57 protein-coding genes and 1 riboswitch (2 of these 58 running past the window's edge) are annotated in these 55,674 nt (G+C 62.5%); of the genes, 33 read left to right on the top strand and 24 right to left on the bottom strand.

The window, feature by feature from the left end:
• The 3 genes in view from flgA to flgF are tightly spaced (at most 15 nt apart) and all read right to left on the bottom strand, a layout consistent with a single transcriptional unit that may run on beyond the window.
• A protein-coding gene (gene flgA / locus MF606_RS12840; protein ID WP_240229668.1) for a flagellar basal body P-ring formation chaperone FlgA crosses the window boundary here: on the bottom strand, nucleotides 1-859 show its 5' portion. The gene continues 86 nt to the left of window position 1, outside the view; only the first 859 of its 945 coding nucleotides appear in the window; the start codon lies at nucleotides 857-859; its stop codon lies off the left edge, out of view.
• 14 nt (nucleotides 860-873) lie between these two features.
• The gene (flgG, locus tag MF606_RS12835) at nucleotides 874-1,659 is read right to left on the bottom strand and encodes a flagellar basal-body rod protein FlgG (RefSeq protein ID WP_240229667.1); all 786 of its coding nucleotides are present in this window, start codon (nucleotides 1,657-1,659) and stop codon (nucleotides 874-876) included.
• Nucleotides 1,660-1,674: 15 nt separating this feature from the next.
• On the bottom strand, nucleotides 1,675-2,415 hold the full coding sequence (gene flgF / locus MF606_RS12830) for a flagellar basal-body rod protein FlgF (protein ID WP_338084372.1): 741 nt from the start codon (nucleotides 2,413-2,415) through the stop codon (nucleotides 1,675-1,677).
• Nucleotides 2,416-2,699: 284 nt separating this feature from the next.
• On the opposite strand from flgF, the gene MF606_RS12825 reads away from it, so the two are divergent.
• The 5 genes from MF606_RS12825 (at nucleotide 2,700) to MF606_RS12805 (ending at nucleotide 9,376) form a co-directional block, all read left to right on the top strand.
• On the top strand, nucleotides 2,700-3,203 hold the full coding sequence (locus MF606_RS12825; protein ID WP_240229665.1) for a flagellar basal body-associated FliL family protein: 504 nt from the start codon (nucleotides 2,700-2,702) through the stop codon (nucleotides 3,201-3,203).
• Nucleotides 3,203-4,375, top strand: a complete 1,173-nt coding sequence (gene fliM, locus MF606_RS12820; RefSeq protein WP_240229663.1) for a flagellar motor switch protein FliM — start codon at nucleotides 3,203-3,205, stop codon at nucleotides 4,373-4,375. The genes MF606_RS12825 and fliM overlap by 1 nt, the downstream gene beginning before the upstream one ends.
• On the top strand, nucleotides 4,375-4,803 hold the full coding sequence (locus MF606_RS12815; protein WP_240229662.1) for a DUF6468 domain-containing protein: 429 nt from the start codon (nucleotides 4,375-4,377) through the stop codon (nucleotides 4,801-4,803). The genes fliM and MF606_RS12815 overlap by 1 nt, the downstream gene beginning before the upstream one ends.
• Entirely contained in the window at nucleotides 4,800-5,891 is a 1,092-nt protein-coding gene (locus tag MF606_RS12810) for a MotE family protein (RefSeq protein WP_240229660.1), read from the top strand. The genes MF606_RS12815 and MF606_RS12810 overlap by 4 nt, the downstream gene beginning before the upstream one ends.
• A 152-nt stretch (nucleotides 5,892-6,043) precedes the next feature.
• Complete coding sequence (locus tag MF606_RS12805) at nucleotides 6,044-9,376, top strand: tetratricopeptide repeat protein (RefSeq protein WP_240229658.1); 3,333 nt, start codon at nucleotides 6,044-6,046, stop codon at nucleotides 9,374-9,376.
• A gap of 2 nt (nucleotides 9,377-9,378) precedes the next feature.
• Here MF606_RS12805 and MF606_RS12800 read toward each other — a convergent pair whose 3' ends face one another.
• The 3 genes from MF606_RS12800 to MF606_RS12790 form a co-directional block, all read right to left on the bottom strand.
• A complete protein-coding gene (locus MF606_RS12800; RefSeq protein ID WP_240229656.1) occupies nucleotides 9,379-10,362 on the bottom strand; it encodes a ribose-phosphate diphosphokinase in 984 nt (327 codons plus the stop codon).
• A gap of 90 nt (nucleotides 10,363-10,452) precedes the next feature.
• Nucleotides 10,453-11,178, bottom strand: coding sequence for a flagellar type III secretion system pore protein FliP (gene fliP / locus MF606_RS12795; protein ID WP_240233843.1), 726 nt, complete (start codon nucleotides 11,176-11,178; stop codon nucleotides 10,453-10,455).
• A 43-nt stretch (nucleotides 11,179-11,221) separates the two neighbouring features.
• Nucleotides 11,222-11,887 carry a flagellar biosynthetic protein FliO gene (locus MF606_RS12790; protein WP_240229654.1) on the bottom strand — a complete coding sequence of 222 codons (666 nt, stop codon included), beginning with the start codon at nucleotides 11,885-11,887 and terminating at the stop codon, nucleotides 11,222-11,224.
• Nucleotides 11,888-12,105: 218 nt separating this feature from the next.
• On the opposite strand from MF606_RS12790, the gene flgB reads away from it, so the two are divergent.
• The 8 genes from flgB to MF606_RS12750 all read left to right on the top strand — a co-directional run bounded on the left by flgB (nucleotide 12,106) and on the right by MF606_RS12750 (nucleotide 18,929).
• Nucleotides 12,106-12,468, top strand: a complete 363-nt coding sequence (gene flgB, locus MF606_RS12785) for a flagellar basal body rod protein FlgB (protein WP_240229652.1) — start codon at nucleotides 12,106-12,108, stop codon at nucleotides 12,466-12,468.
• Between the two features lie 11 nt (nucleotides 12,469-12,479).
• Nucleotides 12,480-12,890, top strand: coding sequence for a flagellar basal body rod protein FlgC (gene flgC / locus MF606_RS12780; protein WP_240229651.1), 411 nt, complete (start codon nucleotides 12,480-12,482; stop codon nucleotides 12,888-12,890).
• Nucleotides 12,891-12,907: 17 nt separating this feature from the next.
• Nucleotides 12,908-13,243: a flagellar hook-basal body complex protein FliE gene (fliE, locus tag MF606_RS12775; protein ID WP_240229650.1), complete on the top strand. Its 336-nt coding sequence runs from the start codon at nucleotides 12,908-12,910 to the stop codon at nucleotides 13,241-13,243.
• Nucleotides 13,244-13,444: 201 nt separating this feature from the next.
• Nucleotides 13,445-13,711: a flagellar biosynthesis protein FliQ gene (gene fliQ / locus MF606_RS12770; protein WP_240229648.1), complete on the top strand. Its 267-nt coding sequence runs from the start codon at nucleotides 13,445-13,447 to the stop codon at nucleotides 13,709-13,711.
• Between the two features lie 2 nt (nucleotides 13,712-13,713).
• A complete protein-coding gene (gene fliR, locus MF606_RS12765) occupies nucleotides 13,714-14,481 on the top strand; it encodes a flagellar biosynthetic protein FliR (RefSeq protein WP_240229647.1) in 768 nt (255 codons plus the stop codon).
• A gap of 4 nt (nucleotides 14,482-14,485) precedes the next feature.
• Nucleotides 14,486-15,568 carry a flagellar biosynthesis protein FlhB gene (gene flhB / locus MF606_RS12760; RefSeq protein ID WP_240229645.1) on the top strand — a complete coding sequence of 361 codons (1,083 nt, stop codon included), beginning with the start codon at nucleotides 14,486-14,488 and terminating at the stop codon, nucleotides 15,566-15,568.
• Nucleotides 15,569-15,963: 395 nt separating this feature from the next.
• Nucleotides 15,964-18,537, top strand: coding sequence for a cell cycle histidine kinase CckA (cckA, locus tag MF606_RS12755; RefSeq protein WP_240229643.1), 2,574 nt, complete (start codon nucleotides 15,964-15,966; stop codon nucleotides 18,535-18,537).
• Nucleotides 18,534-18,929, top strand: a complete 396-nt coding sequence (locus tag MF606_RS12750; RefSeq protein WP_240229641.1) for a DUF2237 family protein — start codon at nucleotides 18,534-18,536, stop codon at nucleotides 18,927-18,929. The genes cckA and MF606_RS12750 overlap by 4 nt, the downstream gene beginning before the upstream one ends.
• A 1-nt stretch (nucleotide 18,930) precedes the next feature.
• Here the strand turns inward: MF606_RS12750 and MF606_RS12745 are convergent, their stop codons facing one another.
• From MF606_RS12745 to araD1, 5 genes are read right to left on the bottom strand one after another with little or no spacing between them, the layout of a single operon-like run.
• Nucleotides 18,931-19,113, bottom strand: a complete 183-nt coding sequence (locus MF606_RS12745; RefSeq protein WP_240229640.1) for a hypothetical protein — start codon at nucleotides 19,111-19,113, stop codon at nucleotides 18,931-18,933.
• Complete coding sequence (locus tag MF606_RS12740; RefSeq protein ID WP_240229639.1) at nucleotides 19,110-19,607, bottom strand: SRPBCC family protein; 498 nt, start codon at nucleotides 19,605-19,607, stop codon at nucleotides 19,110-19,112. Before MF606_RS12740 ends, MF606_RS12745 begins: the two co-directional genes overlap by 4 nt.
• 10 nt (nucleotides 19,608-19,617) lie before the next feature.
• On the bottom strand, nucleotides 19,618-19,971 hold the full coding sequence (locus MF606_RS12735; protein ID WP_240229638.1) for an ArsR/SmtB family transcription factor: 354 nt from the start codon (nucleotides 19,969-19,971) through the stop codon (nucleotides 19,618-19,620).
• A 59-nt stretch (nucleotides 19,972-20,030) separates the two neighbouring features.
• Entirely contained in the window at nucleotides 20,031-21,050 is a 1,020-nt protein-coding gene (locus MF606_RS12730) for an aldo/keto reductase (protein WP_240229637.1), read from the bottom strand.
• 53 nt (nucleotides 21,051-21,103) lie between these two features.
• On the bottom strand, nucleotides 21,104-22,099 hold the full coding sequence (araD1, locus tag MF606_RS12725) for an AraD1 family protein (RefSeq protein ID WP_240229636.1): 996 nt from the start codon (nucleotides 22,097-22,099) through the stop codon (nucleotides 21,104-21,106).
• A 277-nt stretch (nucleotides 22,100-22,376) separates the two neighbouring features.
• On the opposite strand from araD1, the gene recA reads away from it, so the two are divergent.
• Together recA and alaS are read left to right on the top strand one after the other, a co-directional pair.
• A complete protein-coding gene (gene recA / locus MF606_RS12720; protein ID WP_240229634.1) occupies nucleotides 22,377-23,450 on the top strand; it encodes a recombinase RecA in 1,074 nt (357 codons plus the stop codon).
• A gap of 333 nt (nucleotides 23,451-23,783) precedes the next feature.
• Nucleotides 23,784-26,429 carry an alanine--tRNA ligase gene (gene alaS, locus MF606_RS12715; RefSeq protein WP_240229633.1) on the top strand — a complete coding sequence of 882 codons (2,646 nt, stop codon included), beginning with the start codon at nucleotides 23,784-23,786 and terminating at the stop codon, nucleotides 26,427-26,429.
• Nucleotides 26,430-26,488: 59 nt separating this feature from the next.
• On the opposite strand, the gene MF606_RS12710 is transcribed toward alaS, so the two are convergent.
• A complete protein-coding gene (locus MF606_RS12710) occupies nucleotides 26,489-27,373 on the bottom strand; it encodes a DMT family transporter (RefSeq protein ID WP_240229631.1) in 885 nt (294 codons plus the stop codon).
• 93 nt (nucleotides 27,374-27,466) lie between these two features.
• Nucleotides 27,467-28,399 (bottom strand): DMT family transporter, encoded by a 933-nt coding sequence (locus MF606_RS12705; RefSeq protein ID WP_240229629.1) that lies wholly within the window; start codon nucleotides 28,397-28,399, stop codon nucleotides 27,467-27,469.
• Between the two features lie 268 nt (nucleotides 28,400-28,667).
• Here MF606_RS12705 and MF606_RS12700 point away from each other — a divergent pair, with 268 nt between their 5' ends.
• A complete protein-coding gene (locus tag MF606_RS12700; protein ID WP_240229628.1) occupies nucleotides 28,668-29,132 on the top strand; it encodes a hypothetical protein in 465 nt (154 codons plus the stop codon).
• A 33-nt stretch (nucleotides 29,133-29,165) separates the two neighbouring features.
• On the opposite strand, the gene MF606_RS12695 is transcribed toward MF606_RS12700, so the two are convergent.
• Complete coding sequence (locus tag MF606_RS12695; protein WP_240229626.1) at nucleotides 29,166-30,149, bottom strand: glycerophosphodiester phosphodiesterase family protein; 984 nt, start codon at nucleotides 30,147-30,149, stop codon at nucleotides 29,166-29,168.
• A 76-nt stretch (nucleotides 30,150-30,225) separates the two neighbouring features.
• Nucleotides 30,226-30,441: riboswitch (cobalamin riboswitch) on the top strand.
• A 238-nt stretch (nucleotides 30,442-30,679) separates the two neighbouring features.
• Here MF606_RS12695 and MF606_RS12690 point away from each other — a divergent pair.
• Together MF606_RS12690 and MF606_RS12685 are read left to right on the top strand one after the other, a co-directional pair.
• Nucleotides 30,680-30,895: an ATP-binding cassette domain-containing protein gene (locus tag MF606_RS12690; RefSeq protein ID WP_240229625.1), complete on the top strand. Its 216-nt coding sequence runs from the start codon at nucleotides 30,680-30,682 to the stop codon at nucleotides 30,893-30,895.
• The gene (locus MF606_RS12685) at nucleotides 30,811-31,212 is read left to right on the top strand and encodes an iron chelate uptake ABC transporter family permease subunit (RefSeq protein ID WP_240229624.1); all 402 of its coding nucleotides are present in this window, start codon (nucleotides 30,811-30,813) and stop codon (nucleotides 31,210-31,212) included. The genes MF606_RS12690 and MF606_RS12685 overlap by 85 nt, the downstream gene beginning before the upstream one ends.
• A 4-nt stretch (nucleotides 31,213-31,216) precedes the next feature.
• Here MF606_RS12685 and MF606_RS12680 read toward each other — a convergent pair whose 3' ends face one another.
• Nucleotides 31,217-31,639, bottom strand: a complete 423-nt coding sequence (locus MF606_RS12680; protein ID WP_240229623.1) for a hypothetical protein — start codon at nucleotides 31,637-31,639, stop codon at nucleotides 31,217-31,219.
• A 205-nt stretch (nucleotides 31,640-31,844) separates the two neighbouring features.
• Here MF606_RS12680 and MF606_RS12675 point away from each other — a divergent pair, with 205 nt between their 5' ends.
• Nucleotides 31,845-33,509, top strand: a complete 1,665-nt coding sequence (locus MF606_RS12675) for a vWA domain-containing protein (protein ID WP_240229622.1) — start codon at nucleotides 31,845-31,847, stop codon at nucleotides 33,507-33,509.
• Nucleotides 33,510-33,571: 62 nt separating this feature from the next.
• On the opposite strand, the gene MF606_RS12670 is transcribed toward MF606_RS12675, so the two are convergent.
• From MF606_RS12670 to MF606_RS12655, 4 genes are all read right to left on the bottom strand, one after another.
• Nucleotides 33,572-34,309, bottom strand: coding sequence for a head GIN domain-containing protein (locus tag MF606_RS12670; RefSeq protein ID WP_240229621.1), 738 nt, complete (start codon nucleotides 34,307-34,309; stop codon nucleotides 33,572-33,574).
• Nucleotides 34,310-34,442: 133 nt separating this feature from the next.
• Complete coding sequence (locus MF606_RS12665; protein WP_240229620.1) at nucleotides 34,443-35,567, bottom strand: acyltransferase family protein; 1,125 nt, start codon at nucleotides 35,565-35,567, stop codon at nucleotides 34,443-34,445.
• A 123-nt stretch (nucleotides 35,568-35,690) separates the two neighbouring features.
• Nucleotides 35,691-36,800, bottom strand: coding sequence for an outer membrane protein transport protein (locus tag MF606_RS12660; RefSeq protein WP_240229619.1), 1,110 nt, complete (start codon nucleotides 36,798-36,800; stop codon nucleotides 35,691-35,693).
• A gap of 293 nt (nucleotides 36,801-37,093) precedes the next feature.
• Nucleotides 37,094-38,311, bottom strand: coding sequence for an NADP-dependent isocitrate dehydrogenase (locus MF606_RS12655; RefSeq protein WP_240229618.1), 1,218 nt, complete (start codon nucleotides 38,309-38,311; stop codon nucleotides 37,094-37,096).
• A gap of 120 nt (nucleotides 38,312-38,431) precedes the next feature.
• Between MF606_RS12655 and MF606_RS12650 the strand changes: the two genes are divergently transcribed.
• On the top strand, nucleotides 38,432-38,869 hold the full coding sequence (locus MF606_RS12650) for a MarR family winged helix-turn-helix transcriptional regulator (protein ID WP_240229617.1): 438 nt from the start codon (nucleotides 38,432-38,434) through the stop codon (nucleotides 38,867-38,869).
• A gap of 30 nt (nucleotides 38,870-38,899) precedes the next feature.
• Nucleotides 38,900-40,180 carry a beta-ketoacyl-ACP synthase II gene (fabF, locus tag MF606_RS12645; protein ID WP_240229616.1) on the top strand — a complete coding sequence of 427 codons (1,281 nt, stop codon included), beginning with the start codon at nucleotides 38,900-38,902 and terminating at the stop codon, nucleotides 40,178-40,180.
• Between the two features lie 47 nt (nucleotides 40,181-40,227).
• On the opposite strand, the gene MF606_RS21715 is transcribed toward fabF, so the two are convergent.
• A complete protein-coding gene (locus tag MF606_RS21715; RefSeq protein ID WP_476728696.1) occupies nucleotides 40,228-40,578 on the bottom strand; it encodes a GFA family protein in 351 nt (116 codons plus the stop codon).
• 189 nt (nucleotides 40,579-40,767) lie between these two features.
• Between MF606_RS21715 and MF606_RS12635 the strand changes: the two genes are divergently transcribed.
• From MF606_RS12635 to rpsD, 6 genes are all read left to right on the top strand, one after another.
• Nucleotides 40,768-41,349, top strand: a complete 582-nt coding sequence (locus MF606_RS12635) for a GNAT family N-acetyltransferase (RefSeq protein ID WP_240229613.1) — start codon at nucleotides 40,768-40,770, stop codon at nucleotides 41,347-41,349.
• A gap of 117 nt (nucleotides 41,350-41,466) precedes the next feature.
• On the top strand, nucleotides 41,467-42,063 hold the full coding sequence (locus tag MF606_RS12630) for a GNAT family N-acetyltransferase (protein WP_240229612.1): 597 nt from the start codon (nucleotides 41,467-41,469) through the stop codon (nucleotides 42,061-42,063).
• Nucleotides 42,064-42,345: 282 nt separating this feature from the next.
• Nucleotides 42,346-43,704: a GGDEF domain-containing protein gene (locus MF606_RS12625; RefSeq protein WP_240229611.1), complete on the top strand. Its 1,359-nt coding sequence runs from the start codon at nucleotides 42,346-42,348 to the stop codon at nucleotides 43,702-43,704.
• 7 nt (nucleotides 43,705-43,711) lie between these two features.
• Nucleotides 43,712-44,515: an RNA methyltransferase gene (locus MF606_RS12620; protein WP_240229610.1), complete on the top strand. Its 804-nt coding sequence runs from the start codon at nucleotides 43,712-43,714 to the stop codon at nucleotides 44,513-44,515.
• A 73-nt stretch (nucleotides 44,516-44,588) separates the two neighbouring features.
• The gene (locus MF606_RS12615) at nucleotides 44,589-45,857 is read left to right on the top strand and encodes an MFS transporter (RefSeq protein WP_240229608.1); all 1,269 of its coding nucleotides are present in this window, start codon (nucleotides 44,589-44,591) and stop codon (nucleotides 45,855-45,857) included.
• A gap of 153 nt (nucleotides 45,858-46,010) precedes the next feature.
• A complete protein-coding gene (gene rpsD, locus MF606_RS12610; RefSeq protein ID WP_240229607.1) occupies nucleotides 46,011-46,628 on the top strand; it encodes a 30S ribosomal protein S4 in 618 nt (205 codons plus the stop codon).
• A 68-nt stretch (nucleotides 46,629-46,696) separates the two neighbouring features.
• Here the strand turns inward: rpsD and sbmA are convergent, their stop codons facing one another.
• Nucleotides 46,697-47,983, bottom strand: coding sequence for a peptide antibiotic transporter SbmA (gene sbmA, locus MF606_RS12605; protein ID WP_240229605.1), 1,287 nt, complete (start codon nucleotides 47,981-47,983; stop codon nucleotides 46,697-46,699).
• A 178-nt stretch (nucleotides 47,984-48,161) separates the two neighbouring features.
• Between sbmA and ttcA the strand changes: the two genes are divergently transcribed.
• Nucleotides 48,162-49,010 carry a tRNA 2-thiocytidine(32) synthetase TtcA gene (ttcA, locus tag MF606_RS12600; protein ID WP_420842261.1) on the top strand — a complete coding sequence of 283 codons (849 nt, stop codon included), beginning with the start codon at nucleotides 48,162-48,164 and terminating at the stop codon, nucleotides 49,008-49,010.
• Nucleotides 49,011-49,021: 11 nt separating this feature from the next.
• Nucleotides 49,022-49,825 (top strand): inositol monophosphatase family protein, encoded by an 804-nt coding sequence (locus MF606_RS12595; protein WP_240233842.1) that lies wholly within the window; start codon nucleotides 49,022-49,024, stop codon nucleotides 49,823-49,825.
• A 134-nt stretch (nucleotides 49,826-49,959) separates the two neighbouring features.
• Here the strand turns inward: MF606_RS12595 and MF606_RS12590 are convergent, their stop codons facing one another.
• Entirely contained in the window at nucleotides 49,960-51,159 is a 1,200-nt protein-coding gene (locus MF606_RS12590; protein ID WP_240229602.1) for a pyridoxal-phosphate-dependent aminotransferase family protein, read from the bottom strand.
• Between the two features lie 147 nt (nucleotides 51,160-51,306).
• Between MF606_RS12590 and MF606_RS12585 the strand changes: the two genes are divergently transcribed.
• The 3 genes from MF606_RS12585 to MF606_RS12575 all read left to right on the top strand — a co-directional run bounded on the left by MF606_RS12585 (nucleotide 51,307) and on the right by MF606_RS12575 (nucleotide 52,737).
• Nucleotides 51,307-51,621 carry an ArsR/SmtB family transcription factor gene (locus MF606_RS12585; protein ID WP_240229601.1) on the top strand — a complete coding sequence of 105 codons (315 nt, stop codon included), beginning with the start codon at nucleotides 51,307-51,309 and terminating at the stop codon, nucleotides 51,619-51,621.
• Nucleotides 51,618-51,959: an SRPBCC family protein gene (locus MF606_RS12580; RefSeq protein ID WP_240229600.1), complete on the top strand. Its 342-nt coding sequence runs from the start codon at nucleotides 51,618-51,620 to the stop codon at nucleotides 51,957-51,959. The genes MF606_RS12585 and MF606_RS12580 overlap by 4 nt, the downstream gene beginning before the upstream one ends.
• A gap of 157 nt (nucleotides 51,960-52,116) precedes the next feature.
• Entirely contained in the window at nucleotides 52,117-52,737 is a 621-nt protein-coding gene (locus MF606_RS12575) for an ATP-dependent Clp protease proteolytic subunit (RefSeq protein WP_240229599.1), read from the top strand.
• On the opposite strand, the gene MF606_RS12570 is transcribed toward MF606_RS12575, so the two are convergent.
• Nucleotides 52,738-53,991: a multidrug effflux MFS transporter gene (locus MF606_RS12570; protein ID WP_240229598.1), complete on the bottom strand. Its 1,254-nt coding sequence runs from the start codon at nucleotides 53,989-53,991 to the stop codon at nucleotides 52,738-52,740.
• A 125-nt stretch (nucleotides 53,992-54,116) separates the two neighbouring features.
• Nucleotides 54,117-55,334 carry an MFS transporter gene (locus tag MF606_RS12565; protein WP_338084371.1) on the bottom strand — a complete coding sequence of 406 codons (1,218 nt, stop codon included), beginning with the start codon at nucleotides 55,332-55,334 and terminating at the stop codon, nucleotides 54,117-54,119.
• 128 nt (nucleotides 55,335-55,462) lie between these two features.
• On the opposite strand from MF606_RS12565, the gene MF606_RS12560 reads away from it, so the two are divergent.
• Nucleotides 55,463-55,674: the 5' portion of a Dabb family protein gene (locus MF606_RS12560; protein ID WP_240229595.1), read on the top strand. 76 nt of this gene lie beyond the right edge of the window; the window shows 212 of its 288 coding nt (coding positions 1-212); the start codon lies at nucleotides 55,463-55,465; the stop codon falls past the right edge of the window.

Genomic DNA, 55,674 nt, shown 5'->3' with positions numbered 1-55,674 from the left:
TGAGGTTGAGGACCTGGAGCGGCGCGCCGGTGGTGCCGCCGGTGATCGCCTGGCCCTTGACTGTGAGGGTCATCGGACCCTTGCGGAAGTAGATGGTCACGAGGTCGTTCTTGGCGACTGTCAGCGGCGCGGTGACATCGCTTGGCTTCAGCATCATGCCGTCGCGGCTCTGACGGGTGAGCGCCTTGCCGACGACGTCTTCGATTCTGGCAATCCCGGTGCTCTCGGCGAAGCGGAGCGAGACCGGGCGCATTTCGATGTTCTCGGCGGCCAATACCGTCCCGGCCGGAAAGCTGCCCGTGAGGTGGGGGGCGTCGATCATCAACTCGATGCTGCCAGCCACGTCCAGCGGCTGATCGACACCAGCGATGGCGATGCGGGCCGAGAAGGCGCCGTTGCCGGGCAGGTAGCGCATGCTGATGATGCTTGCCGGCTGGACGACGACTTCGGCGTTAACCGGGGTGATTGGCGTGGTGAAGGCGGTGTTGGCGCTCATGCCCTGGCTGAGGATGCCGCGGGCGGCAAGGTCGGCCGAGATCAGGTCGGTCAGAAAGGCCTGGTCGACGATGGTGGCGGAGCGGGTAACCCGCACGGAGCCAAGGCCATTGCTTTCGAACGCTTGGAGGCCGGCGCGGGCGGCCGCGCTCTGCACATCGGCGAGGCTGACGACACCGCTGGTGCCGGGCTTGGGTGCACGGAACAGGGCGTCCTCTGCCGCAAGACCAGCATCGTCGAACATATCGCCCACGGTCACCACTGAGGCGGTGACGACGATATCGGCCTTGAGGACCGGCGCAGCGAGGGCAGTGCCGCAGAGAACCAGAGTGGCCAGGGCGGCAAGTGGGGATCGAGCGATCATCTACCGTACTCCTGTTAGCGCAGCTGGCTGGTGGACTGCATCATCTCGTCAGCGCCGGAAATGACGCGGGCGTTCATTTCGTAGGCGCGCTGGGCGGCGATGAGGTCGGCGATTTCGGTCACGGAATTGACGTTGGCCATTTCCAGGTAGTTCTGCAGTAGGTTGCCGGTGCCTTCGGCATTGGGCACGCCCACCTGCGCCGGACCGCTGGCCGCCGTCTCGATGAAGAGATTGTCGCCCAGCGATTCCAGGCCCGACTTGTTGACGAAGCGGGCAAGCTGGAGCTGTCCGAGCTGGGTGGGCGTGGCTTCGTTGTCGATATAGGCGGAGACCAGCCCGTCGGGCGAGATCGCGACCGCGGTGGCATTGCCGGGGATGGTGATGCCCGGATCGATCGGGTAGCCCTGCGAATTGACGATCTGGCCATCGGCCGAGCGTTCGAGCGAGCCGTCGCGGGTATAGGCCGTGCGGCCGTCGGGCAGTTGCACCATCAGGAAACCCTCGCCGCGGATGGCGACGTCGAGTTCGCGTTCGGTGAGGTTGACGTTGCCCTGGCTCATCACGCGCGGGGTGGAGACGGTGCGCACGCCTGAACCGATTTCGAGGCCTGCCGGGATCATGGTGCCCTGATCGGACGTCTGCGAGCCGGCGCGGGTGATCTGCTGGTAAAGCAGGTCCTCGAACTCGGCGCGCTGGCGCTTGAAGCCGGTCGTCCGCATGTTGGCGATATTGTTGGAAATGACTTCGACGTTGCGTTCCTGAGCGCTCATGCCGGTCGATGCGATGTAGAGGGCTTTCATGGCATTTTCCTCAGGTTAGGCGCTCATATCGCCGAGGCGCTGGATGGCGGAGCGGCGCAGTTCGTCCTGCTTCTGCGCCAGGCTTGCGGCCGACTCGTAAGCGCGCTGCACGCGGATCATTTCGACCATCTCGGAAACGCCCGAGACGTTGGATTTTTCGATGAAACCCTGCATGACGCGGGTATTAGTGGCCGCGACCGGGGTGCCGCCTGAGAACAGGTTGCTGCCTTCGCGGGCCAGTTCCTGGGGATTGTCGAATTCGACCAGGCGTAGGCGGCCCTTGGCGCCGGCGCTCGAACTGACCGAGCCATCGGCGGCGATCAGGATACCGCTTTCCTCGGGGCCGAACTGGATCGGGCCACCTTCGCCGAGGACCGGATTGCCGTTGAGATCGACCAGGGTGCCATTGGCGCTGAGTTCGAATGAACCGGATTTGGTCCAGCGGTCGCCCGCCGGGGTCTGGATGGCGAAGAAGCCCTGGCCGTTGAGGCCGACATCGAGCTCGCTGCCGGTCTGCACCATGGCGCCGCCGGAAAGATCATGTGTGGTGGCCCAGTCCTGAACGTAGGAGAGGGGCTGGTCGAGGCGGGGGAAGTCCTGATCGCGCGCCACCGGCATCACATATTCCTCGAACAGGATGTTCTCGGACTTGAAGCCGGTCGTGTTGATGTTGGCCATGTTGTTGGCCACCACATCCATCTGGCGCTGTAGCGCTATCTGCCGCGAAAGGCCGATCAGTTGCGCATTTTCGATCATCGCTGATCCCCGGTGTTTACGTCCCCGGTACCAACTGCTTCCCCAAGCCGATGGTCCCGCCGTTAACATTGCAGAAACCATGCCAAGCCGATAAATTTAATAAAATCAGATAGATAGAGGTTTGAATGGGTGAACCCTGCCAGTCCATCCTTTCCATATGCGGCAAAAGCTGCCCGGCAAATTCTGCCGCATGGCGCCGATTTGTAACCAATCGTTAACCATCGAGCGCTTAGCTGGACGAAGAGCCGGAATCGCCCGGAATTCCTTGTGTTTGGCAGGTTGGCATGGCCTCTGAGGCAGATATCGAAGAAGGCGCCGCCCCCAAGAAGGGGATACCGAAGCTCTTCATCATCATTGGAGCCGCGGCGGTCGTTGTGCTGCTCGGTGGCGCAGGGCTCTACTTCTTCCTGTCGTCAGGTACGGCCGAGGCCGAACATGCTGCCGCTGCTACCGACGAGCACGGCGCCGTCATCGAGGCGCCGCACACCTTTATCTTCAATCTGCCGCCCATGATCATCAACCTCAACAATGAGGGTAGTGGTAACGCAGTGATGAAGCTCACCGTTGCGCTCGAAGTGGCCAATGAGGAGATGATGGTGGAAATCCAACCGCGCATGGCGAAGGTGGTCGACGCGTTCCAGGTCTATCTGCGCGAGCTGCGCAAGTCGGATCTCGAGGGTTCCGCCGGCGTCTATCGGCTTAAGGAAGAGCTGCTGCGACGCGTCAATGTCGCGATCTATCCCTCGCGCGTCGAATCCGTCCTGTTCAAAGAAATTCTGGTGCAGTGATGGCAGGTCCCAGCGACCAGGACAAACTGAGCGAGGATTGGGGGCTCGACGACGCCGTCGTACCGCTCGACGCCGCACCTGAGCAGACCGAAGAAGAGAAGGCTGCCGAGGCCGCTGCCGAATGGGCGGCCATGCTCGAAGGCAATGACAGCGAAGAGGGCGGCGCTGACCGCGTCCTCAACCAGGACGAAATCGATAGCCTGCTCGGCTTCGATGCGAGCGTCGGCAGCAATGTCGAGTTGACCGGCGTCCAGGCGCTGATCAATTCAGCGCTAGTCAGCTACGAGCGCCTGCCGATGCTCGAAATCGTCTTCGACCGCCTGGTGCGGTTGGCGACGACTTCGCTGCGCAATTTCACCTCCGACAATGTCGAAGTCACCATGGACTCGATCTCGTCGGTGCTGTTCGGCGACTATCTCAATTCCATTCCTCTGCCGGCAATTCTTTCGGTCATCCGGGCCGAGGAGTGGGAGAATTACGGCCTGCTGACGGTCGATTCCAGTCTCATCTATTCGATGATCGACGTGCTGCTCGGCGGTCGTCGCATCGGCGGCAATATCCGCGTCGAGGGTCGCCCCTATACGACGATCGAGATGGCGCTGGCCCGCCGGATGATCGAGGTCATCCTCGAAGACACCCACCGCGCCTTCGAGCCGGTGACGCAGGTCAATTTCAAGCTCGAGCGCATGGAGACCAATCCGCGCTTCGCAGCGATCTCGCGTCCCGGTAATGCGGCGATCCTGATCGAACTGCGCATCGAAATGGATGATCGCGGCGGCAAGGTCGAGATCCTCTTGCCCTACGCCACGATCGAACCCATCCGTGAACAACTCCTGCAGATGTTCATGGGTGAGAAGTTCGGCCGCGACCCGATCTGGGAGGGGCACCTAGCCACCGAGATTTACTCTGCCGATGTCGAGATCGAGGCGGTGCTGCACGAGCAGGATCTGCCGCTTTCGCGCATGCTTGCCATGAAGCCCGGCGACACCGTGATGTTCGACCGCGCGCCGGCCGATCCGGTGCGGCTACGCTGCGGCGATGTCGAGCTCACCGAGGCCATTATGGGCCATATCGGCGACAACGTATCGGTGCGGGTCACGCGCCCGCTCAATCCTCCCAAGGTCACCATGGCGGCCTTCGAGGCGATAGACGAAACACTGGAAGGACGATGATGTTCGGTTTGCCCCTTGGCCTGTTCATAGAGAGTGCCGTTGCCGTTCTGCTGGCGATGACAATTGGATATTGCATTCTGCTCAACCAGCGCCTCAAGCGCCTGCATGCCGACAAGGACGTGCTTCGGCAGATGGTCGCCGATCTGGTCGGCGCGACCAATCTTGCCAATCAGGCGATCAAGGAACTCAAGCAGACCGCCGTCGAGGCTGATCTGTCGCTCAATTCGCGCCTCGAAGAAGCCGAGCGCTTCGGCATTGAACTGGCCAACCACGTCAATGCGGGCACTGTGCTGATGGAGCGCATCGCCAAGATCACCAGCGTTGCGCGGCATAGCCAGGCTATCGAGCCGGTCGAGCAGCCCAACAAGGTACAGTCGGCCCTGGAGCAGCTTTCGGCACGCGTCCGCACCCGGGGAGCCGCCGCGTGAAGAATATTCGCCTGCTGCCTGTTGTCATCCTGGCTGTTGCAGCCCTGCTGGTGCTCAAGACCGTCGGTCTTGTGACCAATGGCGGCTACGCACTGACGGGCGTGACCGTGGCGCGTGCAGCGGGCGGAACGCCGGCTGCTCCTGCCGAGGGAGCGGAAGCGGGCGGCGACCCTACTTTGCCTAATGAAGCGACGATGGAGGACACCAGTCCCACTCTCGCCGATCCCGCACCAACGCTGGCGCCGCAGACGGCGCCCGAGGCTGGAGCTGCTCCGGGCGGCGGGCATGGCGCCCCTGCCGCCGAAGCGGCCGCGCCTGCGGCCACCGAAGGTGAAGCCGCTGCCGAGCATCCAGCGACGCCGGTCGCAGTATCCACCAGCGGCACCTATTGCATCGAGGCCGATGCGACCATCCAGGAAGACGGTGCCGTCGTGATGGCCGCCGGCGCCCAGGTGGCCGGTGACGGTCATGGGGAAGCGGCTTCTGCGGAGACGACGGAAGCCGCGCCGGCTCCCGCACCGGAGCCTACATTTGCGGAATCGATGACCGACTGCCTGCCGTCGGGCGATGCCGTGCCGGTCGAGATCGACGGCAAGGGTGGCTCGGTGCCGCTGATCACTGCCGACGGCACAACGCTCAGCGAACAGCAACTGCTCGAACGCCTGGCAACGCGCCGCACTCAGCTTGAGCAGTATGAACAGGATCTCGCCCTGCGCGCTTCGATCGTCGATGCTGCCGAAAAGCGTATCGAGGAGCGGGCGGCGACGCTTGCGGCGCTGGAAGCGCAGATTTCAACTCTGGTCGATCAGCGCCAGGAGATGGAGAGCGGTCAGTTCGCCGGCATTGTCGCCATGTACGAAACCATGAAGCCAAAAGATGCGGCCAACATCTTCAACAATCTCGACATGGCGGTGCTGCTGCAGGTCGCCAAGTTGATGAGCCCACGCAAGATGGCGCCGATATTGGCGGAGATGGAAGCGGCTCGTGCGCAGGAATTGACGGTCAAGATGGCTGCCCTGTCGGACCAGCCTGCCACAGAGATGACGCCGGACGATCTGGCCGCCTTGCCGCAGATTGTCGGTCAATAAGTCACGACTGGGGTAATCGGGCGTTAAGCCTGGGTCGCTAGGGTGCCAGCACTTAGAGTGTTGTAACCCTGCGCGTACTGCCGGCCCAGAATACGGCCACTGCATGCGCGCGCATTGCGTCGGGCGGGCAGAAGCCGGTGAAGACAGCGATCATGGCTGGATGGCTGAAAGCCAAACGGGCCTTGGCTCTATGCGCTGTCGTTGCAGCGCTGGGCCTCGCGACGCCCGTTTTTGCGCAGCAGCAGGGGCAGCTCTTTGCCACCCAGGAACAAGGCTATGGCCGGCTGATCCTTAGCTTCCCGGGGCGTGACAGCCTGCCTGCCTATGCCATGCGCATCGAAAACGGCGTCCTCTCGATCGAGTTCGACGAGAAGGTCGCAGTGATCCTGCCTGATGTCGGCACCACCATGCCGGACTATCTGTCGGTCGCCCGTGTCGATCCCGATGGGATGGGGCTGCGCATGGGCCTGCGGTCCGCTTTCAGCTTCAATCGCATCGAGGCCGGCGAGAAGCTCTTCATCGATCTGCTGCCGACCTCCTGGCAGGGCATGCCGCCGGCGCTGCCGCAGGAGGTGGTGGATGAGCTTGCCGAGCGTGCGCGTCTGGCTGCAATCCGCGCCGAGCAGGAACGCAAAGCCGCCGGGGTGACCGAGTTCAACCCGCAGGCCAGCGTTCGCATTGGCCGCAATCCGACCTTCATGCGCGTGCAATTCGACTGGTCCGTGCCCACCACTGGCGATTTCGTCCAGGATGGCGATACCGGGCTGATCGCCTTCGAATGGCCCGTCGGCATCGACCTGCGCGATCTTGCCATCGACCTGCCGCCAGAGATTGCATCGGTGGAAAGCGGGGTTACGCCTGACGGGGCGACCGTCACCCTCAAGCTTGCCGAGGGTGTCAAACCGCGCTTTTACGAGACGACACCCCGTCAGTTCGTCCTTGATATCGACATTGCCGGTTCGGGCCTGCCCAGCTTCAATGCTGCGAGCCTTGCCGACGGCATTGCCGCGGAGGCCAATGCGGAGGCGCAGGCGGCCGCAACGGACCCCGTGGTCGACAAACTCTACCCCGACGCCGCACCCAAGACGATCGAGCCCTTCGTGAGCGTGCTTGGTTCGACCGTACGCGTGGTGTTTCCGTTCGAGCAGGATACGCCGGCCGCCGTGTTCCGGCGCGGCGACACGGTCTGGATGATGTTCGACACGGTCTCTGGCATCGTGCCGCCGGCTCATTCCGAAGAGTTCGATGCCCTGGCAAGCGAGTTCGCAGTGCTCGCCTCAGCGGACACGCAGGTCGTCCGCGTCGAACTGTCCGAGGACAGGCTCGCCACGCTCGGCTCAGAGGGCATGGCCTGGGTGCTGTCGCTGGGCGATATCATGCTGACGCCGACCGAACCGATTGACCTCAGCCGCCGCCGCGACAGCGAAGGTGATTTCGAAATGGTGGCCAATGTGGCGCGTCCCGGTCGCGTCCATGATTTCCGCGACCCGGTCGTGGGCGACATGCTCAAGATCGTCACCGCCTATCCTCCTGCACGTGGGGTTACCCGCTCCTTCGACTATGTCGACTTCTCGGCACTGCGCAGTGTCCATGGCCTGGTGATCAAGCCGGAAAGCGCGGGCATCGACGTCGCGCTCGAAAGCGAGCTGGCGGTCATATCCACATCGGGTGGCCTCACCGTTTCGGCATTCGATGGTCCGCGTACGCTCGGCGATGGCATCACCGAAGCCATGCGGGGCGGTTTCGTTGATCTCGCCCAATTGGAGCAGAAAGACTACGGCCTGTTCACCGAGCACAAGGATGTGCTGCAGGCCAATGCCGCCAGCGCGGAAGGCAAGCAGCGCGATATCGCTCGCCTCGACCTGGCCCAGTACTACATCGCCAACCGCTTCGCCCTCGAGGCCGTCGGAGTGCTCCAAGTACTGGAGCAGGAGCTCAAGGACGAGGCGCTGAAGCGCAAGATCAGGTTGTCGCTCGCCATCGCGGAGACGGTTGCAGGCCGTTCCACGGACGCACTGGCAATCCTCAACACCGCGTCGATGGGGCAGGAGGTCGATGCTCTTCTCTGGCGCACCATTGCTCGCGCTGACATCTATGACTTCAAGGGCGCCAAGCTTGATGCGGTCGAGGCCCAGGCGGTCGCGCCGAGCTACCCCGCATGGGTTCGCAATAAATTCTACTTCGCCGCCATTCGCGCCGCGCTCGAAACGGATGACGCCAATATGGCGGAGCGGCTGATCGACGAGGTCGATTTCGCCAGTCTCGATGCCAGCGACTCGAGCCTCTACCACCTGCTTTCAGGTCGGATCGACGAGGCGCGCGGCCGCGTTGACGAGGCGATCGACACCTACGGCCAGGTGATTGCCGCCGACGTGCGCCCGACGCGCGCCGAGGCCATCTACCGCACGCTTTATCTGCTGGACCAGGCCGGCAAGCTCGATCTGGCCAAGGCCACCGTAACACTCTCGGCCGAGTCTCTGCTGTGGCGCGGCAATCCGCTCGAAGCGGACATGCAAAAGATGCTGGCCGAATTCTACTTCCGCAATGGCGACTACCGGTTTGGATTCGAAACCGTCCGCCAGGCAGTGGCCAATTACCCCGAGAGCCCGCCAATCAATGCCCTGCGCGACGAAGCCCAACGGGTCTTCGGCGAATTGTTCCTCGATGGCGTCGCGGATTCGCTGGGGCCAGTGGATGCACTCGGCATCTACTACGACTTCCGCGCGCTGACGCCTCCGGGTACGCGCGGGGATGAGATGATCCGCAACCTGGCCCGCCGGCTGGTACGCGTCGACCTGCTGCCGCAGGCGGCGGAACTGCTCGAATACCAGTTGGATAACCGCCTGCGCGGGGTCGCCAAGACACAGATCGCCGCCGATCTGGCGGTCATCTACCTGGCCGACCGGCGTCCGCAGGATGCACTCCGCGTGCTCAACGCGACGCGCCTGCCAGGCATCCCGGATTCGCTGGCCCGCCAACGCCGCATCCTTGAGGCCCGTGCCATGATCGATGGCGGCCGCGATCAGCTCGCGCTCGATATGCTGCGCGATGTGGATGGCCGCGACGCAACGCTGCTGCGGATCGATGCGCATTGGAAAGCGCGGCGCTATTCAGAGGCCAGCGAGCTGATCGAGGGGCTTTATGCCGGCCAGCCGATAGGCACGCCCTTGAGCCAGCCGGCTCGCATGGGCATCATCAAGGCGGCAGTGGGCTTTGTGCTGGCGGGCGACGCCTTCGGCCTGTCGCGCCTGCGCTCAAAGTTCGGCGAGGAGATGGTGACTTCGCCCGAGTGGCCGATGTTCGACCTCGTCACCAGCAACATCGAGGTCACCAGTCTTGAGTTCAAGACGGTGGCAAGCCAGGTGTCCGGCGTCGAAGGCATCAACGCCTTCCTCGCGTCCTATCGCGAAATCTATGGCAGCGAAGGCGCCTTGGCGCCGCTGGTGGCTTCGGAGACGAGCGCCGGCATCGCCAGCGCGACGTAACCTCAAGCGCGCAACGCCGTCTTGCCTTCGTCGTGAGTTATCGGCTCGGTATGGAACAGCGTACTGACCGACTCGCCGCTGTTGATGCGCCGCATGGCCTCGGCCAGGGCAGGGGCGACCGATAGCACCGTGAGCTTGGGTACTTGCTTGGCGGCCGGGATCGGCACGGTATTGGTGCAGACGATCTCCAGCACATCCGGTTCGGCGGCAAGGCGCTGCGTGGCCGAGCCTGAGAAGATACCGTGGGTACAGGCAATCCGGATCGATCGGGCCTTGTGCGCGCGCAGGTGGTGGAGCAGTTCAAGGATGGAGCCACCGCTGGCGATTTCGTCATCGAGGACGATGACGTCGCGGTCCCGGACATCGCCGATAATCGCGGAAATCACCACCTTGGTGTCGCTCAGCCGTTCCTTGGCGCCCGCAGCTACGGGGACACCCAGCCGCTTGGCGAAGGCGGCAGCATTCTTGACGTTGCCCAGGTCCGGCGACACGACCACGCCATTGCTAAGGTCGTAGCCTGCAAAGTGGTCGGCCAGTTCGGACAGTGCATGCAGGTGATCCACCGGGACGCTGAAGAAGCCGTGCACTTGCGGCGAATGCAGGGTCATGGTCAGCACGCGGCTGGCGCCGGCCGTCGCCAGCAGGTCGGCAACGAGTCGTCCGCCGATGGAAATGCGCGGCGCATCCTTCTTGTCGGAGCGCGAATAGGCGTAGTGCGGGATGACAGCGGTTATCCTGGCTGCCGAGGCGCCGCGCGCCGCATCCAGCATGAGCAGCAGCTCCATCAGGTGATCCTGCACCGGGGCCGATAGCGGCTGGATGATGAAGACGTCCTGCTCGCGGCAATTGGCCTCCAACTGCACTTCAAGGCAATCGTTGGAGAACCGCTTTATTTTGGTGGGCAGCAGCGGGACATGCAGGTGGTCGCAGATTTGCTGGGCCAGACCGGGGTGAGCACTACCGGTGAAAATGGCAATCTGGCTCAATGGCATGCTCCTCGCTGCATCAAGGATATCTGCCGGGCTTATGGCAAGCCGGCCTGCGGCCGGCAAGCGATATCAGCGGTCTATCTTGATCTATCCGCCGGCCGTGCTGACGAAGCTGCGCACCAGCGATCCCGCCACCAGATACCAGCCGTCGACCAGCACGAAGAAGATCAGCTTGAATGGCAGGGAGATCACCACCGGCGGCAGCATCATCATACCCATGCTCATCAGCACCGACGCGACCACCATGTCGATGACCACGAAGGGCAGGAACAACAGGAAGCCGATCTCAAACGCACGCCGCAGTTCGGAGATCATGAAGGCCGGGATCAGCAGCTGCAGCGGGATCGCCTCGGGTTCGGGCGGTATTTCGGCGTTGGTCAGGTCGTAGAACAGGCCCAAGTCCTGCTCGCGCACATTGGCCCGCATGAATTCGTGCAGGGGCGCGCTACCCAGCTCGAAGGCCTCGGCGATCTCGATGTCGCCGGCCAGCAGCGGCGCGATGCCCTCGTCATAGCTGCGCTGCAGCGTCGGCTGCATCACGAATATGGTCAGGAACAGGGCCAGCGACACCATCACCGAGTTCGGCGGCGCGGTCTGCAGGCCGATGGCGGTGCGCAACAGGGAAAGCACGACGACGATGCGGGTAAAACTGGTCACCATCACCAGGATGGACGGCGCCAGCGACAGCAGCGTGATCAGCCCGATGATCTGGACGGCGCGCCCGGTGAGCGTCGTGTCGTCGCCAAAGTCGATCGATACGTCCTGCCCGAAGGCGAGGCTTGGCGTCAGCGCGAGCGCAAGAACGGCGATTATGCCGGCATAGGGCGCGAGACGCCGCAGACGCGACGGCGTTGCCTCAGTTCCGGTTTGCCTCGGTATTGCCTTCGACAACGTCAGTGCCTTCGATGTCTCGCTGTGCACTGTCCTCTTTAGCTGAGTCGGAACCGCCCGCAGCCTGACCGCCGGAGTTTTCGGGGGAAACTAGTGCTTCGCTCTCACTGACCGGGCGCAGAAGGCCTGTATGACGCAGCGACAGGTGCGCTCGCTGGTTGGTGGGGCGGCCCTGTTCGCGCAGCTTTTCGATCGCCGTTGCCGGCGCTGCGGGTAATTCCGCGGGGGCCTTGGGCGTTGGCGCGACGACAGCGGGAGCCGCAGGATTGACCGGTGGTGCTGGCTTGCGGGTGGCAACGACGGGGATAGGACGACGGGTCGGCTGGGCCGCCTGCGTTTCCTCAACGGGAATGCCGGCTTCCACCACCAGGTCTTGCGGACCACCCACCAGCAGCAGGTGCTCCACGTTATCCCGACGGATGATCAGCAATTGCCGCTTGGGGTCCAGTGCCAGCGTATCCACCACGGCGAGGCGCCGGTTGCGGCCGCGCGCCACGCTGGTGGAGGCATTGAACACCAGTTTGAGGAGCCAGACGCCAAGCACGATCAGCACCACTACGATGCCGAGCGCGAAAAGGGCGGTCAGCCAGGTATTTCCCGATCCACCGATCAGGCTGGTGATGAACTGCATGGTCACTCCGTCTATCTGGCCCGAATCCGGGCGGCATATATTGCCCACTCAGCCGCGCAAATGTGCATATTGCGAGACTGAAACTGCCGTAACGGGCATCGGTTAACGCTTGATTAACCATAGCCCGGCAAGATTTGCCCATCACGCATCGAGACTCGCGGGAGTATCGGCCGATGGGCCTTATGAATATGCCGGTCTTCACGGCGCTCGCAGACAAAATGCGTTGGCATCAGACTCGTCAAGGCCTGTTGGCCGAGAACGTGGCAAATGCGGAAACTCCCGGTTACCGGGGTCGCGATCTGGCGCAGTACGATTTCGCCGAACAGAGCGGCGCCTTCTCGTCGGCAACGGTCTCCACCACGGCCACCCAGCCGATGCATTTTTCGGTCGCCAGCAGCGAGGGCGGCGCCTTTGGCGCCCAGCGCATGGCGAACTTCGAAATCACGCCGGAAGGCAATGGTGTGACGCTCGAGGACGAGATGATGAAGGTCACGACCAACCTGATGGACTATCAGGCTGCGACGGGCCTCTACAGCAAGTCGATCAAAATTCTCAGAACCGCGCTCGGCCGGCAGGCCTAGGAGTAGGGCTCATGGACTTCAATGCCTCCCTCAAGATTGCCGCCACGGGCCTGCATGCGCAGACCGCGCGCATGCGGGTTATCGCCGAGAACCTCGCCAATGCGGATTCCGCCGGCAAGGCGCCGGGCGACGAGCCCTATAGGCGCCGCATACCGACCTTCGAGACCGTCTTCGACGCCGAGGTTGGCGGCAAGATCGTCGAGGTCGGCAAGCTGGCCTATGACATGAGCGATTTCAGCTCCCGCTACGAGCCCGGTCATCCTGCGGCCGACGCGGCGGGTTATGTCCAGTATCCCAACGTCAATTCGTTGATCGAGACGATGGACATGCGCGAGGCCCAGCGCACCTACGAGGCCAATCTCAACGTCGTCACCGTGACGCGCCAGATGCTCGGGCGCACGCTCGATATCCTGCGCGGCTGATCGGGCAGGGAACAGCCATGGCCATTAACACCACCTTCAATGCTGCTACCGCCGCCTATGGCAATGCCAGCCGGCTGATCAACCAGGCCGCCAAGCCAAACACCGATCTGACGGCCCTGGCCGCGCCCAGCAACGGCGGCACCTTCGCCGACATGCTCGCCCAGCAGGTGCAGGGCGTCGTGGACGCCGGCAAGACCTCGGATGCGATGGCCATCGATATGGTCAATGGCAAGGCCAATGTCGTCGACATGGTCACCGCCCTCAGCGAAACCGAAATCGCCATCGAAAGCATGGTCACCATCCGCGACCGGGTGATCTCGGCCTACGAAGAAATCATGCGGATGCCGATCTAGAGATATCTGTTCAAAAATGGCCGCCACCACGGCGCGTCACCCTCGGGCTTGACCCGAGGGCTCTTCACTTTGATCGCGTTCAGCAAGTGTAGTGCCCTCGGGTCAAGCCCGAGGGTGACGTCTGGTGGCTGTTTGGTCATCGCGCGAACTCGTTGCCGGGCGTAAACTGACAGCACGCGATTCGTGCGCAATGAGACAGATATGACCGGCGCCGAAGTACTCGATATCGCCTCCGACGGCATCTGGACCCTCATCATCGTCTCCGCGCCGATGATGATCGTCGGGTTGCTGGTCGGCGTGATCATCGCACTGTTCCAGGCGCTGACACAGATTCAGGAGCAGACCCTGGTCTTCGTGCCCAAGATCATCGCCATCTTCATCACCATGCTGCTGACGCTGCCGTTTCTCGGCGCCACTATGGGCGGCTACATGAACCGGGTGATCGACATGATTATCGTGGGCGGCTGACGGTGACCATCGGGCTGGATTGGCTGCCCAATACGGCCTTTCTCTACCTGCTGCTGTTCTCGCGCATCGGGGCTATCCTGATGCTGATGCCGGCGCTGGGCGAGGACATGATCCCGGCGCGCATGCGGCTCAGCTTCGCGCTGGCCTTCACACTCGTGGTCTATCCGCTGCTGTCGCCCAGCCTGCCGGCCATGCCCGACGACATCATGAATATCGTCGGCCTGATCTTTCACGAGCTGGCTATCGGCCTGATGCTGGGTGCGATCGCCCGTATCACGGTTATGGCGACGCAGGTCGCCGGGGCGATCATCGCGTTCCAGTCCGGTCTTTCCGTCGCCATGGCGGCTGACCCCACGCAGGGTGGCATTCAGGGCGCGGTGTTCGGCAGCTTTCTCAGCTTCCTCGGCATGGTGCTGATCTTCGCGACCGATCTGCACCACGTGGCTCTGGCCGCGACCTATGACAGCTACATCGTATTCCCGCTCGATGCGCCCCTGATGTTCGATGATGCGGCGCAACTGGCGATCCGCACCGTCAGCAGCGCCTTCACCATCGGCATTCAGATGTCGGCGCCGTTCATCGTCTTCGGCCTGGTTTTCAACCTGGGCGCGGGCATCCTCGCCCGCCTGATGCCGGCCATGCAGGTGTTCTTCGTCCTCATGCCGGCCAACATTCTTGTTGGCCTGATCCTGCTGGCGTTGCTGCTGACCATGATGATGGGTTGGTACATCACCGGTTTCGAGAACCATCTGGCGATGTGGAGGGGCTGACAGGATGTCTGATGAAGCTCCCGAACAGGCCAGTAAAACTGAAGATCCTTCTCAAAAGAAGCTCGAGGACGCCCATAAGAAGGGCGATGTCGCCAAGAGCCAGGAGGTGGTCACCTGGTTCATGCTGCTGGGTTCGGCCGTCATATTCGCCATGCTGGCGCCATCGACCGCCGCCTCGCTGATGGGGCCGCTCAAGGTGGTCATGGCCAATGCCGACCAGTTCGAGTTGGGCGGTTCGGGCTTCTCGGTGTTCTTCAACGGCCTGGCTTGGGCGCTGCTCGGTACCGTTATGGTGCCACTGGTCATTTTGTCGTCCTGCGCTGTGGCTGCCAACCTGATCCAACATCGACCTTTGGTCTCGGCCGAGCCGATCACGCCGAAGTTCTCCAAGATTTCACCGTTTGCGGGAGCCAAGCGGCTGTTTTCGAGCGAGTCGCTGGTCAATTTCGGCAAGGGCATCTTCAAGATCACGGTGGTCGGTATCGTCCTGTTCTTCGTCGTCTGGCCCGAGCGGGATCGGCTGGACACGATGATGACCGCCGACCCGCTCATCATGCTCGCCGACTTTCAGGAGATCGGGCTCAAAATTTTCGGGGCCACCCTGGCGATCGTCACCATCATCGCGCTGGCTGACTACATCTATGTCCGCCAGAAATGGTGGAAGCGGCAGATGATGACGGTTCAGGAGACCCGCGACGAATACAAGCAGATGGAAGGCGACCCGAAGGTCAAGGGCCGCATCCGCCAGTTGCGGCACGAGCGCTCGCGCAAACGCATGATGGCGGCGGTGCCCGATGCTACCGTGGTCATCACCAACCCGACGCACTTTGCCGTGGCGCTCAAATACGACCGGGCCATGGGTGCCCCCCAATGCGTGGCCAAGGGCGCCGACGCCGTGGCGTTTCGCATCCGCGAGCTGGCCAAGGAACACGACGTGCCGATCGTCGAGAACCCGCCGCTGGCGCGCGCTCTCTTCGCCAGCGTCGAGGTGGACGACACCATTCCCAACGAGCACTTCAAGGCAGTGGCCGAAGTCATCGGCTTCGTGATGCGACTGAAGAAGGGCGCCAACTGGAAGGCGGGGTAGGGCAATACGCTGCCACGCACGCGGCGAGTGGCCCTCGGGTCAAGCCCGAGGGAACGCCGGTGCGTGGAAGGTATGGCAGCAGGACAACCATACCTTCCCCGATGTCATCCCGGCGCAGGCCGGGATCCATGTCCGTGGCTATCCGCATCATCCAGTGGCCAAGCCACCCACTGCACGTCACCCTCGGGCTTGACCCGAGGGTGACGATTGTGTGTGAACCGGTAGCGGTGGATGGCCGGGCAGCGCTTCGTCTTGCCCACGACACGCCAAAGTCGCACTCTGGCGTCATGCAATGTTGAAAACGCCGTTCTCCCTCCCGTAGCGGTGGGGCATTTGCTAGACCATCAGATAGCGCCTGATTCGCCCGACTCACTGGCTACGGAGCACATTGACCCATGGCATCGACGCCAACAGGCGAGGACAACTATCCCGATCCGCTGGTCGCCGCGGGACGCAGCAGCGCTGGCCTCTGGCGCGTGATCGTGCTCGCAATCGTGCTGGTCGCCATCGCCGTGGCGTTTTCGCTGTTCGGCGATCGGATTTCGGCCGACCTGATCATGACCTTTGTCGGCATCCTTGCCGTCGTCGGCGTGTTCTGCCTCTTTGGCTTTGCCGCCGGACTGTTCCGCTTCGCCAACGGCGAGGAGCGCCGGACCGTTTCCAACGCCGTGGTCGATAGTCTGCCGTTCGGGGCCGTAGTCTCCGATCGCGATGGCAAGATTTCCTACGTCAACGCCCACTATGGCAGCTTCGCCGGCGCGATGACCAATGGGGTGCCGGTTGGCGTGCCACGCCTGTTTGCCGGGCAATCTGATGCCAGCGAGGCCATCTACCGCCTCTCGCGCGCCGCCAAGGATGGCCGCGCCGCCGTCGAGGATGTGCGGATCGTCGGCGGGCTGGGCGGCTCACTTGCCGATAGCAACAAGGCGTTCTGGTATCGCGTTGGGGTGCGGCCGCTGCCCGAGTCCGACGAAGCCAAGAAGCCGCTGGCGATCTGGTCGGTCGAAGACATCACCCGCGACCGCGACAACAACGAGAGTGCCTTCCGCGACCTGCAGCGCGCCATCGACTATCTTGACCATTCCCCGGCTGGTTTCTTCTCGGCAGATGCCCATGGCCGCATCCAGTATCTCAATTCGACGCTGACCGACTGGCTCGGCTATGACCTGGCCGAATTCAACTCCGGCCATCTGGGGTTGAGCGACATCGTGCGCGGCGATGGTGCCACGCTGTTGATGCGGGGTCGCGGCGACGGTGAAATCCGCACCGAGATCATCGATATCGACCTCGTTCGCCGGAATGGCACAAGTCTGCCGGTGCGCCTGCTGCATCGCGCGGCGCGCCTCGCCGATGGCGAACTGGGCGAGACGCGCACGCTGGTGCTCGACAAATCGAATGCCCCCGATACCGAGGAAGAACTCCGCGCCGCCGAGGTCCGCTTCTCGCGCTTCTTCAACGACACGCCCTTCGCCATCGCGACGCTGGATGGGGAAGGGCGCATCATCCGCACCAATGCCCCGTTCGGGCGCATTTTCCGCTGGTCTGGCGAGGAAAAGAGCATCGAACTGCAACCGCTGAGCGATCTTATTGGCGAAGGCAGCCGCGACAAGTTCGGGCGGGCCATGGCTGACGCGGCCGCGCATCGGTCCGAGATCGATCCGGTCGACGCCTTGCTGAGCGTCGAGGGTGACCACGCGGTGCGGCTCTATCTTTCGGCATCGGAGATGAGCGCCGGTTCGCCCGAGCAGGTCAATGTCTACGCGCTCGATATGACCGATCAGCGCAAGCTCGAGGCGCAGTTCGCCCAGAGCCAGAAAATGCAAGCAGTTGGCCAGCTTGCTGGCGGCGTAGCGCACGATTTCAACAATCTGCTGACCGCCATTATCGGCTTTTCCGACCTGCTGCTGCTCAAGCACAAGCCGGGCGATCCGTCCTTCGGCGAGCTGATGCAGATCAAGCAGAACGCCAATCGCGCCGCCGGCCTGACCCGGCAATTGCTGGCCTTTTCCCGTCGCCAGACCCTGCGCCCTCAGGTGCTGGAACTGCCGCTGATCGTCGACGACCTGACCGTGCTGCTCAAGCGCATGATCGGTGAAAAGAACACCCTGGCGGTCGAGCACGGCCGCAATATCTGGCCCGTGCGAGCCGACGTGGTGCAGCTCGAGCAGGTCATCATCAACCTCGTGGTCAATGCCCGTGATGCCATGAGCAATGGCGGCGCGATCACCATCCGCACCTCCAATGTCGAGCGCGCCGAGGCCGAGACCATGACCTTCGAGGGCATGGTGCCGAACGACTACGTGCTGATCGACGTGCAGGATACCGGCACCGGCATGAGCCCGGAGATCATCGAGAAGATCTTCGAGCCATTCTTCACCACCAAGGAGCTCGGCAAGGGTACGGGCCTCGGCCTTTCGACGGTCTATGGCATCGTCAAGCAGACCGAGGGCTATATCTACCCGGTCTCCACCGTTGGGGTCGGCACCACGTTCAAGATTTTCCTGCCGCGCTACGTAGCAAGCGCCACCGAGGTAGCAGCGAAGGTCGCCGCAGCGGCGGCGCCGGTGCGTGATTTGACCGGCCACGAGCGCATCTTGCTGGTCGAAGACGAAGAGAGCGTGCGGGCTTTCTCCGCCCAGGCCCTGCGCGCCACCGGCTACGAAGTCTTCGAGGCCGACGGCGGCGAAGAGGCGCTGGAGGTGCTGGAAGACCTCGATTTCAAGGTCGACCTGATGATCTCCGACGTGGTGATGCCGGAAATGGATGGGCCGACTTTGCTCAAGCATGTTCGCGAAACCATGCCGACGCTCAAGGTCATCTTCGTGTCCGGCTATGCCGAGGAAAGCGTGCGCCGCGATATCGAGGACGACCAAAGCGTCGAGTTCCTGCCCAAGCCCTATTCGCTCGACCAGATCAATTCGAAGGTCAAGGAAGTGCTGCAGAAGCTGGGCAAGGACGAGGTCAATTGAACGAGCAAGGGCGTTTCCCGGGGCCAACCGAGCTCAACGTTCTCGGCGAAGCCCTGCTGCCATGCTCCAACAATCCGCTGACCGGCTTTTTCCGCACCGGCTATTGTGCTGCCGGGCCGGACAGTGCCGCCGTGCATCTGGTCTGTATCGAGGCGACGGAGGCCTTTCTCGAATTCTCGGCGTCGGTGGGCAATGACCTCTCGACGCCGATGCCGCAATTCTCGTTTCCGGGCCTGGTTGCCGGCGATCGCTGGTGCCTGGTTGCTCAGCGCTGGCTGCAGGCGCATGAGGCCGGGCGGGCGCCGCGTGTCTACCTCCGCTCCACCAATCAGGCCGTGCTTGGACTTATCCCGCCAGGGGTGCTGAGGGCCTATGCCCTGGATTTGAACTGAACTAGCGGCCGCCGCGGGTCATCCGGGCCACGGCTGCAGCCAGTCCGGCAATGGCGCAGATAAAGAATATCCATTGCATGATCGACAAAATCTGGCTGGGTGCTTCCGCCGCGAAGAAAATCGTGTAGCCAAGCCACAGCGCGACGAGCCCACAGATGATGGCCGAGACTCGTGGATCGTTCATGGCGCCGCTCCTGCCAGTTCCGCCAGTACCTGATCCAGCTTTTTGTATCCAAACTCCATCCCATCCGCCATGGGCGTCTTGAGCGCGCCGTCGCGGGCCTCTTTGGAGGAATAGTTGATGGTGTTGGTCAACGTCGTCCGCTGCTGCTCTTCGTCGAAGCGCAGGGTGGAGACAGTCTCGCCGCCGGTCCAGTCATCGTCGAACAGTTCTGCGCTGACGACACGTTCGACCGGCTCGATCTCGCGGATCACGCCGCCCATGCCCATTACGTAGCCGCTGGGCGCTTTCCACTCATAGCGGTACTTTCCGCCCACCTTGGCCTCGAACTCGCAGACCGTCATGATCCAGCCTTCGGCGCCGTTGAGCCAGCGCTTGATCAGCGGCGCCTGCGTGTAGCACGCGAACACCAGATGCCGCGGCGCGTCGAATTGCCTGACGATGACGATCTGGGTGTCGGTTGGCGTGGTTATGGTCAGCGGTCCACCAAAGCCCATCGTCGTCTCCTCAGTTGTTTTTGCCGGCCATCGCTTCGAGGCGCTTGAGCTCGCCGAGCAGGTCGTCCAGCCGTTCGAACTGCGTTTCCCAGTATTTTCGATATTCGATCAACCAGCCGGTCGCTTCGGCCAATGGCTTGGCTTCCAGCTTGCAGGGACGGCGCTGCGCATCGCGGCCACGCGAGATCAGCCCGGCATTCTCCAGCACCTTCAAATGCTTAGAAATGGCCGGCTGGCTCATATCAAACGGTGCAGCCAGCTCCATGACCGATGCTTCTCCCTGCGCCAGGCGCGCAAGAATAGCGCGGCGCGTGGGATCGGCGAGCGCCTGAAACGTGGCATCGAGTGCGGCGGGCGACGGCATGGAGTACCTGCAGGCTATAAAACCGGTAGGTTATATTTAGTGCCGCCGCCCCGGATTCGTCAAGCCATGCCGCTGGGGATTGGCGTGCCCGGAGCCAGGAGGCCCTTGGCGGCGAGAGTGGTCCACAATTCGTCGGGCACCTTGACGTCCCACCAGTCCAGGATGCCGTCGAGCTCGGCTGGCGAACGCGGGCCAGGTAGCACGTTGCAGACCGCCGGATGGGTCAGTGGGAATTGCAATGCGGCGGCGGGCAGGGGAACGCCGAATTCGCGGCAGACGGCTTCCAGTGCCTGGACCTTGGCGACGATGGCTTCGGGCGCCTTGGCATAGTTGAACGTGGCGCCGCCAACCAGGATGCCGGAATTGAACGGGCCGCCGACGACCACGGACGCGCCGCGCTTGATACAGGTCGTCATGAAGGGATCGAGCGAGGTCTGTTCGAGCAGCGTATAGCGCCCGGCGAGCAGGAACACGTCCCAGTCTCCCAGTGCGAAGGCGTCCATCAACACTTCCCACTCGTTGACGCCAAGGCCGATGGCCTTGATCACGCCGCCGTCGCGCAACTCGCGCAGGGCCTTGTAGCCACCGGTTTCGAGCTGCTTCCACAGCGGCTTGTTGCCTTCGACGCCGTGGGTGCCGGCGCCGATATCGTGGACATAGACGATGTCGACCGCGTTCAGGCCCAACCGCTGCAGGCTGTCGTCGAACGAGCGCATGATGCCGTCGTAGGAGTAGTCATAGACCTGATTGAAGGGCAGCGGATCGACCCAGGCGCCCTTGTCCTGCTCGGCAACCGGCACCGGTTTCAACAAGCGGCCAACCTTGGTCGACAGCACCACGCCCGCCCGCCGCTCACGCAATACGTCGCCGACCAGATGCTCGGAACGTCCAAGCCCGTATTGCGGTGCGGTATCGACATAGGTCAGGCCCTTGTCGAGTGCGTGACCGACCGTGGCTCGTGCCTGATCGGCCGGAACGCCGGTGAAAATGCCGGCCAGTGACGCGCAGCCGAGGCCCAGCGTGGTCACTTCAAGTGCCGTTTTGCCGATGCGGCGCGTCTCGAATTTGCGAGCAGTCATGCTATCCCTCCGAAGCGAGGGATAACTGACATGTTAGTTGCGCGGCATCAAGCTCAATAGATGTTTCCGATGATAACGGGATGCTCGTTCTGGCGGCGGACCGGGTTGCGCAGGGGGCTGCCGAACTGGGGTTCCTCGATCTCGAACACATCATCGGGCCGGGTCGAGATGCCGTCGGCAAAGCTCAGCGTCGCGGTGCCGAACATGTGCACATGCACATCGCCCGGATGGCGGAACAGCTCGTATTTGAAATGGTGATATTCGAGATTGTCGATGGTGTGGCTCATATTGTCCTCGCCACTGAGGAACGGCTTCTCCCACAGCACCTGGCCGTCGCGATAGATGCGCGACATGCCCTCCACATGCCGCGGCAGGTCGCCGACCCGCAGCTCAGGACCGATGGAGCAGGCCCGCAGCTTGGAATGGGCCAGGTAGAGGTAATTCACGCGCTCGGTCACGTGGTCGGAGAACTCGTTGGCCAGGGCAAAGCCAAGCCGGCGCGGCTGGCCGTTCTGGTCGATCACGTAAATGCCGGCGATCTCGGGCTCTTCACCGGCATCGAGGGCAAAGCCGGGGGAGGGTATGGGGTGGCCCGGATGGATCACCGAATAGCCATTGCCCTTGTAGAACCATTCCGGCTGCACGCCCTTGAGGCCGCCCTTGGGCTTGCCGCCCTCGAGGCCCATGCGGAACATCTTCATCGTATCGGTCAGGCCGGTCTCGGCAGCGCCGCTATTGGCGGTATGCATGGCGTCACGGGTGGCGGCAGAGCCCAGGTGGGTCAGGCCGGTGCCGGTGACATAGAGGTGGGCCGGATCGGGATGATCGATCGGGGAGAGCATGCGGCCCTCGGCCAGGATCGCGGCACGATCCACCGTGTCACCCAGGCCCCTGGCGGCGATCAGCCCTGCGAGGCCACCGCCATTGCTCAGCGCTGCGATCGCCAGCTCATAGACGCTACTGGCATCATTGACCTGCCGCGCCGTGCCATTCTCGACAGCCGCCACGGCACGGGCGCCATTGAGATCGAAATACTGGATCAAGTTCATCGCGCGGCTCCTCCGCAAAGTGCCCGCCGGGCAGGGTATGGCTGCATAAAACGCAACATGCCGCATTGGCGCAAGTCAAAAATCATACTTATTCGTCGGCGCGGAAGTAGACGCGGCGATTCTCTGGTTTCCATGCCGGCTACTCGCAAATGTTCTCATTTTGTCCCTTGACAGTGCTGAAACAAAATGAGAACAAATAGCGCACATTAGATGGATATCCGCTGACGGACCCGTTGCGTTGCACGGCCCCCAAGAGCGTGAAATAAGGAGAGAAAATATGGCTAGCTCGCCGCTTCGCGTTGTTGAGGGTGGATCGATGGATAAGGAAAAGGCACTTGCCGCTGCGCTCGGCCAGATCGAGCGCAATTTTGGCAAGGGCTCGATCATGCGCCTTGGCGAAGCGTCATCGATCGAAGTGGAATCGATTTCGACAGGTTCGCTGGGCCTCGATATCGCGCTTGGCATTGGCGGCCTGCCGAAGGGCCGAATCGTCGAGATTTTCGGGCCGGAAAGCTCGGGCAAAACCACTCTGGCGCTTCATGTCATCGCCGAGGCCCAGAAGGCAGGCGGTATCTGCGCCTTCGTCGATGCCGAGCATGCGCTTGATCCGATCTATGCCCGCAAGCTCGGCGTCAATGTCGACGACCTGCTGATTTCCCAGCCGGACGCTGGTGAGCAGGCTCTCGAAATTACCGACACCCTGGTTCGGTCCGGCGCCATCGATGTGCTGGTTGTCGACTCGGTTGCGGCACTGACGCCGCGCGCCGAGCTCGAAGGCGAAATGGGTGATGCGCTCCCGGGTCTGCAGGCTCGCCTGATGAGCCAGGCCATGCGCAAGCTGACCTCGTCGATCTCCAAGTCCAAGTGCCTGGTGATCTTCATCAACCAGATCCGCATGAAGATCGGCGTGATGTATGGTTCGCCGGAAACCACCACGGGTGGCAACGCGCTCAAGTTCTACGCCTCGGTCCGCCTCGACATCCGCCGCATCGGCGCGATCAAGGATCGCGAAGAGATCGTGGGTAACCAGACCCGTGTGAAGGTGGTCAAGAATAAGCTGGCTCCGCCGTTCCGCCAGGTCGAGTTCGACATCATGTATGGCGAAGGCATTTCCAAGACCGGTGAATTGCTCGATCTCGGCGTCAAGAGCGGCGTGGTGGAGAAGTCCGGCGCCTGGTTCTCCTACGATAGCCAGCGCATGGGGCAGGGGCGTGAGAATGCCCGCCAGTTCCTCAAGGACAATCCTGAAGCAGCCGCCACCATCGAGCGCGGTGTGCGCGAGAGTTCCGGTCTTCTCGGCGAGGTGCTGCTGGTTTCGGGCGGCGAAGACGACGGCGATGACAGCGAGTAAGACATTTCCCATGCAGGGATGATGAGAGGCATCGCGCAAGCGGTGCCTCTTTTTTTGGGGTACTGATCTGGCTTTATCCACGGTGTCATTCCGGCGCAGGCCGCAATCCATCCTGAGGTCTTCCAGCTATCGCGGCGGGTCCAGTCATCTCAAGCTGGATTCCGGCCTTCGCCGGATGACACGGTGGTCGAGGATGGTGAGGATCACGCGCGAGGTCACCACCACGCCTCACCATCGCCGCAATGCTGGACATTCCGGCAGGCCGCACGATAGAAAGCCAGCCGAACTTGTCTGCGGTGCCATGGCGCCACTTTCCGTAATGAAAGCCTTCTTATGACCAGCGTAAACGATCTTCGTTCGAGCTTTGTCGACTACTTTGCCCGCAATGGTCATGAAGCCGTGGCGTCGAGCCCGCTGGTGCCGCGGAATGACCCGACGCTGATGTTCGTCAATTCGGGCATGGTGCAGTTCAAGAACGTCTTTACCGGCGTCGAGAAGCGCGACTATACGCGCGCCACGACGGCCCAGAAGAGCGTTCGCGCCGGTGGCAAGCACAACGACCTCGACAATGTCGGCTTCACCGCGCGCCACCACACTTTCTTCGAGATGCTGGGCAATTTCTCGTTTGGCGACTACTTCAAGGAGCAGGCGATCGAGTACGCCTGGGCGCTGCTCACCAAGGAGTGGGAGCTGCCCAAGGAGAAGCTGAGCGTCACCGTCTATCAGGACGACGATGAGGCCCACGAGCTGTGGAAGAAGATTGCCGGACTGTCCGACGACAAGATCGTGCGGCTGGGTGCCAAGTCCAATTTCTGGCAGATGGCCGATACCGGGCCATGCGGACCCAATTCCGAAATCTTCTACGATCACGGCGACAAGTACTGGGGTGGCCCCCCGGGCTCGCCCGAGGAGGACGGTGACCGGTTTGTCGAGATCTGGAATCTCGTCTTCATGCAGTTCGAGCAGATGGCGGACGGCAGCCGGGTTCGGCTGCCCAAGCCGTCGGTCGATACCGGCATGGGCCTTGAGCGCGTGGCCGCGGTCATGCAGGGGACCAACAACAATTATGAGATCGACCTCTTCAAGCGGCTGATCGCCTCCACCATGCAGCAGGTCGGCTTCAACGGCGATCCGACGACGCCAAGCTTGCGCGTCATTGCCGATCACTTGCGGTCGATGAGTTTCCTCATCGCGGAAGGCGTGCTGCCATCCAACGAGGGCCGCGGCTATGTGCTGCGCCGCATCATGCGCCGCGCCATGCGCCACGCCACGCTGCTGGGTGCGCAGGAGCCGGTCATCCATCGCATCGTGCCGACGCTGGTGCATGAAATGGGCCAGGCCTATCCCGAGCTGGTACGCGGCGAGTCCATGATCGAGGAGACCATCAGGCTCGAGGAGCGTCGCTTCCTCAAGACGCTTAGCCGCGGCCTGCAGCTGCTTGACGATGCAACGGTTGGGCTGAACGAGGGCGACATGCTCGAAGGCGTCACCGCCTTCAAGCTCTATGACACATATGGCTTCCCGCTGGACCTGACGCAGGATGCGCTGCGTACCCGCGGCATCAACGTCGACTTGACCGGCTTCGAGGACGCCATGGCCCGCCAGCGCGCCGAGGCGCGCAAGAGCTGGGCCGGCTCGGGCGAGACCGGCGAAGACAAGGTCTGGTTCGCCATTGCCGACAAGGTCGGTCCTACCGAGTTCCTGGGCTACGAGACCGAGTTCGCCGAAGGCGCGGTCACCGCGCTACTCAAGAACGGCGCCGAAGTTGCCTCGCTTGCTGCCGGTGAAGAGGGTTTCGTGGTGCTCAACCAGACCCCGTTCTACGGCGAGAGCGGTGGTCAGGTCGGCGACACCGGCAAGCTCAAGGCAGAGGGCATTGCCGTCACGGTTCTCGATACACAGAAGTTCCATGGTGTGTTCGCGCACAAGGTTCAGGTGACCGAAGGCGCCCTCAAGGTCGGGCAAGCGCTGGAGCTGATGGTCGATCACGACCGCCGCTCGTCGATCCGCTCCAACCACTCGGCGACGCATCTGTTGCATGAAGCGCTGCGCATTGTGCTCGGCGATCATGTTGCCCAGAAGGGCTCGATGGTCTCACCCGATCGCCTGCGCTTCGATTTCGTGCACACCAAGCCGGTCACCGAGCAGGAAATGGTCGAGGTGGAGGATATCGCCAACGCCATCATTCTGCAGAACACGCCGGTCGAAACGCGCCTGATGGGCGTCGAGGAGGCCAAGGAATCCGGCGCACGCGCCCTGTTTGGCGAAAAGTACGGCGAGGAAGTCCGGGTGGTCGCCATGGGCGAACCCACGGGCAATGGTCTTGGTTGGTCGGTCGAGCTTTGCGGCGGCACCCATGTGCGCCGTACGGGCGATATCGGTCTGGTTTCCATCGTCGCCGAAAGTGCTGTCGGTGCGGGTGTGCGCCGTATCGAGGCACTGACCGGCAAGGCTGCGCGCCATCGCGGTAATACCAATGTGGCCATCGTCAACTCGGCCGCTGGCCTGCTGCGTTCCGGGAGCCACGAGGTGCTCGATCGCATAGGGGCGTTGCAGGAAAACCTCAAGAAGATCGAGCGCGAGCTGACCGATGCACGCAAGAAGCTGGCTCTCGGTGGCGGTAGCGGCTCGGGCGCGACGGCGGCCGCTGATGAGGCTGTCAACGGCGTGACCTATGTCGGCCGCACCGTCGAAGGTATCGCCGCCAAGGATGTGAAGGGCCTGGTCGATACCGAGAAGAAGCGCATCGGCTCGGGCGTCGTGACCGTCGTGCTTAAGGGCGACGACGGCAAGGGCACCGTGGCCGTGGGCGTCACCGACGACCTCACGGCGCGCTATGCGGCCGGCGACCTGATCAAGCTGGCTACCGCGGCGCTTGGCGGGCAGGGTGGCGGCGGGCGGCCTGACATGGCGCAAGGCGGCGGACCCGATGGGTCGAAGTCGGCCGAGGCGATCGCCGCCGTTCGGTCCGCGCTCTAAGCGTCATCGCACAAACCACAAGAAAATCCCCGCGAAAGCGGGGATTTTCGTTTCTGGCTCTAGAGCCCGGTGCGGAAGAAGAACAGCCGAGGTTTCCAGACGATCTTCATCTTCTGCGTCAGCACATTGGCAAGCCCCGCCGCCAGCACGATGATGAGGCCGATGATGGCGACGTAGTCCGGATATTCCCCAAAGAACGCCGCGCCAAACACGATGGCCCAGATAAGCTGACTATACTGTACTGGCGCCACCAGATTGGCGGGCGAGCGCTTGGCCGCAGCGATCAGCAGCAGGCCGCCGGTGCCGCCAATGAGGCCGATGCCGAGGAAAATGGCGAGTTGCTCGAGCGACGGCAGCACGAAAAACGGAATCATCAGCAAGCCGTTGAACAGGCCCGAATAGAGCACCTGCAGGCCAACCAGGCTGACCCGCCGCTCCTTGGGTGCCACGTGGCGCAGGATGATGGTGGTGATCCCGCCGAAGAAAACGCTGCAGAAAATGGCCAGATGACCCAATTGCAGGTCGCGCACGCCGGGCCGGATCACCAGCACGACGCCGAGGAAACTAATGATCAGCAGCAACCAGCGGTGCAGTGCGACGTGCTCTTTCAGCACCAGCACGCTGAGCACGGTTACCATTATCGGCGTCAGGAAGCCGATGGCATAGACGTCGGCAAACGGGATGTGCGTGAAGGCATACATCACGCAGGCGGTGCCGGAGATGGCCGTGGCGCAGCGCAGATGGACCAGCCAGGGATGCTGGAGTTTGTAGAGATCGCGCCAGCGTTCGCCACGCTTGGTCAGCATGGCGGGAATGATCGAGAAACTCGTGGTGAAGAACGCGATCTCGAACACCGACATGGTCGGGCCGGTGGCCTTGATCAGCGCGTCGGCGACGGAAAAGCTGGCATAGGCCAGAAAGGCGAGCAGGACGCCGAGCGGCATCGGAAATCCAGAAAGTATGAGGAAGACTCGGGAATTGGCCTACCATACAAACGTCTCCGCTTGCCGTCGACGCTTCCGCTGCCTCTCGGGCAGCTAAATTTCAGGGCCTTGCACTTCGGTAATATTGCTCGGAGGGCCGGGGCGGTGGGCCCGGTATTCGGCGAAGCGGCCCGCGATCCGGGCGCGGCCTCCGTCCACCAGCACATTGACCAGTCCGGACACCACGACCACAGCCAGGCCGATATAGGCGAGGAGGTCCGGGTACTCGAAAAAGAAGAAGGCGCCCAGCCCGATGGCCCAGACGATCTGCACGTACTGGATCGGCGCGACCTGGCTCGCCGCCGCGTTGCGGGTCGCGGCGATCAGCAGGATATGCCCCATGCCGACAAGGCTGCCGCTGGCGGCCAGCAAGCCGAATTGTTGCCAAGTCGGCACGACGAATGTCGGCAGCATCAGTACGAAATTGACCACGATGAGGTAGATGGCGGGCAGGGCGATAAGGCTCACTCGCTTTTCGGTTGGCGCTACGACCCGCAGAACCGTGGTCGAGATTGCGCCAAAGAGGGCGCAGCCCAGCGCCGCCAGATGGCCGGGCTCCAATTCGCGGAAGCCCGGGCGCACAACCAGCATGACGCCCACAAAGCCTAGCGCCAACATGCTCCAGCGAATGGCGTCCACCCGCTCCTTGAGGATGAGCACCGACATGACGGTGATGAACAGGGGCATCATGAAGACCAGCGAATAGGTCTCGGCAAAGGCGATGGTGGTGAAGGCGTAGGTGACCAGTGTCGATGACGCGACCCCGCTGAAGGAGCGCAGATGAACCAGGCGGGGATGCTTGAGCTTGAAGCTGTCGCGCCAGCGCTCACCCTTGGGTTTGACGAAGGCGGCGGGGATCAGTGAGCAGACGGCGATGAAGAAGCCGATCTCGAAGACGGACAGGCTCTGTCCGAAGCCCTTGATGATGGCGTCGCCGCAGGAATAGACCGAGTAGGCGATAACAGCATAAAGCACGCCGACCGGCATGATACATCCAGAAAATCGAGTGTTTCAGGCAATGCGGCGACCCTAGAGCGCCGCGCCGCTTCCGTCGATGGGATAGTTGGGGCTGCGGCGCTTTTGCGCGGCTAGCGCCGGTCCGTTAAAAGCTTCACTCCCCTAAATCGCAGCTTCGTCGCGCAATGCGGCGGTTCGCGAAACACCCTCTCGGCAGCGGCATCCGGCCAGGCCATAGCAGACCGGCGCGTGCGGCTTCGCAATGTTGGGTTCAAGCCTATTGCCGCGGGAGATTGTCATGCCTCATCTTGTTGTGCCTCACACTGTCCGCCTGGCCTTCGCGCTGTGGATGCTCGCCATTGCGACCGCCATTCTCGAAGTCGGCACGCGCCTCGCCGTCGATCCTCGCGGCCCGTTGGATGCGGTCCTCAATAGCGGCGCGGAATTGACTATCCGTCTGTCGGCCTTTGCGCTGCTCGCCGTGCTCGCTACGTTGATGATGCGTGGCTCGAACATTGCCCGCCATGCCCTGACCCTGCTTTACGGTGGGCTCGGAACTTTTTCGCTGATCATGGAACCGGCGAGCTGGCTTATCGGCGGTGGCAATGTTCTGGCCTTTGCGACCAAGGCTGATCCGGTGACCTGGATCATCACCGGCAGCCGCATCGCTCACATCGCGGCAGTGCTCGGTGCTGTCTATTTCGGCTATAGCGGCCAAGCCGGTGCCTATTTCGTGCATCGCCGGGCGAAAATTGCGGGATAGAGGCCGATCTCAGACGCCGGCAGGCTTTGGCCGCTATTGCGCGGTCAGCACCGGGGCGATGATCTCAATCTTGTTGGTCCACAGGTAGCCATCGAAACTAGTGGGCAGTTGCGCCAGCTGTTCCACCGTATCGATGCCGGCGGCGCCGGGATCGCCTGACTCGTATGGCCCGAGCAGGATCACCTCGCTGCCGGCGTTGCGCATGCGTTCGAGGAACAGGTTGGGCCAACCCCACAGCCAGGGCGCCACGTTGAGCGGCACCATCACCTTGGTGTTGCGACAGGCCTGCGGCATGTAACCCGTCCAGCCAAGCCCGCCATATTGCACGAGGCAGTCGACCAGCCCGCGCCGTGACCAGACAGCGAGCCCATCGATCTGGTTTGCGGCGCGATAGGTCGGTTCGTCGCCGCCATAGGCGCCCCACACTGCCTGACGCCACTCCGGATTGTCGCTGAGCACCCTGGCCAGCATGTCGCCCTCGCGCGCCTCGCGGCTCTTGAAGTTGATCAGGAAGCGTCCGTCAGGCATCGCCGACAGCACTTCCTTCAGTTCGGGAATCTGCCCCACGCCGGTGCCGCGCAACGGGTAGCTGGCGCCACCATCGGCGGTGTAGCCGTAGCCGACGTCGAGCGACTTGAGATAGGCCATCTCGTGGCTGCGGGTTTCGCCTGTTCCTTCGGTGCGGCAATCGATGGTCCAGTCATGCAGCACGGCGAGCTGGCCATCGGTGGTCGAGTGCACGTCGAGCTCGACGATATCAGCGCCTGCGGCAAAGGCAGCTTGCATGGAGGGAATCGTGTTCTCGATGAAGCCGTGCTCCGGCGGACCGATGCGCTCGGCCGTGCAGGTGTCGTTTTCGAGCCCGCTGCGGTCGAAGGTCTGGTGGACGCCGCGATGCGCGATCAGCGTGATCTGGGGATCGCTTGGCGGAGATACCCGCCAGCTCGCGTTGAACACGTAAATCCCTGCCGCCAGCACCAGCAATGCCAGCAGCGTCCGTCCCAGCCAACGCCTCATGATTCCCTCCGAGCCAATGAAGGCTCCAGCGCCATTTGGGTTGAAATGAGGCGCCTTGCCTTGCCGACGAAAATCGCGCATCACGCACGCCGATGGTTCTTGCCACCCAACTCGGGCGGCGGGATTAAAAGGGAACACGGTGCGACGTACCCATCAGGGCGCAATACCGTGGCTGCCCCCGCAACTGTGAGCGGATAGCGACACCGGGATGAACCACTGGCCGAAAGGCTGGGAAGGGCCGGAGCCGCAGCGACCCGCAAGCCAGGAGACTTGCCGTCATCATTCCTTTTAACCCGGCCGAGGTGTGCCGCGGGAGACGATGATGACCAGTTGCTGTCGCATAATCGCTGCTCGGATCGCCCGTGACCTCTCGCCATACGGCGGAGCCAGCGATGGCACACGGCAAGTCTACGGCTGATGGCTTCACCGGTGATCGGCCGGCGCGCCTCGACATCAAGGGCCTGACCTGGGGTGCGATCCCGGGGTAGCCCATTATCGGGCCGCTGTCGCTCAGCGTCGAGCCAGGGGAGATGCTGGCGTTGGTCGGCCCGAATGGAGCAGGCAAATCGAGCCTGCTGCGCTGCCTCTATCGCTATCACCGGCCCAGCAGCGGTCTCGTGCTTCTGGACGGCGACGACATCTGGACGCTGTCGGCAAATCGGTGGCGCGGCGCGTTGCCACGGTTCTGCAGGAGCAGGCGTCGGATTTCGGGCTCAGTGTCGCCGAGATCGTCGAACTTGGGCTGACGCCGCATCGTGTCTCCGCCATTGCCTTGGCCGCGACCGCTACCAGCACGGCCCTGGCCGCCGGCTATCGCGTCCCGGTCCAGAGCTGTAACCGCGGTGTTACCTTTGAAGCGTCGCCGCAACGCGCCGTCGGCGGCGACTACCGACGGGTGCTCCCGCTATCGGCGCTGGTTGGCGCCATCTTCCTCGTTCTAGCCGCCATTGTTACGCGTATCCTGATTCCACCGCAGGATATGCCCATCGGAATACTGACCGGCATTATCGGCGGATTGTTCTTCATCGGACTAATGCGCTGGCGCCAGACCGGGGCCGAATAGCGGCCTACCTTGGCATGATTGAAACGAGCTGGATGCTAGTTGTGTCGATCGTGTACTCGAGGTGCAGCCGATAGCCGTCCATCAGGAAGCTGTCCCATGCTGGTTTCAACCCGAGCAGAGGAAGGTTCCGTGCTTCACCCTCGCTGTCCGGGTCGCCAAGAAGCGCGCGAGCGTGTTCGCGTCCCATTGAGAAGTCTATGCCATGGGGCAACTCCCCAGCGAACTGGCTGAAACCTGACGTACTCCCGTGGACCTGCACCGCTGACACCATGACGCCATCAGGCAATACCAACGAAATTCCGGCCTCGGGCAGCGACACATAGCTCTGGTCCCCGATCACCTCCAATTGGAGCGAAAGCCCGGCGAGTTGCCGCATTTTGGGGAGGTCGCCATAGCGCGCTCCCAACAGTTCCACGATCGGCGCCATCGGCGGGAATATCCTCAAGTCAGCGAATGATGGGCTCTTGCTACGACCTGATAGTGGCATTTTGGAATCCGACCACAAAATCGCCCGTAAGTCATAACTCGCGCTGAATGCAGTGTTCATCCAGGCGTCATCTGAGGCATGATTTGAATTGCGCGCTTATACGCAGTCCTCGATAACGGGGCTGGTGTTGTTGGAGGGCAATTCTATGCGGATCATCCGTAATCTTGTGCTTGGGGCGGTCGCAGCCCTGGGCATGGCGCTGCCGGCGGTTGCCGCCGAACGCGCCATTATCGTGCTTGATGGGTCTGGCTCGATGTGGGCTCAGATCGATGGCAAGGCGCGCATCACCATTGCGCGCGAAACCCTGGCCTCGGTGCTGGCTACTCTGCCGGATGATCTTGAGCTGGGTTTCATGACCTATGGGCACCGCGAAAAGGGCAATTGCGCCGATATCGAAATGCTGGTTGAGCCGGCAACGGGCACCGGCTCGGCGATTGTCGCCGCCGCCGACGCGATCAATCCCAAGGGCATGACGCCAATTTCGGACGCAGTGCGGCTAGCCGCGGAAGATCTGCGCTTCACCGAGGAAAAAGCGACGGTCATCCTGATTACCGATGGGCTCGAAACCTGCGAGGTCGATCCGTGCGCCCTGGCCTCCGAGCTTGAATCTCAAGGTGTGGATTTCACCACCCACGTGCTGGGCTTTGGCCTTTCCGACGAAGAGGGCCAACAGGTTGCCTGCCTCGCCGAAAACACCGGCGGCAAGTATCTGCCGGCCAATGACGGAGCAGCCCTGGTCGATGCGCTGAGCTCGACGGTTGCCGAGGTCGCGCAGGTCGAACCTGAACCAGAACCCGAGCCGGCCCCGGCGCCCGAGCCTGTTGCCGACTACAACCTTAAGCCCACGGCTTCGTTGTCCGAAGGCGGTCCGGACATTGTCGACGAGGATGCCGATCTGGTTTGGGAATGGCACACCGTCGCTGCCGATGGCACGGCGGGCGAATATGTCGGCACGAACTACTACTCGACCTTTGAGGGCGCACTGGAGCCGGGCGACTACATATTGAGCGCCACGCTGGGCTACGCGACCTCGTCGCAGCCGGTGACCATCGTGGCTGGCAAGGTCGCGACGCCGCACTTCGTCATCAACGGCACCATCCTCAAGCTGCATCCCATGCCAAGCGAAGGCGCTCCGGTGGATGACGACGCGGCGACCGAAATCCGCCACGCGAACGAGTACGTGACCACGCAATATGGCGATATCGACGTCGTCGTGCCGGCTGGCGCCATTGAGGTCGACGTTTCGATTGGCGAGGCCAAGGTGACCCGCACCTATGACGCCAAGGCCGGCGAGACCATCGACGAGGACGTGATCGTTGGTGTGGGCCTGGCCAAGGTCGCCTCGTTCTACGTCGAAGGCAGCCCCATCGAGGCCGACATATTCATCGAGGTTCTGGAGGCCAAGAAGGCGCTGGATGGTTCGCGGAAGTCGGTCGCCTACCAGTATGGCGGCGACCTCAGCTTCGAACTGCCGCCCGGTGACTATGTTGCGACATATGACCTGGGCGGTGCATCGGGGGAGGTGCCGTTCACCGTCAAGACGGGTGAACTGACGGACGTTCCGGTTATTCTCGACGCAGGCGTTCTCGCGGTCACCACGCCGGGTGACGACTATGTGGAGCTGGTCTCGGCCAAGGCCGATATTGCCGGTAACCGCAAATCCTTCGACTATGGCTACGGGCCGGACTTCAGTACGACGCTGGCTGCCGGGGACTACCTGATCATCAGTCTTGATCAGGAAACCCCGATCACCATCGTCGGTGGCGAACGCAGCGAGATAGCGATCGTGCCGGCAGGCAAGTCGAAGTAAGCCGCCGCTACGAATGCGAAGGGCGCCCGCGTGGGGCGCCCTTTTTGTTGGCGTGGACCGGCTTACTCCTCTTCGAACGAGACGTCGCCGCCGCTCGAAGATTCGAAATCGGTTCGTGTCGGCCGGCCGGCCACATCGACATCCCCGCCGCTCGACGCTTCGGCTTTCAGTGTCCCGGTGGCATGCACCTCGATATCAGCGCCGCTGGAGACTTCGACGGTCGCGTTTTCGCATACCAGGTCGCCGGCGCTAATGCCTGAGCCGCTGGAGGCCTCGGCGTCGATGGTTTCGCAGGTGCCCGACAATTCCATGTTCGCGCCGCTCGACGCGCTGGCTCTTACCGCCCCCAGGGCTGCCTGGCTCAGGGTAATGTCCGAGCCGCTTGAGGCGTCTAGATCGAGCTTGTTCGATTTCAGACCGCTTGCCCTAACATCGGCACCCGAACTGGTCGAAATGCCAGCGACTGCCGGCATGGTGATATCGACAGTGATGGCATTGCCGTTGCTCAGCAGCATGCCGACCAGGCCGCCGCTGATGATGAAGTCGAGGAAACTCTGGTCGAAACTGGCCTTGAGCACGCCTCCGGAGACGTCGACACGCAGATTCTGCAGCGCATCGGCGCTGGCGGAGTCGGCGCTGACGGCAAAGCGGTCGCCGATCGTGACGACGGCATCGATACCGGTCGAGATGTCTATCCTGTCGAAGTCTTTGACGTCGAAGTTCCGACTTTCGGCCAGTGCCGCCCCGGTCAGCGTCAGGCCGAGGGCGGTTGCCAGTGCCAGCGTCTTCATGGTCCGCATGATTTAGCTCCCTTGATTGGTTACAGGCATATTGGGCATGGCGCAGCGGCGCTCAAGAGAACGTGAAAATATAGTCCGCGCGTGGTTGTTAGGCACACGCGTGTGCCCTATGTGCAGGGGCTGATTGCTACCCTTAGCCAGCCGTTGCGGGCAATGCGCGGCGGCGGCCAAGGCCGACCAGCCAGGACTGTGCGGGGCGTTCGATCACGACATGCGCCAGCCATGCGGCGACGATCGAGGCGAGGAAAGCAGCCATGCCGAGCGTGAGGAGCGCGGGAGTGGTGTTCGCATGCAGCAGCTTGCCTCCGATACCATAGATGAGCATCAGCACCGGCGCGTGAACAAGGTAAAGCGCGTAGGAGATGTCGCCGAGCCAGACCAGCGTCCGGCTGCGCAGCATGGTCGGATGGGCGCTCTGGCCACGCAGGGCAAGAAGCAGCAGCATGGCAATGATGATCGGCCAGAAAACCTCGTTAGGCAGACCCAGATAGCCCGCGATCACGAGCATCGCTGCGCCGACGGTGAGGCCAATATCGATCAGCCGACCATTGGTGCCCCAGCCCCGCGCCAGAAGATCGTCGAATGCATAACGCAGCGCCACGCCCACAAGGAATGATGGAATGATGCGCAGCACCCCGCCCTGATAGGTCAGCTCCAGCAGATCGACATGGAATATCTGCATTGACGCCACCGCGCATGCGACAAAAACCAGAGTGCAAAGCAGTGCCCGGAGGGCGTTGTTGCCGAGGCGATCAATCGTGAGCAGGAATAGTGGAAAGAGCAGGTACGCAAACCACTCCGCGCCGATGGACCAGGCCGGCTGGTTCCAGGCGAGTTCGGGTGTCAGGCTTTCGGCATTCAGCATCAGCAGGTTGAGTACAAAAGAGCTGGCCGTTGGTTGCCATTCCGGTGTCAGGCCGAAACGACCGCCAGCGAGAACGATCAGTGCGACGGCGAGCAGCGTTGTAGCGTGCAGCGGCCAGACGCGGGCAAAACGTTTGCCCATAAAGCCAGCGTGACGATAGGCGCCGGAGCGCCAGGCGTCGCGATAGACGTGGGTCAGGATGAAGCCAGAGAGTGCGAAGAAGAAGTCCACGGCCAAGATGCCGTAATGTAGCGGCGGAAACGCCGCCGTGATCGCGCCATTGGCGTAGGCGTTGATATGGTAGATCACCACGAGCGAGGCAGCGATGCCACGGGCTGCGGTGATCTCGTCGAGGCGAGCAGGTATAGGTGACGGGGAACCGATACCGGTCATGGGCCTAGCCGCGTTTTCTGTTGCGGCGCCATAATAGCGCTAAAGGGCGTCACAAATGCCTTTCAGCGAAACGAAAAAGGCGGCGCTGGTTAACGCCGTCTCGTCGTGACCGTCGATGGCGCGCTAGAACGAGCCCTTGAGCCCGCCGCTCACTGCGAAGACATAACCCGTGTTCCAGGTTTCGCCGCGGGCATTTGAGCCCGCGGCCAGCGTGCTGGCGGAGACGCCGCCAGTGAACTGCACGCTTTCCGAGATATTGTAGATTCCGCCCAAGGTAATGCCATAGCGATCGGTCTGGCCACCCGAGACCAATACGCCGCCTGCGCCGGGCGTTGAGGTCCCGCGATCCCAGGTTACGGCGCCAACAGCGCTCAATTGCTCGTTGATGGCATGTCCGATACCGGCCGTGACGGTCCAGCCGTCGCGGTAGTCGAGCGAAGACACGAGAGGCGCACCGATGGTCGTTACCGTAAGCTTTTGCAGCGCGGCCCAGTTCGCCCATCTGACCGATCCCAACGCCAGCCAACCGGGCGCAATGCCGGTTTGCGCGCGCAGTTCGAAGGATTGCGGCGTGCTGACATCGGCGGATGCGGGGCCGCCGAAAGCAGTGCCAGTCAGGTTGTAGTGGACCGGAGCATTGTAGATGGCGCTGACGCGAAGCGCGTATTCGGGAATTTCATAGGCAAGGCCGGCGCGCCAACCCACGGACCAGCCATTGATCGACGCTGGGGTGCTGGTGGCGAGGCCCGTTGGAAGATCGGCCGCATAGCTGAGGTTTTGTGCGGATATGCCGCCAATCAAGCTGATAACCCCCGGTCCAGCCTGTATGCCATACGCGCAGGTGAGACCGGCGTCGGTTGAGCGAATGGATTCGTTGACGGCTTGTCCGCTCAGCGCCGCGTAGGCATTGGTCCGTGCAGTGTCCGCACCAAACGGGTTCTGCACCGTGATTAGGCAGCTCGCCATGTCGAGAATGTCGGCTTTGAAGCCCAGATTGTAATAGACGATCGAGGGGTGGGTAGACACCACGCCGGGCATCACGCCCGGATTGGTCACATCCTTGTGGATATACACATAGGATGTGCTGGCCTTGGCGGTATAGGTCGCTGGATCGAACAGCAGCTCCCAGTCATAGCCATTGGCTTCAAGCCCGCCGGCAAAAGCGCCGCCCAGTAGCGGCAGACTTGCTGTCAGGCCGGCCATGGCAGCCATGATGTTGCGTCGTACTTTCACCTGACCCTCCAACCCCAAACCGCGTCAGACACCGTCCATGCAAAATCCTAAAGACTGCCCTCCAAGGGAGTGGTCGTTGTTGACCGACCTTTCCTGCAGTCGAGGAACTTAATCATTGGGGCAAAGTACTAACAGTTTGTCGCTGAGCTTCAGCAAATGGTGGTTTTGGGCTGCCCGGGGCTGATTTGTTGCAGGAATAACGCGCTGGAGGTGGGATTGAGGCATTACAAACCAAGAAAAAGGCGCCTCCCGCAGGAGGCGCCTCCACTTGACTGCCAGGTTTGGCAATACGCTTAGGCGGCTGACATGGCCTTCTGGAGGTTCTGGTCGATGGCGTCGAGGAAGCCAAGCGTCGACAGCCACGGCTGATCGGGACCGACGAGCAGGCTCAGATCCTTGGTCATCTTGCCTTCTTCGATGGTGTCGACAGTGACCTTTTCGAGCGTCAGCGCGAACTTCTTGAGCGCTTCGTTGTCGTCGAGTTTCGCGCGGTGGGCGAGGCCACGGGTCCAGGCGAAGATCGAGGCGGTCGAGTTCGTGGACGTTTCCTTGCCCTGCTGGTGCTGGCGGTAGTGACGCGTCACCGTGCCATGGGCCGCTTCGGCTTCCACGATCTTGCCATCGGGCGTGGCCAGAACCGAGGTCATCAGGCCGAGCGAGCCGAAGCCCTGGGCCACGATGTCGGACTGCACGTCGCCGTCGTAGTTCTTGCACGCCCAGACGTAACCGCCGGACCACTTGAGGGCCGAGGCGACCATGTCGTCGATCAGGCGGTGCTCGTACCAGATCTTCTTGGCTTCGAACTGCTCCTTGAACTCGGCTTCGTAGATTTCCTGGAAGATGTCTTTGAAGCGGCCGTCATAGGCCTTGAGAATGGTGTTCTTGGTCGACAGATACACCGGCACGCCGCGGGCGAGGCCATAGTTGAAGCTCGAATAGGCGAAATCGCGGATCGAGTCGTCGAGGTTATACATGGCCATGGCCACGCCGGCGCCGGGAGCCTGGTAGACTTCGTGCTCGATGACTTTGCCGTCCTCGCCGGTGAACTTGATCGACAGCGTGCCCTTGCCGGGGAACAGGAAGTCGGTGGCGCGGTACTGGTCACCGAAGGCATGACGGCCGACGATGATCGGCTGGGTCCAGCCGGGGACGAGGCGCGGCACGTTCTTGCAGATGATGGGCTCGCGGAAGATCACCCCGCCCAGGATGTTGCGGATGGTGCCGTTGGGCGACTTCCACATCTTCTTGAGCTTGAATTCCTCGACGCGCTGCTCATCGGGTGTGATCGTGGCGCATTTGATGCCGACGCCGTGCTTCTGGATGGCGTGGGCGCTGTCGATGGTCACCTGGTCATTAGTGGCATCGCGGTTCTCGACCGAGAGGTCGTAATACTCGATCGGCAGGTCGAGATAGGGATGGATGAGCTTGTCCTTGATGGCCTGCCAGATGATGCGGGTCATCTCGTCGCCATCGAGATCGACGACCGGGTTGGCGACTTTGATCTTGCTCATAGAGTACTCCCTTAGTGCTGTTCTGGCCGCTTAGGCCCTGCTGCCAGCCGTATAACATCGCGAACGCAAAGCGCAAAGGTTGGCTCGGCATGGGGGCTTGCCCGGCTTGACGCCGTGTATATGCACGACTATATCGCGGCGATGCAGGACGATTTTTCGCAGTGTCTGGTGCTCAATACGCGGATGGCAGCGCGCGCCATTACCCGGCGTGCGGACCGCAAGTTGCGCCCCTTCGGTGTAACGGCAGCGCAGTTCACCATTATGACGTCGTTGCAAAGCCGCCCGGGTCTGTCGGTGACCGAGATGGCAGAGAGCATCGCGATGGACCGCACGACACTGTCGCGCAATCTCGATCTGCTTGAAACCAAGGGCGTCGTCGCCTCGACCCGTCCGTCTCGCGCCAATGGTCGCGTTTGCGCCCTTACCGACGCGGGGCGGGAGCTGGTCGCGCAGATGCTGCCGGTGTGGCGGGCGTCGCAGGCCGAATTGCGCGAGACGCTCGTCCGCCCAGATTTCGCCGTGGTCATCACGGCATTGCAGCAGCTTTCCCGGCTTTAGCCGACAAAGACCACAACCCAAGGAGACAGAATGCTCAAGCCCGATCCGTCCGATCCCATCGTCGTTACCGGCATGGGTGTGGTCAGCCCTCTGGGTGTGGGTGTTCCGACCATGTGGAGCCGCCTGACGTCAGGCAAGAGCGGCATCGTGCACAACGATCGCTTCGATACGGAAGGCTTTGGCGCCACCATTGCCGGGCTGGTTCCAGCCAATCCGGCCGATCCGAACGGCTTTGATCCTGCCGAGTTCATCGACGGCAAAGAGATCAAGAAGATGGACGTGTTCATCCAGTATGCCATCGGCGCGGCACACGAGGCGCTGGAGCAGGCGAACTGGCATCCGACCTCGGTCGAGGATCAGATGGCTACGGCCACGATTATCGGCTCGGGCGTTGGTGGTTCGCCGGTCATGGCGCGCGCTGTGGAGATCATCCAGACCAAGGGTCCGCGCCGGCTGTCGCCGTTCACCGTGCCATCGTTTCTGGCCAATCTGGCAGCCGGCTGGCTCTCTATCCTGCACAGCTTCCGCGGACCGATCGGCACGCCTGTCACGGCCTGCGCGGCTTCGGCCCAGGCTATTGGCGACGGTATGCGCCTGATCTTGACCGGAGAGGCCGAGGTCGCCGTGGTTGGCGGAGCCGAAGGCTCGGTCGATCCCATTTCGCTTGGTGGGTTCGGCGCGTCACGCGCGCTCGCCACCACGTTCAACGATACCCCGGATAAGGCTTCCCGGCCCTTCGACAAGGGTCATGACGGCTTCGTGCTATCAGAAGGCGCCGCCGTGCTGGTCATTGAAAAGCTGAGCCATGCCAAGGCGCGCGGCGCAACGCCACTGGCGGTCCTGGCCGGGTACGGCACCTCGGCCGACGCATACCACCTGACGGCCGGTTCACCTGACGGTGCCGGGGCCCAGGTTGCCATGCGCAATGCCATCGAGATGGCCGGCATCGACCAGAGCCAGATCGGTTACGTCAACGCCCACGCCACGTCGACGGCGGTGGGCGATGCGGCTGAGCTCGCCGGCATAGGAGCGGTGTTTCCGGGCCGCGGCAAGGATCTCGCCATTTCGTCCACCAAGTCCGCCACCGGCCACATGCTGGGTGCCGCGGGTGCCATGGAGGCCGTGATTTCCATTCAGGCCCTGCGTGAAGGCCTGCTGCCGGCATCGATCAATATCGTCGACCCGATGGAAGAAGCCGCTGCATTCGACCTTGTCGCCAACCAGCCCAAGGCTAAGGCGGTCGATTACGTGCTGTCCAACTCGTTCGGCTTTGGCGGCGTCAACGCTGCCCTGGTGTTCGGCAAGATCTGACGCCTTGCCCCAGTCACCGCCCGGCTTGGCCGGGTGGTGGTTGGCATCTACGCTTGGGAAGTCCGGTATTTTTCGTGCCGAGGCAGGCCGGCGGCGATCTCGTCCCACTCCTGATGCGAGCGGGCGAAGATGAGCTGGCCGGGCGCAAACCAGTCATTATTCCCCGCAAATAGCCCGATCGGGAGCATCCGCATGTCGGCCGCCCGAGAAGATTGACCATAGAGCGGGGTGCCGCAACCGGCGCAGAAGTGTCGCGTGAAGGTCGCCCCCGAATCACTTGGTCTGTCGAAGGATTTTGGTGTGCCGCGAAGGCTCAACGCAGTCGCCGGCACCATTGCCACGCTTGAGTGGCCAGTGCCGCTGGCCTTCTGGCAGTCGAGGCACGAACATAGCAGCATCGACAGCACGGGCCCGTTGATGCTGACTTCAATTGCCCCGCAGGCGCAGGTTGTCGTGGCCTTTATGGTGGGACGATGGGTTGTGCTCATCGGGCAAGGCTGACACGCTGACCGGCACGGATCAAGACCAGCGATCTTGCGTTTGGGGGCGACAGTGGCAAAAGTGCGCCCGGCCAAGAAGGGGACGGCATGGCACTCTATCCGACTTATCCGCTGCAGACCGAGAGGCTGACGCTTCGCCCGTTTACCCGTGGCGATGTCGATGCGGTATTCGCCTATCGGCGGCTGGACGACGTGGCGCTCTATCTGTTCGATGTCGCGCTCAGCCGGGAAGAATGCGCTCTGGCCGTGCAGCAGCGGATCGCTCAGGTGGCGCTGGAAGCCGAGGGCGACAAGATCATCCTGGCCGTCGAGCTGACCGAGACCGGTGCGCTGATTGGCGAAGTGTCACTGATCTGGCGCAGCGTCGATGCGCGACAGGGCGAGATCGGGTGGATTTTTAATCCAACCTATCACGGGCACGGTTATGCCACGGAAGCGTCCAATGCCATTCTCGATCTGGGTTTCGGGCCAGGCGACATGCATCGCATCGCTGCGCGCTGCGACGTGCGGAACGACAGCTCCTGGCGGCTGATGGAGCGGTTGGGCATGCGTCGGGAGGCGCATTTTCGCGAGCACGCCATCTTTAAAAGTGCCTGGGACGAAGAGTTTGTCTATGCCCTTCTCTGGCAGGAATGGCATGCGATGCGGCACCCGGAAAGTAGCGATTAGAGCAGCATTTCTGGCAGTTTTGCCGTAGCAGGATTTTCCAGCAGATCGCAGGAACTTCGGCGACTCCGGTGACGTTGTGGCTTCGGGCATCACCTGATCCCGAGGGAGCGCGCAATCATGTCATCACTGACCTTACCCATCGAAACCGACCGCCTGATCCTGCGGACATTCGAACGGGCTGATGTGGAGGGGCTCAGTGCCTATCATGCGCTGCCATCAATGCAGCGCTACGTGTTCAGCCGCACGCGCGACGCTGCCGAAGTCGCGAGCGCTCTCAATATCATGCGCGGACACGTGAGCTTGCAGCGACCCGGCGATACGCTGACACTGGCAATGGTTCGCAAGGGTGATGGCCAGCTGCTCGGCCACGTTTCGCTGCATTGGTCAGACGCCACGGCAGGACAGGGTGAGGTTCGTTTTCTCGTCAATCCCAGCTATGCCGGGCACGGATACTTGACCGAGGCGCTGGCGGCGCTATTCGATCTCGCATTCGACCATTTTCGCATTCACCGCGTCTTTGCCCGCTGCGATGGTCGCAACCACCACTCCATCAAGCTGATGCAGAAGCTCGGCCTGCGGCTGGAGGCGCATTACCGGGAGCACGCACTGTTCCAGGGCGAGTGGGATGAGGAACTGCATTTCGCGATCCTAGACCGCGAATGGCAGCGCTCGAGCAAGGTCAGAGAGTTGCCACCAAGGCATCGCGTCGCCTGATCGCGCGCGCGCAACAATAGCGACGCTGTCTACTCTGCGATATCGACAAAAATCGCATAGGTCCTATGCGACCATACAGACGCTGCACTAGTTCTTTGCTTTAGTGGCGTCCAGGATTGCTTTCAAGAATGCCAGATCGAGGGGGTTTGGTGTCCGACGGTCCTGATGAAGCATATGTATTGGGACCCCTCTATGGTCGTGACCAGCCGTGCCTTGGGGCGTTTTCGCAACGCCCTCTCTATGCCTCCCGTCCGCCTTGCCCTCCTTGCCGTCGTTGTACTGGTGGCCGCCCTTTTGGGCGTCCTGTCGCGGCCGGTTGGCCTGTTCGCGACCTTCTGGCCAGCCAATGCACTGCTGGCCGGCATATTGGTCCGCTCGGGGTCGCCGCGAAAATTACCCGCCATCTTGGCCGCCGCAGTGGGATACCTCTGCGCGGGAGCGTTGGTTGGCGACGATCCGATCGTCCTCCTGCTCATGACGCTTGCCAATCTCACCGGCGTTGTCACCTTCGTTTTCCTGTTCTCCGGCAGAAGTCCCGAGGAACGCGCCCTGTCGGTGCATGCTGGGGTTCTGGCCCTCCTGGTGGCGGCCATCGTGGCATCGGCGGCAGCAGCCGTGCTGGGCAGCATAGCCATCAGCGGGCCGTCACCAGCATCATATTTCGATGCCTGGCTCGGCTGGCTGGCGGCAGAACTCGTCAACTATCTCACTATCCTACCGGCCGTCCTGACCTTCCCCACGACCAGGCCAAGGGCAGAGACCGTGCAGACCTGGCTCGCTGCCGTACCGGAGACCGCGCCGCCAATCGCCACGCTGGTGGCGACGGTCTACCTAAGTTTGGTGGTCTCACATCCAATGGCCGTCGCGTTTCCGATCCCGGCCTTGATCTGGTGCGCGCTCGTTCTGCCTGTGCCGGTGGTGGCGTTGCTGATCATGATCCACTCGACCATAAATGTGCTTGGTCTCACTCTGGGTCGCTTCGAACTGTTCGCCGGCGATAAGCTGACGAGTGGTGGAGTCGCCATGGTTCATCTGGGCGTGGCGGTAATCGCGCTGGGACCCATCTTCGTCGCCAGCGTCACGGCCGATCGCCGGCGGTTGGTGGCTCAACTCAAGCGCCTGGCGCATCATGATCCTCTCACCGATGCCATGACGCGAAGCGCTTTCGAGGCGCTGGGCGGCGAGATGTTCGAGACGCTGCGGCGCGAGCAGGGCACCGTCGCGGTCCTGCTGGTCGACGCCGATCGTTTCAAACAGATCAACGATACACACGGTCACCTGTCGGGCGACCGTGTACTGGTGGCGATCGCCGCGGCCATTCGCTCATCGATCCGTCAGGGCGACCTCTTTGGCCGGCTGGGCGGGGAGGAGTTCGCCCTGGTCCTCCCCAGCGTCAACCAGCGCGAAGCGACCAATGTCGCCGAACGGGTGCGGCGTTCCGTGGCCAACCTGGTCGTCGTGCTCGAGAGCGGCGGGCTGCAGAAGGTCACCGTCAGCGTGGGCGTTGCGTTTTCCGGTTCGCCGGTACCGGACCTCGTCGAAATGGTTTCGCTGGCTGACCGGGCGATGTATGACGCCAAGAATGCGGGGCGCGACCGCGTCGAGGTGCGCGACTATTCCGCGGCAAGCCTCGGGAGATAATAGCGGTATGGCCGGAACCGACAAATCGCAGGAAATTGCCTATTTGCCGTCGCCGGCCGTGATCCTGTGCGAGCCGCAACTGGGCGAGAACATCGGCACGGCGGCGCGCGCTATGGCCAATTTCGGCCTGTGGGACCTGCGCCTGGTACGCCCACGTGACGGCTGGCCCAATGAGAAGGCGGTAGCCGCTGCATCGCGCGCCGATCACGTGATCAACAAGGTGCGCGTGTTCGAAACCCTGGAAGAGGCCATTTCCGACCTGACGCTGGTCTATGCGACCACTGCGCGCTCTCGCGATATGCAGAAGGAGGTCATCGGGCCTGACGAGGCCGGGCGGCGGATGACGCCCCATATTCGTGGCGGGCAGGGCGCCGGTCTATTGTTTGGGCGTGAGAAGTGGGGCCTCCTCAATGAAGAGGTCGCGCTGGCCGACATGATCGTCACGCTACCGGTGGAGCCGGCATTCGCCTCGCTCAATATCGCGCAGGCTGTTCTGATCCTGGCCTATGAGTGGCGGCGTCAGTCGGGACAGGCCGACGCCTTGCCGTTTGGCAGTGGCCTGTCCGATGTGGCGCCGCGCAGCGAACTGGTTGGCCTGTTCGAACATCTGGAAGGTGTGCTCGATCAAAGCGGGTTCTTCACGACGCCGGACAAGAAGCCGAGCATGGTCAACAATCTGCGGACGGCCCTGACTCGCGGCAATTTCTCCAGCCAGGAAATCCGCACCCTGCGAGGTGTCATTTCGTCGATCGACCGCCGCCACGAGCGGCCCAATCCAAATCGGCAGAAGCCGGAGAGCAACAAGAACTGAGAATCGCGCGCCGCGAACGCAATGGCGGCATTCCGGCTTTGACTGCAACCTCCTGTCATGGCAAGCCCAAGCCATGAGCACGCCCACCCCGCAAGACAAGTCCCGCATAGCCTTCAGTTATATCGGCTTCCGCTTCTTCTGGCTGACGACGCTGCTAGTCAGTTTCGCAGTGCAGATCATGTCGGTGTCGATTGCCTGGCAGATCTATGACGTCACCGGCAATGTTTTCCTGCTGGGCCTAGTGGGCCTGAGCTTGTTCCTGCCGGCACTGTTGCTCATTCTCGTTACCGGTCTTACGGCCGATCGATTCAATCGCCGTGGCATCATGGCAGTCTGTCTCTCGGTCGAGCTGCTCTGTGCACTGGGTTTCCTGGCCTTCGTCAACGCTGAGGCGCACGAGGTTTGGCCGATTTTCGGCATTCTCATCGTACTGGGCACCGCCCGCGCCTTCTGGGGGCCGGCAGCTCAGTCGCTGGCGCCCAATCTCGTGCCGCCGGAGGCGCTGAGCAACGCCATCACCGTCAACGCCTCGGCGTGGCAGATGGCTTCCATTCTGGGTCCGGCCGCAGGTGGTCTGCTCTATGGCATCGCCCCGACCGTGGCCTTTGGCACAGGTGCAGCCCTGCTGGTTATCGCGGTGGTCTCCGTCCTGCTGATCCCCAAGCCCCAGCAGCGGGAGTCGCATCAAGCCACCAGTCTCGAAACCATTTTCGGCGGCTTCCGCTACATTTTCTCCAACAAGGTGGTGCTGGGCGCCATCTCGCTCGACATGTTCGCCGTGTTGATGGGCGGCGCAGTGGCGCTGCTGCCGGTTTATACCAAGGACATTCTGCATGCCGGTCCGCAGGAGCTGGGCCTGCTGCGTGCTGCGCCGGGCATCGGCGCCATCGTCATGGCGCTCTATCTCACCAAGTTCCCGATCCGCGACCATGCCGGCAAACTGCTGTTCCTGTTCGTCGGGCTGTTTGGCCTCTTCACCTTCATCTTTGGTCTGTCCACCACCGTCTGGATTTCCATCCCGGCGCTGGCGCTCGTCGGCGCCTCCGACATGGTCAGCGTCACCATTCGCGAGACCATCATGCAGTTGTGGACGCCCGAAGAGGTGCGCGGCCGCGTCAATGCGGTGAACTCGGTGTTTATCGGTGCGTCCAACGAGTTGGGCGAGTTCCGCGCCGGTACGGTAGCGCATTTCATCGGTCCGGTCGCTGCCGTGGCCGTCGGCGGCATAGGCGCGATCGGCGTCGCCATCGTCTGGAGTCTCATCTTCCCCGGCCTGCGCAATCAGCGTTCGCTGGACAAGAAGATGGTAGCCGACGGCTCGAGTGCCCCCGAGGCTGCTTGACGGAACCGTCGCAATTGCCTATGACGCGCCCACCTATCCGGGCCATTGGTCCATAGGCGCACCCGGGATTCCCTAAATTATTGGGATCTGTCGGCCACCCGCAAGGGCGGCAGAGGAGGGCGCGATCCATTCAACACGTGAAAAGGATACGCGATGTCGAAGCGTCATTCAGTCAAGTACAAGATCGATCGCCGTCTTGGCGAAAATATCTGGGGTCGTCCGAAGTCCCCACTCAACGCCCGTGCCTACGGCCCCGGCCAGCATGGTCAGCGCCGCAAGGGCAAGCTCTCGGACTACGGTCTGCAGCTCCGCGCCAAGCAGAAGCTCAAGGGCTATTACGGTTCGGTCACCGAGAAGGCGTTCAAGCGCCTCTACACCGAAGCCGCCCGCGTTAAGGGCGATACCGGCGAGAACCTGATCGGCCTGCTCGAGAGCCGTCTGGACGCGATCGTCTACCGCGCCAAGTTCGTTGCCACCGTGTTCGCTGCGCGCCAGTTCGTGTCGCACGGCCACATCCTGGTCAACGGCAAGCGCGTCAACATCCCGTCCTACCAGGTCAAGGTTGGCGACAAGATCGAAGTGCGCGAGCGCTCCAAGCAGCTCACCGTGCTGATCGAAGCCACCCAGTTGGCCGAGCGCGATGTTCCTGACTACGTCGAAGTCGACCACAACAAGATGACCGCCACCTTCGCCCGTGTCCCCGGTCTGTCGGATGTGCCGTACCCGGTCCAGATGGAACCGAACCTGGTCGTCGAATTCTACTCGCGCTAAGCGAAGTCGAATTACAGAATTGGAAAGGGCCGCTCCTCGGAGCGGCCCTTTTGTTTTGGTCCGTGATGTCAGGGGCCGCTGGGCGTACCGACATCCACGATTTCGGTGTGTGGCGCCGGGTGAGCCGGAAGTTTGGCATCGACCACCAGAGGCGCCCCGGGAGGAATGTTACTCTCAAAAGCTGTCAGACGTTTGTACACCGAGAGTAGCTCGACCACGGTCGGCCAGGATGTGGCAAAGAACTGGAACGAGGCCGACACGCGATTGAAGGCCAGTACCACCTGCTGGTACGTGCCCATTGTCATCGCCCCCGCCACCAGGGATGGGGCCATCACCAGCATGGGCAGGATGCTGGCGACGTTGCCGTAGGAGTAACGCGCCAGGTTGAAGTAGGTGTAGTGCCAGTAGAGGCGGAAATAGTTCTTCTGGACCCCGGCAACCAGTTCGCGCACCGTGGCCGGTTGGGCGCGAGCTTCATCGTCCTCGCCATAAACGAGTTCCTTGCGCAAAGCCGCTTCCACGCGCTGGTTGTGGAATTCCAGGCCTGGCAGGCGATAGCCGACCAGAGCCAGAAGGCCGGTGCCGAAGGCGGCTAGAACCAGGGCCACCCAGACCAAAGCGCCGTCGACATTGCCGATGATCGGCACGGTTGTGACGTTGGACGAGAGCCCATAGAGCAGGGGCAGGAACACGACCAGCGTCATCATCGAGTCGAAGAAGGCGACGAGGAGGCGTTCGAGGATTTGCGCCAGGCGCATCGTGTCTTCCTGCACGCGCTGAGAGGCACCCTCGATGTGACGCAGGCGTTCCCATTGGCTCATGTAGTAGAACGTCATCGCCCGGCGCCACCTGAACACGTAGTGCGATGTGCCGAAGGTGAGCAGCACCAGCAATATGATGTAGGGCGCCATCACGCCGGCGTAGATATAGGTCTGCTCGGCAATCTGCTCGAAGGTGACCGTGCCTGGGTTGGACGAGGCCTGCTGGAGCAGGTTGAAGAAGGTGCCGTTCCAGCCGTTTGTCCAGGCGTCGAACTGCACGGTGAAGTAGGTGACTTCGAGGATCGTCACGGTACCGACGACCGACCACCAGTACCAGTAGTGACGCCGGTAGAAGTACCAGAACAGGCAGAACGAATACCCGGTCATCAGCACGTACTGGTAGAGCCAGATCTTGTCGGGAGACAGGAACGGATCGGGACTGGCCTCGGTTGGGGCAACGCCAAGCCATGGTCCCAGACTCAGGACGCCGGATAGGGCTTCCCCTGCCGTAAACCAAATGGCCATGGCCACCCCGATCCACAGCAGACCCGAAGGGAAGAAGATTTTGGGTTCAGGAAAGAATGATCGAAACACCGCGAGACTCCAGGGTGCCGAGAGGACGGTTCATCTAACTGTTGCATTCCGACTAAAGCAAGAAAGGGAAGTTAAGCTTTGGTAAGGTTTGCAGCGGTCGGTTTCCCTTTCCCTCGGGGGCAGGGGGCGCTATCAGCTACGCGACTGTACGAAAGAGAGTTTCGCCATGAGTGAGGTCATGGAGGCCCCGGCCGACGAGGCCGAAACCGGCGCGCAGCCGATCTATGCGCATGCGCCGCGCAGCGTCGAGTTCAACAAGCTGCGCAAGCGGCTGATCCGCAATGTGCGCGAGGCGCTCGACAAGTTCGGCATGGTCCGGCCCGGCGAGAAGTGGTTGGTGGCACTCAGCGGCGGCAAGGATAGCTATGGCCTCCTGGCGCTGCTGCTCGACCTCAAGTGGCGCGGGCTATTGCCGGTGGAGCTGCTGGCCTGCAATCTCGATCAGGGCCAGCCTAACTTCCCCAAGCACATCCTGCCCGAATTCCTTGCTGGTCTCGGTATTCCTCACCGTATCGAATACAAGGACACGTATTCGATCGTCACCGACAAGTTGCCGGCCGGAGCGACCTATTGCTCGCTCTGCTCGCGCCTGCGCCGGGGCAATCTCTACCGCATCGCGCGGGAGGAGGGCTGCACCGCGCTGGTGCTTGGCCACCATCGCGACGACAGCCTCGAAACCTTCTTCATGAACATGTTTCATGGCGGACGGCTGGCCGCCATGCCGCCGCGACTGCTCAATGACGAGGGGGACCTCGAAGTGCTGCGCCCGCTGATCTATTGCGCCGAGGAAGACCTGCAGCGTTTCTCCGACGCCATGGCGTTTCCGATCATCCCCTGCGACCTCTGCGGCAGCCAGGACGGGCTGGAGCGCAATGCGATGAAGGCCATGCTGTCAGAAATCGAAAAGCGCATGCCAGGTCGCAAGGATGTCATGATCCGCGCGCTAGGCAACGTCAACGCCAGCCACATGCTGGACACCAAGCTCTTCGATTTCAACGCTCTCTTCGACAAAAGGACCGCCTCGTGACCTTCGACGCCATGGAACTTGCCAATATCCTTCGTGACGCATCGCGCGCGGAGGCGTTGACCCGGTTCCGCAGGCTTGACGCGTCCATGGTCCAGACCAAGACCGAAGCCATCGACTTGGTCACCGAAGCGGATGTTGCCACCGAAGAGGTCATCAAGGCATCCATTGCCCAATGGATGCCGGATGCGCTGTTCGTGGGCGAGGAATCGGTCGCGGCCGACCCGGCCTTGCTCGACCGCCTCGCCACTGCCGGTCTAGCCGTGGTTGTCGACCCGATTGACGGTACGGCGAATTACGCCGCCGGCCTGCCGCTCTTTGCCTGCATGGCCTCGGTGGTGTCGGGCGGCGAGACCGTGGCCGGCATCGTCTACGATCCGATGGGCGATGACTGGGTCATGGCCGAGAAGGGCGCTGGCGCCTGGTTGCGTCGCCCCAATGGCGAAGCGGTGCGCCTGCGCGTGGCCGATCCTCTGCCGCTGCCCGAAATGGTCGGCATGGCCTCGGTGGCCTATCTACCGGCCGCAACCCGTCCGCAAATCCTGGCCAATACTGCCAAGGTTCGTATGCTCGCCAATTTCCGCTGCGCCGGCCACGAATATCGTACCTTCGTCTCCGGGCACGGCCAGTTCCTCTGCTACAACAAGCTGATGCCCTGGGATCACCTGGCCGGCGTGCTGATCAGCCAGGAAGCTGGTGCCTATGCCGCGCGCCTCGACGGTTCGGACTATCTGCCGAGCCACACCGGTGGTGGTCTGCTGGTCACGACGGATCGTGCGACCTGGGACCTATTGCGGCGCGAAGTCTTTACGTTCTAGGCGGCCGCTGTACTGTCCCCGCCCACAGCTCGTCACCCTCGGGCTCGACCCGAGGGCTCTACACTTATTGAATTCGCAAAAGAGAAACGCCCTCGGGTCAAGCCCGAGGGTGACGATTTGTGTGTGGTTGAAAGTTAACTACCCACTATCGCCCTCGCCGCGGCCTCCACCGCGCCCGGCCCATGCGGTATCCCCAGCGACTGCATCCCAGCCTCCATAGTGGCCAACACGCCCAGCGTCATATGCGCGTTCACATGGCCCATATGCGCGACCCGCAGAAAATCCTGATAGGCCGGCTCCGACGGCAGGGCCATACCCAGCCCGATACCCAGCGTCACCCCTGCTTCAGCTTCGAGCCAGCGGCGCAAGGCGCCTGCACCGCCCGCCGGAATGGTCGCCGCCGTCACCGACCAGCCACGCGCTGCCGGATCGGCCACGTTGAGCGCAATGGCGCTACCCTTGCCCCAGGCATCAAACGCCGCCCAAACGGCGCTGGCGAGCCGCCGATGGCGCTCCCACACCTGCGGCAGCCCCTCTTCATCGAGGATCATGGTCAGCGCCTCACGCAGCCCATAAAGGTGGTGCGTCGGCGCCGTGCCGCCGAAGAACTGCCAGAACTCGGTGCCCGTCCCGCGCGGCCGCCAGTCCCAATAGGGCGTCGAGAGTCCGGCCCGCTGCGACACCGCAAGAGCCTTGTCCGAAAACCAGACAAACCCGAGCCCGGGCGGCAGCATAAGGCCCTTCTGGCTGGCACCGATGATGACGTCGATGCCCCAATCATCCATGCGCAGCTCGTCGCAGCCCAGCGAGGCGATGGCGTCGACCGCCAGCAGCGCCGGATGGCCTGCCGCATTGATGGCCGCGCGAATGGCGGCAATATCGTTGCGTGCGCTTGATGCGGTGTCCACATGCGTCACCAGCACGGCGCGGATGGTGTGATTGGTGTCGGCGCGCAAGGCCTCCGCGATGCGCTGCGGGTCCGCGGCTCCGGCCTTGCCGAAGTCGATGATGTCGACTTCTATCCCCATCCGCTGTGCATGTTCAGCCCAGCCATGGCCAAACCGGCCAGTCGCGGCCAGCAAGGCACGATCGCCGCGCGAGAATATGTTGGTGATGGCGGCTTCCCAGGCGCCGTGACCATTGGTGATGTAGATGGCGACATGCTGGCTGGTCAGCGCCACGCGCTTGAGATCAGGGATGATCGACCGCGTGATATCGACGATCTCGCCCTCATAGATATTTGGGGCGGTGCGATGCATGGCACTGAGCACGCGATCGGGCGACACCGACGGTCCGGGAATGGCGAGGTAGGAACGGCCGTTGGCGAGAGACATGGAAAGCTCGATTGGACAGGCGAGGAGGGCTGCCTATCTGATGAGACTCGCTCCCAAGGATCAACAGCGTTTTGGTGATCGCGTTCATCAACGCGATTGATCGCACACCCCTTGTCACGACTCATAAGTTTGTGCTTATGTGTTGGCATGAGTGATGTCGATATCTTCAAAGTGCTGGCTGATCCCACCCGGCGGGCCGTTCTCGAGCGGCTGGCCAGCGCGGAAATGACCGCTACCGAGTTGCGCGAGGGCTTTGCCATCTCGCAGCCTGCCATGAGCCAACATCTTGCTGTGTTGCGTGGTGCCGGGCTGGTCAGCGAGCGCAAGGACGGCCGCTTCACCAATTATCGCGTCGAGGCGCAGGGCATGGCGCCGCTGCATGAGTGGCTGGCCCGCTATCGCGCCTTCTGGCCCGATCGCATCGATGCCCTCAAGGATCTGCTCAAGGAGATGGACCAATGATTGCCGATCCGGACGCTCTGATATTCGAGTGTGCCCTCGATGCGCCGCCCGAAAAGGTATGGCGCGCGCTGACCATCCCCGAATATCTCGAACGCTGGCTCAAGCCGGCGCAGGCCGTCGACCTCGACGTGGTCACATCAGAGGAAAACAGGAGCCTCACCTATCGCTGGCGTGAGTCGGGGCAGGGCGCGATCGTCGGTGCTGAGGACAGTCTCGTAACCTTCGAGCTTACGCCGACCAATGATGGCGGCACCTGGTTCCGGCTGACCCACGCCCCGATGGCGATGCCTGCCGCCGCCAACAGCAATCTGCGCGGCCCGGCCATGCTGGCGGCGTAGCGCACGGTCTCCCCCCTATCACCGCCTCATTCCGGCGAAGGCCGGAATCCATGCGGGGAGACATCAACGCCCCGGATGTCGCGGCGGGACGCGGACCTGGATCCCGGCCTTCGCCGGGATGACTCAGTGAATTAATCAAAACTCAAGGAGATCGCCTATGCGCGACATGATGCAGCTCGTCCCTATGGTCGTCGAACAATCGAGCCGGGGGGAACGCTCCTTCGATATCTATTCGCGGCTGCTGCGGGAGCGGATTATCTTCATAAACGGCCAAATAGAGGACAGTATGGCTTCGCTGGTCTGCGCCCAGTTGCTGTTTTTGGAGGCCGAGAACCCCCAGAAGGAAATCTCGCTCTATATCAACTCGCCCGGTGGTGTGGTGACATCGGCGCTGGCGATGTATGACACCATGCAATTCATCAAGGCACCGGTCGGCACGCTTTGCTTCGGCATGGCCATGTCAGCGGCCACGCTGCTGCTGATGGCCGGGGAGGCCGGCAGCCGCGTTTGCCTGCCGAGCGCCTCAATCATGCTGCACCAGCCGAGCGGCGGCTATCAGGGCCAGGTCACCGATATCGTGTTGCACGCCCAGGAGAGCCAAAGGCTTAAGCGCCTGACGAATAGCCTCTATGCCAAGCATTGCGGACGGACCATTGAGGAAGTGGAGGCCGCGCTGGAGCGCGACAACTTCATGAGCCCGGAACAGGCCAAGGCCTGGGGACTGGTCGACCATGTCTATGCCGACCGCAGCCAGTTGCCACCGGCTGCGGCCGACTGATCAGTGCCCGCCGCTGTGGCTCATATCGGTGTGGGCGTATTGCTCGCCCACGCCGAACAGCCGACCGCGCTCAGCAACGAGAATGCAGATCAGCGCCAAAACGCCCATGACGAAGTAACCGGTCGCAGTGGGAACTGTGGTGCCGTCGAAATGCTGACCGGTATAGCTGCCGATCAATGCGCCGCCCACCGTCTGGATGAAGCCGAACACCGCCGAGGCCGTGCCCGCTACCGCGCCGAGGGGTTCCATGGACAGGGAGTTCATGTTGGACGCGGCCCAGCCGAAGCTGAACATGATGATGGCGAGGAACGAGAAGAACAGCCAAAGCGGCAGGAAGCCGCTCAGCGCAAAGGCCAGCCAGATGCCGCTGAAAATGGTGTAGCTCAGCATGGCGCCATGTGACAGGCGGCGCATGCCGAACCGCCGCACGATCCGCGAATTGGTGAAGGACGACACCGCCATCAGGCCGGCCATAGCGGCGAAGGCCACCGGGAAATAGACGCCCAGCCCGTAGATATCGACGTAAATCTGCTGGCTCGAGCTGATGAAACCAAACAGCGCGCCGAACAGGAAGGTGCCGGCAAGGCCATAGGAAATGGCGACGCGGTTGGTGAAGACAATGCGGAAACCGTCCAGCACCGAGCGGAGGCTCAGCGGGCGCCGGTGTTCGACCGCCAAGGACTCTGGCAGGCGGATGAAGGTCCAGATCCAGAAGGCCAGGGCCAAGAGGCCCATGAAGATGAAGATGTTGTGCCACTCGCCCACGAGCAGGATCACCTGGCCGATGCCGGGCGCAACGATGGGAATGGCCATGAACACCATGAAGGTCAGGGACATGACCTCCGCCATCTCGCGGCCCGAATAGCGGTCGCGCACCACGGCGGTGGCGATGACGCGCACGCTGGCGGCGCCCATGCCCTGGATGAAGCGAAGCGCGAGCAGGATGCCGAAGCTTGGAGCGAAAACCGCGGCCAGAGCGGCCAGGATATAGATGCCCATGCCCACAAGAAGCGGCGCGCGACGCCCGAACCGGTCGGTCAGCGGGCCGAAGCCCAGCACGGCAATACCCATGCCGAGCATATAGGCCGAAATCACGAACTGCCGTTCGTTCTCGCTGGTGACGCCCAGAGCCTCGCCCATATAGGGCAGCGCCGGCAGCATGACGTCGATTGCCAGCGCGTTGAGGGCCATGAGGGCGGCCATGAGGGCAATGAATTCGGGGCGCGAGAGAACCCGCGTGAAATGATCAGACATGAAAGAATCTCAGGAAAATCGCCGGAGAAGGACCAGCGCTGGAATAATTTCGCGGACCATGAACCCATGACACCGCGTTTGCAAGGTCGGATGGCCGGGAAACATTAATCCCGGCCGATCCTCTGTCAGGCCGCTTTCAGCGCGAAATTGGGGGCGCTGCGCTCGTTGATCGGCAGGTGAATCGCCGCGGAGCCCAGCCCGAGCAGTATGCCCAGATACCAGACCAGGCTGTACGACCCGGTCTGGTCGAAGACATAGCCGCCCAGCCATACGCCAACGAAGGAGCCGATCTGGTGGCTGAGGAAGGCGATGCCATAGAGCATGCCCATATAGCGAGCACCGAAGAACAGGCTGACCAGGCCGGCCGTCAGGGGCACCGTGGAGAGCCAGAGCAGACCCATGGCGGCGGCAAAGGCGTAGGCGGTGATTTCGCTGACCGGGATCAGCAGGAACGCGCCAATCGCCACGGCTCGCAGGAAGTAGATCGTCGCCAGCAGCATCTGCTTGGGCAGGCGGCCCCCCAGATATCCAGCCAGCAGCGAACCGACGATGTTGAACAGGCCGATCACGGCGATGGTCCAGCTGCCGACTTCCGGCGACAGGCCGCATTGCACCAGGTAGGCGGGCATGTGGACGTTGATGAAGGCCAGATGGAAACCGCAGACGAAGAAGCCGATGACTAGTAACCGGTAAGAGCCGTAGCCCCATGCCTTGGCGAGGGCTTCCATGAAGGGCAGGTCGGCCTGGCCAACCGCGTTCTCGGTGCGTCCCCGTAGGGCATAGCTGAGCGGGATGATCAGCAACAGCGCCATGGCCAGATAGAGCAGGGCCGATTGCCAGCCGAAGGCGTTGATGAAGCCCTGGCTGATCGGCGCAAAGGCAAACTGGCCGAAGGACGAGGCGGCGGTGGCGACGCCGAAGATCAGCGACCGCTTTTCGGCTGGCACCGAACGCCCGAAGGCCGCCATGACGACGCTGAACGAACAGACGGCAATTCCGACGCCCGTCACCACGCCGGCGGTCAGGGTCATGATGCCGGCATCCGGCGAGAAGGCCATGCCGAGCACGCCGAGGGCGTAGATGGCCGCACCCGCCGCAACCGTGCGGCCGGTGCCGACGCGGTCTGCGAAGGCGCCGGCGAAGGGCTGGGCAATGCCCCAGGCCAGGTTCTGGATGGCCATGGCCATGCCCCAGCCTTCGCGTGTCAGGCCCAGATCACCGGTCATCGGCAGCGTGAAGAGGCCGAAGCTGGTACGGACGCCATTGCCGATCGCCGCGATAATGCAGCCGGCAATGATCAGCACAAGCAGGGGGACTGCGGGGCGGAGGGCGGACGAGGTCATGGGGAGCATCCAAAGGGTGGACGTTCTATCTACGCCTGCGACATCATCACGCAAAGCAATATTGCTGAATGGCGCCCATCAATGCCGCTGATGGGACTACAAGGCTGACGACCATTTGGAGCCGTGCCGTGATCCGCCATATCGTCTTCTTCACCGCCAAGTCATCGGAAAACCTGGACGCGATCTGCGAGGGTCTGGAGCTACTCGGCACGATTCCGCACTCGCTGCATTTCGAGGTGACGCGGAACACCAAGGTGGACCAGATTTCCAATGAGGTGGATGTGGTGGTCTACGGCGAATTCGCCGACGAGTCGGCGCTGGCGGCCTACAAGGCGCATCC

The organism is Devosia lacusdianchii, from assembly GCF_022429625.1.
In the GTDB taxonomy this organism is placed as follows: domain Bacteria; phylum Pseudomonadota; class Alphaproteobacteria; order Rhizobiales; family Devosiaceae; genus Devosia; species Devosia lacusdianchii.
This window is presented reverse-complemented; position numbering and strand designations above follow the sequence as displayed.

Bases quoted from the DNA above. Each gene is read 5' to 3' on its own strand.
- MF606_RS12670 (WP_240229621.1), bottom strand. From the start codon at position 34,309: ATGCGGACCATGAAGACGCTGGCACTGGCAACCGCCCTCGGCCTGACG.
- MF606_RS12710 (WP_240229631.1), bottom strand. From the start codon at position 27,373: ATGCCGCTCGGCGTCCTGCTCGCCTTTCTGGCCTATGCCAGCTTTTCC.
- MF606_RS12740 (WP_240229639.1), bottom strand. From the start codon at position 19,607: ATGGGCTTTGGTGGACCGCTGACCATAACCACGCCAACCGACACCCAG.
- fliM (WP_240229663.1), top strand. From the start codon at position 3,203: ATGGCAGGTCCCAGCGACCAGGACAAACTGAGCGAGGATTGGGGGCTC.
- flgF (WP_338084372.1), bottom strand. From the start codon at position 2,415: ATGATCGAAAATGCGCAACTGATCGGCCTTTCGCGGCAGATAGCGCTA.
- MF606_RS12695 (WP_240229626.1), bottom strand. From the start codon at position 30,149: ATGAGGCGTTGGCTGGGACGGACGCTGCTGGCATTGCTGGTGCTGGCG.
- MF606_RS12675 (WP_240229622.1), top strand. From the start codon at position 31,845: ATGCGGATCATCCGTAATCTTGTGCTTGGGGCGGTCGCAGCCCTGGGC.
- MF606_RS12805 (WP_240229658.1), top strand. From the start codon at position 6,044: ATGGCTGGATGGCTGAAAGCCAAACGGGCCTTGGCTCTATGCGCTGTC.
- MF606_RS12585 (WP_240229601.1), top strand. From the start codon at position 51,307: ATGAGTGATGTCGATATCTTCAAAGTGCTGGCTGATCCCACCCGGCGG.
- MF606_RS12595 (WP_240233842.1), top strand. From the start codon at position 49,022: ATGGAACTTGCCAATATCCTTCGTGACGCATCGCGCGCGGAGGCGTTG.
- flgB (WP_240229652.1), top strand. From the start codon at position 12,106: ATGCGTTGGCATCAGACTCGTCAAGGCCTGTTGGCCGAGAACGTGGCA.
- MF606_RS12590 (WP_240229602.1), bottom strand. From the start codon at position 51,159: ATGTCTCTCGCCAACGGCCGTTCCTACCTCGCCATTCCCGGACCGTCG.
- MF606_RS12705 (WP_240229629.1), bottom strand. From the start codon at position 28,399: ATGCCGGTCGGCGTGCTTTATGCTGTTATCGCCTACTCGGTCTATTCC.
- flhB (WP_240229645.1), top strand. From the start codon at position 14,486: ATGTCTGATGAAGCTCCCGAACAGGCCAGTAAAACTGAAGATCCTTCT.
- fliE (WP_240229650.1), top strand. From the start codon at position 12,908: ATGGCCATTAACACCACCTTCAATGCTGCTACCGCCGCCTATGGCAAT.
- MF606_RS12635 (WP_240229613.1), top strand. From the start codon at position 40,768: ATGGCACTCTATCCGACTTATCCGCTGCAGACCGAGAGGCTGACGCTT.
- ttcA (WP_420842261.1), top strand. From the start codon at position 48,162: ATGGAGGCCCCGGCCGACGAGGCCGAAACCGGCGCGCAGCCGATCTAT.
- MF606_RS12615 (WP_240229608.1), top strand. From the start codon at position 44,589: ATGAGCACGCCCACCCCGCAAGACAAGTCCCGCATAGCCTTCAGTTAT.
- fabF (WP_240229616.1), top strand. From the start codon at position 38,900: ATGCTCAAGCCCGATCCGTCCGATCCCATCGTCGTTACCGGCATGGGT.
- MF606_RS12655 (WP_240229618.1), bottom strand. From the start codon at position 38,311: ATGAGCAAGATCAAAGTCGCCAACCCGGTCGTCGATCTCGATGGCGAC.
- MF606_RS12745 (WP_240229640.1), bottom strand. From the start codon at position 19,113: ATGAACGATCCACGAGTCTCGGCCATCATCTGTGGGCTCGTCGCGCTG.
- MF606_RS12620 (WP_240229610.1), top strand. From the start codon at position 43,712: ATGGCCGGAACCGACAAATCGCAGGAAATTGCCTATTTGCCGTCGCCG.
- araD1 (WP_240229636.1), bottom strand. From the start codon at position 22,099: ATGAACTTGATCCAGTATTTCGATCTCAATGGCGCCCGTGCCGTGGCG.
- MF606_RS12815 (WP_240229662.1), top strand. From the start codon at position 4,375: ATGTTCGGTTTGCCCCTTGGCCTGTTCATAGAGAGTGCCGTTGCCGTT.
- cckA (WP_240229643.1), top strand. From the start codon at position 15,964: ATGGCATCGACGCCAACAGGCGAGGACAACTATCCCGATCCGCTGGTC.
- MF606_RS12650 (WP_240229617.1), top strand. From the start codon at position 38,432: ATGCACGACTATATCGCGGCGATGCAGGACGATTTTTCGCAGTGTCTG.
- flgC (WP_240229651.1), top strand. From the start codon at position 12,480: ATGGACTTCAATGCCTCCCTCAAGATTGCCGCCACGGGCCTGCATGCG.
- MF606_RS12665 (WP_240229620.1), bottom strand. From the start codon at position 35,567: ATGACCGGTATCGGTTCCCCGTCACCTATACCTGCTCGCCTCGACGAG.
- MF606_RS12580 (WP_240229600.1), top strand. From the start codon at position 51,618: ATGATTGCCGATCCGGACGCTCTGATATTCGAGTGTGCCCTCGATGCG.
- MF606_RS12735 (WP_240229638.1), bottom strand. From the start codon at position 19,971: ATGCCGTCGCCCGCCGCACTCGATGCCACGTTTCAGGCGCTCGCCGAT.
- MF606_RS12680 (WP_240229623.1), bottom strand. From the start codon at position 31,639: ATGGCGCCGATCGTGGAACTGTTGGGAGCGCGCTATGGCGACCTCCCC.
- MF606_RS21715 (WP_476728696.1), bottom strand. From the start codon at position 40,578: ATGCTGCTATGTTCGTGCCTCGACTGCCAGAAGGCCAGCGGCACTGGC.
- MF606_RS12730 (WP_240229637.1), bottom strand. From the start codon at position 21,050: ATGACTGCTCGCAAATTCGAGACGCGCCGCATCGGCAAAACGGCACTT.
- fliQ (WP_240229648.1), top strand. From the start codon at position 13,445: ATGACCGGCGCCGAAGTACTCGATATCGCCTCCGACGGCATCTGGACC.
- MF606_RS12790 (WP_240229654.1), bottom strand. From the start codon at position 11,887: ATGCAGTTCATCACCAGCCTGATCGGTGGATCGGGAAATACCTGGCTG.
- alaS (WP_240229633.1), top strand. From the start codon at position 23,784: ATGACCAGCGTAAACGATCTTCGTTCGAGCTTTGTCGACTACTTTGCC.
- MF606_RS12575 (WP_240229599.1), top strand. From the start codon at position 52,117: ATGCGCGACATGATGCAGCTCGTCCCTATGGTCGTCGAACAATCGAGC.
- MF606_RS12630 (WP_240229612.1), top strand. From the start codon at position 41,467: ATGTCATCACTGACCTTACCCATCGAAACCGACCGCCTGATCCTGCGG.
- MF606_RS12700 (WP_240229628.1), top strand. From the start codon at position 28,668: ATGCCTCATCTTGTTGTGCCTCACACTGTCCGCCTGGCCTTCGCGCTG.
- MF606_RS12825 (WP_240229665.1), top strand. From the start codon at position 2,700: ATGGCCTCTGAGGCAGATATCGAAGAAGGCGCCGCCCCCAAGAAGGGG.
- flgG (WP_240229667.1), bottom strand. From the start codon at position 1,659: ATGAAAGCCCTCTACATCGCATCGACCGGCATGAGCGCTCAGGAACGC.
- MF606_RS12570 (WP_240229598.1), bottom strand. From the start codon at position 53,991: ATGTCTGATCATTTCACGCGGGTTCTCTCGCGCCCCGAATTCATTGCC.
- recA (WP_240229634.1), top strand. From the start codon at position 22,377: ATGGCTAGCTCGCCGCTTCGCGTTGTTGAGGGTGGATCGATGGATAAG.
- MF606_RS12690 (WP_240229625.1), top strand. From the start codon at position 30,680: ATGCTGGCGTTGGTCGGCCCGAATGGAGCAGGCAAATCGAGCCTGCTG.
- MF606_RS12565 (WP_338084371.1), bottom strand. From the start codon at position 55,334: ATGACCTCGTCCGCCCTCCGCCCCGCAGTCCCCCTGCTTGTGCTGATC.
- rpsD (WP_240229607.1), top strand. From the start codon at position 46,011: ATGTCGAAGCGTCATTCAGTCAAGTACAAGATCGATCGCCGTCTTGGC.